At 63.5% G+C, this 57,163-nt stretch carries 49 protein-coding genes (1 of these 49 cut by a window edge); 17 read left to right on the forward strand and 32 right to left on the reverse strand.

The features are described 5' to 3' along the window. Window positions 1–170 precede the first annotated feature (170 nt). From AC0L28_RS00005 to AC0L28_RS00050, 10 genes are all read right to left on the reverse strand, one after another. Window positions 171–800: a sarcosine oxidase subunit gamma gene (locus tag AC0L28_RS00005; RefSeq protein ID WP_473474838.1), complete on the reverse strand. Its 630-nt coding sequence runs from the start codon at window positions 798–800 to the stop codon at window positions 171–173. Next, complete coding sequence (locus AC0L28_RS00010) at window positions 793–3,771, reverse strand: sarcosine oxidase subunit alpha (protein ID WP_473475371.1); 2,979 nt, start codon at window positions 3,769–3,771, stop codon at window positions 793–795. Before AC0L28_RS00010 ends, AC0L28_RS00005 begins: the two co-directional genes overlap by 8 nt. A 136-nt stretch (window positions 3,772–3,907) precedes the next feature. Then, window positions 3,908–4,183 (reverse strand): sarcosine oxidase subunit delta, encoded by a 276-nt coding sequence (locus tag AC0L28_RS00015; protein WP_473474840.1) that lies wholly within the window; start codon window positions 4,181–4,183, stop codon window positions 3,908–3,910. 16 nt (window positions 4,184–4,199) lie between these two features. Then, window positions 4,200–5,453, reverse strand: coding sequence for a sarcosine oxidase subunit beta family protein (locus tag AC0L28_RS00020; protein WP_473474842.1), 1,254 nt, complete (start codon window positions 5,451–5,453; stop codon window positions 4,200–4,202). A 92-nt stretch (window positions 5,454–5,545) separates the two neighbouring features. Next, window positions 5,546–6,853 (reverse strand): type III glutamate--ammonia ligase, encoded by a 1,308-nt coding sequence (gene glnT, locus AC0L28_RS00025; protein ID WP_023799483.1) that lies wholly within the window; start codon window positions 6,851–6,853, stop codon window positions 5,546–5,548. A 38-nt stretch (window positions 6,854–6,891) separates the two neighbouring features. Next, complete coding sequence (locus tag AC0L28_RS00030; RefSeq protein WP_473474844.1) at window positions 6,892–8,220, reverse strand: FMN-binding glutamate synthase family protein; 1,329 nt, start codon at window positions 8,218–8,220, stop codon at window positions 6,892–6,894. A gap of 6 nt (window positions 8,221–8,226) precedes the next feature. Further along, window positions 8,227–8,958, reverse strand: coding sequence for a GltB/FmdC/FwdC-like GXGXG domain-containing protein (locus AC0L28_RS00035; protein ID WP_473474846.1), 732 nt, complete (start codon window positions 8,956–8,958; stop codon window positions 8,227–8,229). 4 nt (window positions 8,959–8,962) lie between these two features. Then, entirely contained in the window at window positions 8,963–9,859 is an 897-nt protein-coding gene (locus tag AC0L28_RS00040; protein ID WP_287236893.1) for a class II glutamine amidotransferase, read from the reverse strand. A gap of 133 nt (window positions 9,860–9,992) precedes the next feature. Next, complete coding sequence (locus AC0L28_RS00045; RefSeq protein ID WP_287072904.1) at window positions 9,993–10,211, reverse strand: hypothetical protein; 219 nt, start codon at window positions 10,209–10,211, stop codon at window positions 9,993–9,995. Between the two features lie 37 nt (window positions 10,212–10,248). Continuing rightward, window positions 10,249–11,646 (reverse strand): ammonium transporter, encoded by a 1,398-nt coding sequence (locus tag AC0L28_RS00050; protein WP_287232500.1) that lies wholly within the window; start codon window positions 11,644–11,646, stop codon window positions 10,249–10,251. A 165-nt stretch (window positions 11,647–11,811) separates the two neighbouring features. Here AC0L28_RS00050 and AC0L28_RS00055 point away from each other — a divergent pair, with 165 nt between their 5' ends. From AC0L28_RS00055 to AC0L28_RS00080, 6 genes are all read left to right on the forward strand, one after another. Then, entirely contained in the window at window positions 11,812–12,945 is a 1,134-nt protein-coding gene (locus AC0L28_RS00055) for an aminomethyl transferase family protein (RefSeq protein WP_287236894.1), read from the forward strand. 14 nt (window positions 12,946–12,959) lie between these two features. Then, window positions 12,960–13,556: a dimethylamine monooxygenase subunit DmmA family protein gene (locus tag AC0L28_RS00060; RefSeq protein ID WP_287226126.1), complete on the forward strand. Its 597-nt coding sequence runs from the start codon at window positions 12,960–12,962 to the stop codon at window positions 13,554–13,556. Then, entirely contained in the window at window positions 13,553–14,518 is a 966-nt protein-coding gene (locus tag AC0L28_RS00065) for a PDR/VanB family oxidoreductase (RefSeq protein ID WP_473474850.1), read from the forward strand. Before AC0L28_RS00060 ends, AC0L28_RS00065 begins: the two co-directional genes overlap by 4 nt. Before the next feature lie 9 nt (window positions 14,519–14,527). Then, a complete protein-coding gene (locus AC0L28_RS00070; protein ID WP_287226122.1) occupies window positions 14,528–15,568 on the forward strand; it encodes a heme-dependent oxidative N-demethylase family protein in 1,041 nt (346 codons plus the stop codon). Between the two features lie 133 nt (window positions 15,569–15,701). Then, window positions 15,702–16,448: an SDR family NAD(P)-dependent oxidoreductase gene (locus AC0L28_RS00075; protein ID WP_473474852.1), complete on the forward strand. Its 747-nt coding sequence runs from the start codon at window positions 15,702–15,704 to the stop codon at window positions 16,446–16,448. A gap of 37 nt (window positions 16,449–16,485) precedes the next feature. Next, window positions 16,486–17,520 (forward strand): RNA polymerase subunit sigma-70, encoded by a 1,035-nt coding sequence (locus AC0L28_RS00080; protein WP_473474854.1) that lies wholly within the window; start codon window positions 16,486–16,488, stop codon window positions 17,518–17,520. Between the two features lie 279 nt (window positions 17,521–17,799). Here AC0L28_RS00080 and AC0L28_RS00085 read toward each other — a convergent pair whose 3' ends face one another. Beyond that, the gene (locus tag AC0L28_RS00085) at window positions 17,800–18,507 is read right to left on the reverse strand and encodes a helix-turn-helix domain-containing protein (protein WP_023799471.1); all 708 of its coding nucleotides are present in this window, start codon (window positions 18,505–18,507) and stop codon (window positions 17,800–17,802) included. Window positions 18,508–18,758: 251 nt separating this feature from the next. On the opposite strand from AC0L28_RS00085, the gene AC0L28_RS00090 reads away from it, so the two are divergent. Further along, complete coding sequence (locus AC0L28_RS00090; RefSeq protein WP_473474856.1) at window positions 18,759–20,117, forward strand: NAD(P)-binding domain-containing protein; 1,359 nt, start codon at window positions 18,759–18,761, stop codon at window positions 20,115–20,117. A 102-nt stretch (window positions 20,118–20,219) separates the two neighbouring features. On the opposite strand, the gene AC0L28_RS00095 is transcribed toward AC0L28_RS00090, so the two are convergent. From AC0L28_RS00095 to AC0L28_RS00110, 4 genes are all read right to left on the reverse strand, one after another. Next, entirely contained in the window at window positions 20,220–21,245 is a 1,026-nt protein-coding gene (locus AC0L28_RS00095) for a serine hydrolase domain-containing protein (protein ID WP_473474858.1), read from the reverse strand. A gap of 62 nt (window positions 21,246–21,307) precedes the next feature. Continuing rightward, on the reverse strand, window positions 21,308–23,290 hold the full coding sequence (locus tag AC0L28_RS00100; RefSeq protein WP_473474860.1) for an ABC transporter permease: 1,983 nt from the start codon (window positions 23,288–23,290) through the stop codon (window positions 21,308–21,310). After that, window positions 23,287–24,372, reverse strand: a complete 1,086-nt coding sequence (locus tag AC0L28_RS00105; RefSeq protein ID WP_473474862.1) for a quaternary amine ABC transporter ATP-binding protein — start codon at window positions 24,370–24,372, stop codon at window positions 23,287–23,289. Before AC0L28_RS00105 ends, AC0L28_RS00100 begins: the two co-directional genes overlap by 4 nt. A 75-nt stretch (window positions 24,373–24,447) precedes the next feature. Beyond that, window positions 24,448–25,422 carry an ABC transporter substrate-binding protein gene (locus AC0L28_RS00110; RefSeq protein ID WP_128167754.1) on the reverse strand — a complete coding sequence of 325 codons (975 nt, stop codon included), beginning with the start codon at window positions 25,420–25,422 and terminating at the stop codon, window positions 24,448–24,450. Window positions 25,423–25,505: 83 nt separating this feature from the next. Here AC0L28_RS00110 and AC0L28_RS00115 point away from each other — a divergent pair, with 83 nt between their 5' ends. Next, the gene (locus AC0L28_RS00115; protein ID WP_268931792.1) at window positions 25,506–25,628 is read left to right on the forward strand and encodes a hypothetical protein; all 123 of its coding nucleotides are present in this window, start codon (window positions 25,506–25,508) and stop codon (window positions 25,626–25,628) included. A gap of 443 nt (window positions 25,629–26,071) precedes the next feature. On the opposite strand, the gene AC0L28_RS00120 is transcribed toward AC0L28_RS00115, so the two are convergent. The 5 genes from AC0L28_RS00120 to AC0L28_RS00140 all read right to left on the reverse strand — a co-directional run bounded on the left by AC0L28_RS00120 (window position 26,072) and on the right by AC0L28_RS00140 (window position 31,405). Next, complete coding sequence (locus AC0L28_RS00120; RefSeq protein ID WP_473474865.1) at window positions 26,072–26,857, reverse strand: SDR family oxidoreductase; 786 nt, start codon at window positions 26,855–26,857, stop codon at window positions 26,072–26,074. 8 nt (window positions 26,858–26,865) lie between these two features. Continuing rightward, entirely contained in the window at window positions 26,866–27,630 is a 765-nt protein-coding gene (locus AC0L28_RS00125) for an SDR family oxidoreductase (protein ID WP_473474867.1), read from the reverse strand. 134 nt (window positions 27,631–27,764) lie between these two features. After that, window positions 27,765–29,273: a sugar ABC transporter ATP-binding protein gene (locus tag AC0L28_RS00130; RefSeq protein WP_473474869.1), complete on the reverse strand. Its 1,509-nt coding sequence runs from the start codon at window positions 29,271–29,273 to the stop codon at window positions 27,765–27,767. A 50-nt stretch (window positions 29,274–29,323) separates the two neighbouring features. Beyond that, a complete protein-coding gene (locus AC0L28_RS00135; protein ID WP_287072875.1) occupies window positions 29,324–30,262 on the reverse strand; it encodes a sugar ABC transporter substrate-binding protein in 939 nt (312 codons plus the stop codon). A gap of 132 nt (window positions 30,263–30,394) precedes the next feature. Next, the gene (locus AC0L28_RS00140; RefSeq protein WP_128171973.1) at window positions 30,395–31,405 is read right to left on the reverse strand and encodes an ABC transporter permease; all 1,011 of its coding nucleotides are present in this window, start codon (window positions 31,403–31,405) and stop codon (window positions 30,395–30,397) included. A gap of 433 nt (window positions 31,406–31,838) precedes the next feature. Between AC0L28_RS00140 and AC0L28_RS00145 the strand changes: the two genes are divergently transcribed. Continuing rightward, window positions 31,839–32,801: a sugar-binding transcriptional regulator gene (locus AC0L28_RS00145; RefSeq protein ID WP_473474872.1), complete on the forward strand. Its 963-nt coding sequence runs from the start codon at window positions 31,839–31,841 to the stop codon at window positions 32,799–32,801. On the opposite strand, the gene AC0L28_RS00150 is transcribed toward AC0L28_RS00145, so the two are convergent. From AC0L28_RS00150 to AC0L28_RS00175, 6 genes are all read right to left on the reverse strand, one after another. After that, entirely contained in the window at window positions 32,798–34,339 is a 1,542-nt protein-coding gene (locus AC0L28_RS00150) for a xylulokinase (RefSeq protein ID WP_473474874.1), read from the reverse strand. The genes AC0L28_RS00145 and AC0L28_RS00150 overlap by 4 nt on opposite strands. A 19-nt stretch (window positions 34,340–34,358) precedes the next feature. Then, on the reverse strand, window positions 34,359–35,681 hold the full coding sequence (locus AC0L28_RS00155; RefSeq protein ID WP_128167747.1) for an NAD(P)H-dependent oxidoreductase: 1,323 nt from the start codon (window positions 35,679–35,681) through the stop codon (window positions 34,359–34,361). Between the two features lie 366 nt (window positions 35,682–36,047). Then, window positions 36,048–37,154: a mandelate racemase/muconate lactonizing enzyme family protein gene (locus tag AC0L28_RS00160; protein ID WP_473474876.1), complete on the reverse strand. Its 1,107-nt coding sequence runs from the start codon at window positions 37,152–37,154 to the stop codon at window positions 36,048–36,050. Between the two features lie 260 nt (window positions 37,155–37,414). Then, the gene (locus AC0L28_RS00165) at window positions 37,415–38,584 is read right to left on the reverse strand and encodes an efflux RND transporter periplasmic adaptor subunit (RefSeq protein ID WP_031255018.1); all 1,170 of its coding nucleotides are present in this window, start codon (window positions 38,582–38,584) and stop codon (window positions 37,415–37,417) included. 15 nt (window positions 38,585–38,599) lie between these two features. Next, entirely contained in the window at window positions 38,600–41,776 is a 3,177-nt protein-coding gene (locus AC0L28_RS00170; protein ID WP_473474879.1) for an efflux RND transporter permease subunit, read from the reverse strand. Then, window positions 41,770–42,027: a hypothetical protein gene (locus AC0L28_RS00175; RefSeq protein ID WP_023799452.1), complete on the reverse strand. Its 258-nt coding sequence runs from the start codon at window positions 42,025–42,027 to the stop codon at window positions 41,770–41,772. Before AC0L28_RS00175 ends, AC0L28_RS00170 begins: the two co-directional genes overlap by 7 nt. Window positions 42,028–42,290: 263 nt before the next feature. Here AC0L28_RS00175 and AC0L28_RS00180 point away from each other — a divergent pair, with 263 nt between their 5' ends. After that, window positions 42,291–42,872 carry a TetR/AcrR family transcriptional regulator gene (locus tag AC0L28_RS00180; protein WP_023799451.1) on the forward strand — a complete coding sequence of 194 codons (582 nt, stop codon included), beginning with the start codon at window positions 42,291–42,293 and terminating at the stop codon, window positions 42,870–42,872. A gap of 506 nt (window positions 42,873–43,378) precedes the next feature. Here AC0L28_RS00180 and AC0L28_RS00185 read toward each other — a convergent pair. The 5 genes from AC0L28_RS00185 to AC0L28_RS00205 form a co-directional block, all read right to left on the reverse strand. Continuing rightward, window positions 43,379–44,401 carry a LacI family DNA-binding transcriptional regulator gene (locus tag AC0L28_RS00185; RefSeq protein ID WP_473474882.1) on the reverse strand — a complete coding sequence of 341 codons (1,023 nt, stop codon included), beginning with the start codon at window positions 44,399–44,401 and terminating at the stop codon, window positions 43,379–43,381. 69 nt (window positions 44,402–44,470) lie between these two features. Beyond that, complete coding sequence (locus tag AC0L28_RS00190) at window positions 44,471–45,265, reverse strand: ATP-binding cassette domain-containing protein (protein ID WP_473474884.1); 795 nt, start codon at window positions 45,263–45,265, stop codon at window positions 44,471–44,473. A 3-nt stretch (window positions 45,266–45,268) separates the two neighbouring features. Beyond that, entirely contained in the window at window positions 45,269–46,255 is a 987-nt protein-coding gene (locus AC0L28_RS00195) for an ABC transporter permease (protein ID WP_473474886.1), read from the reverse strand. A 119-nt stretch (window positions 46,256–46,374) separates the two neighbouring features. Beyond that, window positions 46,375–47,307 (reverse strand): substrate-binding domain-containing protein, encoded by a 933-nt coding sequence (locus AC0L28_RS00200; protein ID WP_473474887.1) that lies wholly within the window; start codon window positions 47,305–47,307, stop codon window positions 46,375–46,377. Window positions 47,308–47,562: 255 nt separating this feature from the next. After that, window positions 47,563–48,720: a fumarylacetoacetate hydrolase family protein gene (locus AC0L28_RS00205; protein WP_473474889.1), complete on the reverse strand. Its 1,158-nt coding sequence runs from the start codon at window positions 48,718–48,720 to the stop codon at window positions 47,563–47,565. A 259-nt stretch (window positions 48,721–48,979) separates the two neighbouring features. Here AC0L28_RS00205 and AC0L28_RS00210 point away from each other — a divergent pair, with 259 nt between their 5' ends. The 7 genes from AC0L28_RS00210 to AC0L28_RS00240 all read left to right on the forward strand — a co-directional run bounded on the left by AC0L28_RS00210 (window position 48,980) and on the right by AC0L28_RS00240 (window position 56,531). Next, entirely contained in the window at window positions 48,980–50,263 is a 1,284-nt protein-coding gene (locus AC0L28_RS00210; RefSeq protein WP_473474891.1) for an NAD(P)/FAD-dependent oxidoreductase, read from the forward strand. 85 nt (window positions 50,264–50,348) lie between these two features. Further along, on the forward strand, window positions 50,349–51,236 hold the full coding sequence (locus AC0L28_RS00215) for an ABC transporter permease (RefSeq protein ID WP_128167739.1): 888 nt from the start codon (window positions 50,349–50,351) through the stop codon (window positions 51,234–51,236). Further along, the gene (locus tag AC0L28_RS00220; RefSeq protein WP_473474893.1) at window positions 51,233–52,111 is read left to right on the forward strand and encodes an ABC transporter permease; all 879 of its coding nucleotides are present in this window, start codon (window positions 51,233–51,235) and stop codon (window positions 52,109–52,111) included. The genes AC0L28_RS00215 and AC0L28_RS00220 overlap by 4 nt, the downstream gene beginning before the upstream one ends. Next, complete coding sequence (locus AC0L28_RS00225; RefSeq protein ID WP_023799441.1) at window positions 52,096–53,166, forward strand: ABC transporter substrate-binding protein; 1,071 nt, start codon at window positions 52,096–52,098, stop codon at window positions 53,164–53,166. The genes AC0L28_RS00220 and AC0L28_RS00225 overlap by 16 nt, the downstream gene beginning before the upstream one ends. A 220-nt stretch (window positions 53,167–53,386) precedes the next feature. Continuing rightward, window positions 53,387–53,995 carry a cupin domain-containing protein gene (locus AC0L28_RS00230; RefSeq protein WP_023799440.1) on the forward strand — a complete coding sequence of 203 codons (609 nt, stop codon included), beginning with the start codon at window positions 53,387–53,389 and terminating at the stop codon, window positions 53,993–53,995. Further along, window positions 53,985–55,070, forward strand: a complete 1,086-nt coding sequence (locus tag AC0L28_RS00235; protein WP_287236933.1) for an ABC transporter ATP-binding protein — start codon at window positions 53,985–53,987, stop codon at window positions 55,068–55,070. Before AC0L28_RS00230 ends, AC0L28_RS00235 begins: the two co-directional genes overlap by 11 nt. Window positions 55,071–55,103: 33 nt before the next feature. Next, a complete protein-coding gene (locus AC0L28_RS00240) occupies window positions 55,104–56,531 on the forward strand; it encodes an aldehyde dehydrogenase family protein (RefSeq protein WP_473474896.1) in 1,428 nt (475 codons plus the stop codon). A gap of 57 nt (window positions 56,532–56,588) precedes the next feature. On the opposite strand, the gene AC0L28_RS00245 is transcribed toward AC0L28_RS00240, so the two are convergent. Further along, window positions 56,589–57,163: the 3' portion of a FadR/GntR family transcriptional regulator gene (locus AC0L28_RS00245; protein WP_128167736.1), read on the reverse strand. 118 nt of this gene lie beyond the right edge of the window; 575 of the gene's 693 nt are visible here — the last part of the coding sequence; its start codon lies beyond the right edge, outside the window; the stop codon is at window positions 56,589–56,591.

Below are 57,163 nucleotides of genomic sequence, written 5' to 3' on the forward strand. Positions count from 1 at the left end.
AAGGTCGCCATCGTCGCCGTCATGCGCAAGCTCATCACAACCCTCAACGCTATGGTGCGCACCAACAAACCCTGGAATCCGGCTTCCGTTTGAAGCACGGTTGCTCAACCGTCTTGGCGCTGCGCGCCAATCCACCTTCTCCCACAAGAGGAGAAGGGAAGAGGCAACCGCTACCCCAACTCCCCTGAATACCCTATGTCGACGCCATACTCCGCGGCTGCGTCGAGCATCGTGTGCCACAGGCTTTCGGCGAAACTTGCAAACACCAGAAGGTTGAACATCGGCTGCCCGTCCGGCCGGTCATTGCCACGCCAGAGATTGACGCCGGTGTGGTCGATCGATGTGGCGGCAGCGGCGTCGATCGGAAACGCCGTTGGGTGCAGGTCGATCGACGACAATTTCGCCAGCATGGCGCGCGCCTTGGCTCCCGCCACGCTGATCAGGGCGCGCGCATGCGACTGGTCCGACAGCGAGGCGGATTGCGAGAAAGCTTGTCTCAAAATGTCGATCGCGTGCTTGCCGGCCTTGGACAGGACGAGGAACTGATCCGGTCCCGACCAGATGAGCGTCACGTCTGAAGTGCTGACGGCCTTCGGCAGATCCGGAGCCGCCATGCCGAAACGGGCCTTGGCGGCGTTTGCCAGTTCCGCCCCTTTGCCGCGCCGCGCCATCACCTGGATCAGGTCGAAATTGCGAACTTCAGTGAGGGAAATGCCCGGCGCGACGTCGCACGCGCCATGGGCGCCTACGACAAGGACATGCTCCAGCGGACTGCGAGAAATCCACGAAAACTCAGCCACGCTGGCGCCCTCCATCCGGATCGTAGAAGACGGGATTGCACAGCTCGACATCATAGTCTTCACCTCGCAGCGGATCGTGCGCATGGACGATCTCGCCGATCCGCTCGCGGCCGCGCTCGACAAGCGCCAGCCCGATCCACTGGTCAAGTGTCGGCGAGAAACAGACCGAAGTGACATAACCCTGGTCGTTGGCAGAACCCGGTATCTCGCCTTTCGGAACGACATGCGCGCCGGAGCGCAGGCGGCGCGTCTTGTCGGTCGGTTTGATGCCGACCACGACCTGCCGATCCGGTGCGACCAGCGCCTCGCGTCCGGCCATAACGCGGCCGACAAAATCCTTTTTGGTGGACATCATCTTGCCCAAGCCGAGATCGGCCGCGGTCGTCGTGCCGTTCAGCTCGGGCCCGGCGACATGGCCCTTTTCGATGCGCATGACGCCAAGCGCCTCGGTGCCGTAGGGCGTGACGCCGAATTGTTTGCCGGCTAGCATCAGGTTGCGCACCAGCGCGTCGCCGTAGCGGGCCGGAACGGAAATCTCGAACGCCATCTCGCCGGAGAACGAAATGCGGAACAGCCGCGCCCCGATGCCGCCGCGAAGGGATACCTCCCGCGCGCCCATGAATGGAAAGCCCTCGTTCGAAAGGTCCTCTGAATCATCAACGATCTGTTTCAGCAACTCCCGTGCGCTCGGCCCGGCGATCGAGAATTGCGCCCACTGGTCGGAGACTGACGTAAGTTGCACGTCGAATTGAGGAAACAGCACCTGCCGGCAGAATTCGAGATGCTGCATCACCGGCCCGGCCTTGGCGGTCGTGGTGGTCAGGAAATAGTGGTCCTCGGCCAACCGCGACGTGGTGCCGTCGTCGTAGACCATGCCGTCCTCGCGCAGCATCAGCCCGTAGCGGGCTTTTCCCACAGCAAGGTTGGAGAAAGTGTTGATGTAGACGCGGTCGAGGAAGGCGCCGGCATCCGGTCCGTGCACGTCGATTTTGCCGAGCGTCGAGACGTCGCAAAAACCGACACCGCCGCGCACCGCCTTGACCTCGCGGGTGACCGTTTCCAGCCAGTCCTTCTCGCCGGCGTGCGGATACCATTGCGCGCGCTTCCACAAGCCGGTGTCGACGAACACCGCGCCCTGTTCGGCTGCCCAGTGATGCGACGGCGTCAGCCTTGTCGCATGGAAGTTTTCGTCGCGATGATGGCCGGCAAACGCGCCGATGGCGACCGGCACATAGGGCGGACGGTAGATCGTCGTGCCGGTCTCGGGAAGGGATTTTCCTGACAGCGCCGCCATGATCGCGAGGCCGGCGACATTCGAGGTCTTGCCCTGGTCGGTCGCCATGCCGAGCGTCGTATAGCGCTTGAGGTGCTCGACCGACTCAAAGCCTTCGCGCTGCGCCAGTTCGATGTCCGCAGCGGTGACGTCATGCTGGTAGTCGACAAAGGCTTTGCCTCTGCCGGCAACATGCCAGAGCGGGGTCAGCGAAAAAGCTTCGTCTTCGGCGACTGGCGGAGCGCCGGCATTGCCGCTGTGTCCGGCACTCTGCGCTGCCGCCGCACCGGCGGCGAATCCCTGGCGCAGGCAGGCGCCGAGCCCAAAAGCGCCGTTGGCGGCACCGGCGGCCACCATGCCGGGAGGCGCGCCGTCCGGCACGAAGGCGGATATGTCGTCCTGCCATTTCGGCCGGCCGCGATGGTAGGAAGTCAGCCCGACCGCCGGGTTCCAGCCGCCGGAAACGGCAAGCCCGTCGGCTTCGACCTCGGCGCGTGCGCCGCCGGCGAGCGCCACCGAGATTTTCCTGACACCGTCCTTGCCGCCGTCCACCCCGCTGACGAAACCGTTCAAAACGGCAAAGCCGGCCTTGGCGGCAAGCGCGCGATGCGCGGCCGATACGTCCGGACGCGCATCGACAACGGCAGCGATCTGCAATCCGGCGTCGAGTGCCGCCTCGACCGTGCGCCAGCCATCCTCATTGTTGGTGAACAGCGCAATCCTCTTCGCCGGGGTTGCCGCATAGCGCGCGATATAGGTCCGCATCGCCGAAGCCATCATCACGCTGGGCGTGTCGTTGCCGGCAAAAACGATCGGCCGTTCGATGGCGCCGGCGGCAACAATCGAGCGCTTTGCCACGATCCGCCACAGCCGCTGGCGCACCTGATGCTCTGGCGGGGAGGGCAGGTGGTCGTTGACCCGCTCGATCGCGCCATAGGTGCCGCCATCATAGACGCCGAACAGCGTCGTGCGGGTCATGATGCGGACGTCCGGCAGCGAGGCGAGCTCGGCCAGCGTGCGCGAAATCCATTCGGCTGCGGGCACCCCGTCGATCGTGCCGCCGTCGGCAAGCAGGCGGCCGCCAAGCGCAAAATCTTCCTCGCACAGGATGACGCGGGCACCAGATCGGCCGGCGGCAAGTGCTGCCGCCAGCCCGGCTGGGCCGGAACCGGCGATCAGCACGTCGCAATGCGCCCACGTCTTGTCGTAATGATCAGGATCGGCAACGCCCGCGGCGCGGCCGAGACCCGCGGCGCGGCGGATCGCCGGCTCGTAGACCGCTTCCCAGAATTTTGCCGGCCACATGAAGGTCTTGTAGTAGAAGCCGGCGACGAACATCGGTGAGAACAGCTGGTTGACCGCCATCAGATCGTGGCGCAGCGACGGCCAGCGGTTCTGGCTGGCGGCTTCCAGACCGTCATAAAGTTCGGCGGTGGTCGCCTTGGTGTTGGGCTCACGCCGGGCTCCGGTGCGCAGCTCGACCAGTGCGTTGGGTTCTTCCGAGCCCGCGGTCAGGATGCCGCGCGGCCGGTGGTACTTGAACGAGCGGCCGACCAGCTTCACGCCATTGGCGATCAGCGCCGAGGCCAGCGTGTCGCCCTGGAAGCCGGCAAAGGTTTTGCCGTCGAAGCGAAAGTTCAGCGGCACTGAGCGGTCGATGAGACCGCCCGATGTGAGACGATGGGGCTGGCTGGTGATCACGGTTGCCGGCCTTCCGTCGCTTTGACGTCATGCAGGAACGCAGCGCTGCCCCTCATCGCCCTGCCGGGCACTTCTCCCCGTATAGTGACGGGGAGAGGGTAAGGGTGAGGGGCGGCGCCAACTTGGACAGAATTCATTTTGCCACCTGCCTCGCCCCGACACCCGCCGCCGGCTCGACCGAGGAGATCCCGTGCGTCAGCGTGTTGCGGGTGATCTTCAGCCAGGCCCGGCAGCCGCCGCCATGGTACCAATGTTCGCTGGCCTCGCCGGCAATGTTGTCGCGCAGATAGACATAGTCGAACACCTCGTCTTCCGAGGCGCCGGCTGCCGGCCGCAGCGGCTTGGCGTCGCCGACATAGGTGAACTCGCCGAGTTCGCGTTCGCCGCAGAAGGGACAGACAATACGCATGCTTTTCGGGCCGTCCTCAGTGCAGGTTCGGTTGGGCGCCGACGCCCTTTTCATCGATCATCGCGCCCCGCCGGAACCGGTCGAGGCGGAAGCGCGCCGCCTCCTTGTGCAGTTCGTCGCGGGCCAGAAGATGGGCAAAGACAAGGCCGCAGCCGGGCGTCGCCTTGAAGCCGCCATAGCACCAGCCGGCATTGAGATAGAGCCCGTCCACCGGCGTCTTGTCGATGATCGGCGAGCCGTCCATCGACATGTCCATGATGCCGCCCCATTGGCGCAACAGGCGCACGCGACCGATCATCGGCATCAGCGCCATGCCGCCCTCGCAGACGTCTTCCATCACAGGCATGTTGCCGCGCTGGGCATAGGAATTGTAGCCGTCTATATCGCCGCCGAAGACCAGCCCGCCCTTGTCCGACTGGCTGACATAGAAATGGCCGGCGCCGAAGGTCATGACATTGGGGATCAGCGGCTTGATCGCCTCGGAAACGAAGGCCTGCAGCACATGGCTCTCCATCGGCAGCCGCAGGCCAGCCATCGCCGCGACGCGCGACGAACTGCCGGCGACGGCCATGCCGACCTTGCCGGCGCCGATTGTGCCGCGCGATGTCTCGACGCCGGTTACCTTGCCGTTGGCGTCGCGCCCAAAGCCGGTCACCTCGCAGTTCTGGATGATGTCGACGCCGAGCGCGCTCGCCGCATGGGCGTAGCCCCAGACCACGGCGTCGTGGCGTGCTGTGCCGCCGCGCCGCTGCAGCAGGCCGCCTTGCACGGGAAAGCGGGCATTGTCGAAGTTCAGGAACGGCATCATCTTCTTGACCGCGGCAAGGTCGAGCAGTTCGGCATCGATGCCGTTGATGCGCATCGTGTTGCCGCGCCGCGCATAGGCGTCGCGCTGCGCATCGGAATGGTAAAGGTTGATGACGCCGCGCTGGCTGACCATCGTGTTGTAGTTGAGGTCCTGCTCCATCCGCTCCCAGAGCTTCATCGACAGCTCGTAGAAGCCGGTATTGCCGGGCAGCCCGTAATTGGAACGGATGATGGTGGTGTTGCGGCCGGCATTGCCGGAGCCGATCCAGCCCTTTTCGAGCACGGCGACATTCCTGATGCCGTATTCGCTGGCGAGGAACCATGCCGTCGCCAGGCCGTGGCCGCCGCCGCCGATGATCACCACGTCGTAGCGGTCCTTCGGGCTGGCGTCGCGCCAGGTGCGCTGCCAATTCTTGTGACCGGAAAATGCCGCACGGGCGAGGGAGAAGATCGAGTATTTCATGGCTCTATTCCGAGGTCGCTCGCGCCGCGCAGGACCATTCTTGACGCATCGGAATCGTCCGAAAACCGCTTCACACTTTTCGGTCCGATGCTCTAGATATCCAGCGTGTGGTCGCGCTCCCACTGGGTGAAGTGGGAAGCATAGGAATTCCATTCCTGATGCTTCAGCTTTAGATAAGCCGACGAGAATTCCTCACCCAGCGCTGCCTTGAGCGATTTGTCGTTGTCGAACTCGCGCAACGCATCGAGCAGGTTGAGCGGCAGCTTCGGCGCGCCCTCCACCGTATGCCCGAACTGGTACATGTCGATGTCGTAGCGTTTGCCGGGATCGGCCTTCGAGCGGATGCCGTCGAGGCCGGCGGCGATGATGACCGCCTGCAGCAGATAAGGGTTTGCCGCGCCGTCGGGCAGGCGCAGCTCGAAGCGTCCGGGGCCGGGCACGCGCACCATATGGGTGCGGTTGTTGCCGGTCCAGGTCACCGAGTTCGGCGCCCAGGTGGCGCCCGAAATGGTGCGCGGCGCATTGATGCGCTTGTAGGAATTGACCGTCGGGTTGGTGATCGCGGCAAGTGCCGAGGCATGCTTCATGATGCCGCCGAGAAAATTCCTGCCCTTCGCCGACAGGCCGAGCTCCATGGCGTTGTCGGCAAAGACATTGGTCTTGCCGTCCTTGTCCCACACCGAGATATGGGCGTGGCAGCCATTGCCGGTCAGGCCCGGGAATGGTTTTGGCATGAAGGTGGCGCGCAGGCCGTGCTTTTCCGCAACGGACCTCACCATGAACTTGAAGAAGGAATGCTTGTCGGCAGTCGCCAGCGCATCGTCGAAGGCCCAGTTCATCTCGAACTGGCCGTTGGCGTCCTCATGGTCGTTCTGGTAGGCGCCCCAGCCGAGCGCCAGCATGTGGTCGCAGATCTCGGCGATGACATCATAGCGCCGCATCACCGCCTGCTGGTCGTAGCAGGGCTTTGACGCCGTGTCGTATTCGTCGGAAATCGTCTTGCCGTCCGGCGAGATCAGGAAGAATTCGGCCTCGACGCCGGTCTTGACATGCATGCCGTCGCCCGCCGCCTCGTCAATCAGCCGCTTCAGCGTGTTGCGCGGCGCCTGGGCGACCGTTTTTTCGTCCATCATGCAATTGGCGGCAATCCAGGCGACTTCCGGCTTCCACGGCAGCTGGATGACCGAATCCGGATCCGGCACCGCCAGCATGTCTGGATGCGCCGGCGTCAGGTCGAGCCAGGTGGCAAAGCCGGCAAAGCCGGCGCCGTCCTTCTGCATGTCGGCGATGGCCTGCGCCGGCACCAGTTTGGCCCGCTGTCCACCGAACAGGTCGGTGTAGGAAATCATGAAATATTTGACGCCGTTCCCTTTGGCGAAGGCGGCGAGATCGTTCCCCATTATAGTTTCCTCGCTTATTGGTATTTGGTAGTTTGGTATCAGAAGCCGTTCTTCCCCGGTATCCAGTTGGTGCCGGCCAGCGGCACACCGGCCATGGCGGCGGCTTCGATCGTCAGCGCGACGAGATCCTCGGGCTCGAGATTGTGCAGGCTGTTCTTGCCGCAGGCGCGGGCGATCGTCTGCGCCTCCAGCGTCATCACCTTGAGATAATTGGCCAGCCGTCGCCCGGCCGCTGTCGGATCGAGCCGTTTCATCAGCTCGGGGTCCTGCGTGGTGATGCCGGCCGGATCGCGGCCCTCGTGCCAGTCGTCATAGGCGCCGGCGGTGGTGCCGAGCTCGTTGTACTCCGCCTCCCAGCGCGGATCGTTGTCGCCGAGCGCGACAAGTGCGGCGGTGCCGATCGACACCGCGTCGACGCCGAGCGCCAGCGCCTTGGCGACATCGGCGCCGTTGCGGATGCCGCCGGAGATGATCAGCTGCACCTTGCGGTGCATGCCGAGATCCTGCAGTGCCTGCACCGCCGGCCTGATGCAGGCAAGCGTCGGCTGGCCGACATTCTCGATGAACACTTCCTGGGTTGCGGCGGTGCCGCCCTGCATGCCGTCGATCACGACGACATCGGCGCCTGATTTCACCGCAAGGGCAGTGTCGTAGTAGGGCCGCGCGCCGCCGACCTTGACGTAGATCGGCTTTTCCCAGTCGGTGATTTCACGCAGTTCCAGGATCTTGATTTCGAGATCGTCGGGTCCGGTCCAGTCGGGATGGCGTGAGGCTGAGCGCTGGTCGATACCCTTGGGCAGGGTGCGCATTTCGGCGACGCGGTCGGAGATCTTCTGGCCAAGCAGCATGCCGCCGCCGCCGGGCTTGGCGCCCTGGCCGACGACGATCTCGATCGCATCCGCCCGGCGCAAGTCGCGCGGGTTCATGCCGTAGCGCGACGGCAGGTATTGGTAGACCAGCGTCTTGGAATGGCCGCGCTCTTCCTCGGTCATGCCGCCGTCGCCGGTGGTCGTCGAGGTGCCGGACAGCGTCGCGCCGCGGCCGAGCGCTTCCTTCGCCGGGCCGGACAGCGAGCCAAAACTCATGCCGGCGATGGTGATCGGGATTTTCAGCTCGATCGGCTTTTTCGCATGGCGCGAGCCCAGCACGACGCTGGTGTCGCAGCGCTCGCGATAGCCTTCGAGCGGATAGCGCGAGATCGAGGCGCCGAGGACAAGCAGGTCGTCGAAATGCGGCAGCTTGCGCTTGGCGCCGGCGCCGCGGATATCATAGATGCCGGTCGCAGCGGCGCGGCGGATCTCGGAAAGCGTGTAGTCGTCGAAGGTCGCGGATTTGCGCGGCGTCGTCGGCGGGTTGCGATAGGTCATTGAGCCTCAATACGCGTCGGCGTTGTCGATGTTGAAATTGTAGAGGGTGCGCGCCGAGCCGTAACGCGTGAACTCCGCCGCCTTGACGCCGGTCACCCCGGCGCGGTCGAGCAGGTCCTGCAGCAATGCCAGATGCTCGGGCCGCATCTCCTTGGCGATGCAGTCGGCGCCGAGGCTGCCGACCTTGCCGCGCACGAACAGCCGCGCCTCGTAGATGGAATCGCCGAGCGCATCGCCGGCATCGCCCAGCACCACCAGATTGCCGGACTGCGCCATGAAGGCCGACATATGGCCGATATTGCCGTGGACGACGATGTCGATGCCCTTCATCGAGATGCCGCAGCGCGACGACGCGTTGCCCTCGATGACCAGCAGCCCGCCCCTGCCGGTGGCACCGGCATATTGGCTGGCATCGCCTTTGACCGTTATCGAGCCCGACATCATGTTTTCGCCGACGCCGGGTCCGGCCGAGCCATGCACCGTGATGGCGCTGCCGTCGTTCATGCCGCCGCAATAATAGCCGACGCTGCCGCGGACATCGATGGTGACCGGCTGTTCGACGCCGACGGCGACCGAATGGCTGCCTTTCGGATTGAGCACTTCCCAAGCGGTCTGGTTCGAACCGGGGGTCAGATCGTGAAGCGCCTGGTTGAGCTCGCGCAGCGGCATCTCGGCCAGGTCGACGACCCGTGACGCATGGCTCTGGTCGAGTGCCTTGGAGACGTTGATTGCCGGCATGAATTCAATGCTCCCAGAAATAGACGGTTGCAGGCTCCGGTTCCCAGACCCTCGCATTATCTATGCCGGGCAGTTTGGTGAGCGCGCGATATTCCGAGCCGAAGGCGACATACTGGTCGGTCTCGGCCATGACGGCAGGCTTGCAGGCGATCGGATCGCGCACCACGCCGAAGCCGTTCTTGGTGCCGACGACGAAGGTGAAGAAGCCGTCGAGGTCGCTCAGCGTGCCTTCCAGCGCCTCGCCGAGATTCTTGCCATGCGCCATCTGCGAGGAGAGATAGGCGGCCGCGACTTCAGTGTCGTTCTCGGTCTCGAATTTCATGCCTTCGCGGATCAGCTCGCGGCGGACGTTGTTGTGATTGGACAGCGACCCATTATGCACCAGGCATTGGTCGGCGCCGGTCGAGAACGGATGCGCGCCCATCGTCGTAACTGCCGATTCCGTCGCCATGCGGGTATGGCCGATGCCGTGCGTGCCGGTCATGCTGCGCACGTCGAAGCGATCGACCACCGTTTCGGGCAAGCCGACTTCCTTGTAGATTTCGACGACGTCACCGGCGCCCATGATGCGGATGTCGGGGCGCAGCGCCTGGATCGCCTCGCGCAGTTCGTCGATCTTGGCAGGCGCGGTCCTGACCACCGCATGCGTCGATTTCACTGCAATGCTTACTGGCGCTCCGATCGCCTTGGCGAGTTCGGCGTCAAGGTTGCCGAAATCCTGCTCCGGCTTTGCCGACTGCATGGTAATCTTGGCCTCGTTGCCGGATGGCGTGCCATAGATGGCGATGCCGGCACTGTCGGGGCCGCGATCGCTGAGCGAGATCAGCATCTCCGAAAGCATCGAGCCGAGTTGGGGCTCGAGCGACTTGTCCTTCAAAAACAATCCGACGATTCCGCACATGCCAGGCTCCCGCGGTGAGGTATGATTTCGGTGCTACCAGCTTCATAAATAGAATTCAACTCATATGAAAGTTTTTTTCATATTGGACAAGTCGCCCGGCGCGATTTGAGACGCCAGGCGACCTTATTCCGGTCTAATGGCGGTCGATCGCCTTTCTGGTTTCCTCTCCGGTGCGATCCGCCGCCATATCGGCCTCGATCTCAGCGTTCTCCTGGCGCGTCTGGAGGACGTGCCACCCGATCCAGAAGACGAGGCCGACGATCACCATCACCACTTCAGAGCCCTGGAAAGGGTAGATCGCGCCGACGTCCTTGAGGTCCACGGCCCAGCTTTCCATTCCATTGGTCGACATTGCGGTTCTCCCTGTCGGTTGACTACTTGTCGGTTGACTATTTGATCATGGCCTTTTCGGCGGTTCCCAGTTCGCGGACCGACGCCTCGAACGCATGGTTGAGGGCAAAGTCGACGCCCTCGAGTTCGACCTTTTTCGGTACGCGCAGCAGGTTCATGCTGTTGAGGATCTTGCAGACGACGAAGGTGGGGACGAAGCCGAGCACGAACATCAGCACCGCACCAGCGAAATTGCCGAGCGGGTTGATGTGCGCGAAGCCCTCATAGGGCGAGGACGGCTGTCCCCACAGCATGAAGCCCGCCACCACCACCCCGAGGAACCCGCCATAACCGTGCACCGCAACGGCGCCGACCGCATCATCGATCTTGAATCGGCGCTCGACGAAATAGTGCAGCTTGTAACAGATGCTCGGGACGATCGCGCCGATCAGCATCGCCTGGATCGGGTGATAGAGGTCGTTGCCGGCAGACGCCGAGATGATGCCGCAAAGCCCCATAGAGAACGTCCAGAAAGGGTCGCCTTTCGAGACGATGTAGCCGGCCAGCATACCGCCCGACAGCGACATCAAGAAGTTGAAGGTGACCGCCGAGAGCGTGGTCGGCGCGAGATAGATATTGGTCGCCGTCCAGGTCTCGCCGGTGATCTGGCCGGCAATCGTGGCCGGGCTGATCAGCGGAATGTTGCACGCGGCATAGAAGCCCCAGAAGCCGGTGAAGATCAGGAACAGGCCGATCGTGACCAGCCAGACATTATGGGGCGGGATGTCGCGGGCCGTGCCGTCGGGCCTGAATTTGCCGATGCGCGGCCCAAGCACGATGAGAAAGGCGAGCGCCGCTCCGCCGGCGATTGCGTGCACGACGCCCGATGCATAGGCGTCGTGATAGCCCCACAGTTTCACCATCCAGCCTTGCGGATGCCAGCCCCAGGACGCGTCGAGGATCCACAGGACCGAGCCGATCAGCACCGCGACGATCCAGAACGCGCCAGAGCGCGCGCGCTCTATGATCGAGCCCGAGATGATCGACGCCGTCGTGATGGAAAACAGCAGAAAGGCGCCCCAGAACACGCCGTTGAGGCGATGCCACAGCGCCGCGTCGGTAGGGGTGACCCCCGTCTCGCCCGGATTGACACCGGAGAGATGGGTGCCCATCAGCGGATTCCATGGTTCGGCAAATGGCGCCGTGACAAGTCCGCCGGCGATGCCCGGCCCGTTGGGGAAGCCGAAATAGATCCACCAGCCAAAAAAATAGAAGGTGATCGTGACGAGCGGAATCGCCATCGCGTTTTTCATCAGCGTTTTCAGATGATTGCGCCGACGCGACACGCCGACCTCGTACATGCAGAACCCGACATGGATCAGGAACATCATGACGATGGTCACCCAGTAATAGAACTCCGTGAAAATGGTCGTTAGAGCGTTGAGATTCCCTTCCATTGCATGTCCCCTCCGTTCAGTTGCGTTCCTTGCCTCTCAGTAAAACTTTTTGCATCTTAGTATTGCGCGCTTTTGGAGTTTTGAGTCAATATGGCGCGGACCGTCGCATGGCCTCAGTGCCCATGAGCGGCGAACGCCGGCAATCTTGTGAGGAGAAGCAAGTCCATGACCGCATCCTGGAGATTTTCGACCTTGGCGGATCGCCATCGTACGCTCGGTTCGAAGCTCGAAGACTGGAGCGGGATGGGCACTGCCTGGACCTACGACAAGGACGCCGACGAGGAGTACATCGCCATCCGCACCAAGGCCGGGCTGATGGACGTGTCGGGCCTCAAGAAGGTCCACATCACCGGGCCGCATGCCTCGCACCTGATCGACCTCGCCACGACGCGCGACGTCGAGAAAATATATCCCGGCAAGTCGGCTTATGCCTGCATGCTCAACGAGGCCGGCAAGTTCACCGACGACTGCATTCTCTACCGCACCGGTCCGAATGCCTGGATGGTCGTGCATGGTTCGGGCACCGGCCATGAGGAATTGCAGCGCGCCGCCATGGGCCGCGATGTCTCGCTGCGCTTTGACGACAATATGCACGACCTTTCGCTGCAGGGACCGATATCAGTCGACTACCTGGCCAAGCATGTGCCTGGCATACGCGACCTCGCCTATTTCCATCACATGCAGACCCGGCTGTTCGGTCTTCCGGTGATGATCTCACGCACCGGCTACACCGGCGAACGCGGCTACGAGATCTTCTGCCGTGGCCAGGATGCCGGCACGATCTGGGACACCATCCTCGACGAGGGCAAGAGCGCCGGCATCATCCCGTGCCGGTTCACCACGCTCGATATGCTGCGCGTCGAGAGCTACCTCCTGTTCTACCCCTACGACAATTCGCAGAAATATCCGTTCGAGAACGAAGGCCCCGGCGACACGCTGTGGGAACTCGGCCTCGATTTTACCGTCAGCCCCGGCAAGACAGGGTTTCGCGGCGCCGAGGAGCACTACCGCCTCAAGGGCAAGGAACGCTTCAAGATCTTCGGCGTGCTGCTCGAAGGCAAGGAGCCGGCCGACGAGGGCGCACCGGTCTATCGCGACGGCAAAAGGGTCGGCGTGGTGACCTGCGCCATGTATTCGCCGCTGGTCCAGAAATCGATGGGCATTGCCCGGCTCGATGTCGATTGTGCCGTCCAGGGCACCAGGCTCGAGATCCGCAACCAGAGCGGCGCCATCAGCGCAACGGCCGAGCCGCTTCCATTCGACGATCCGAAGAAGACCAAGCGCACGGCAAAAGGCTAAGGCATACTGAGAGGATGGCAGCGAAAAGCATCATCAGCCGGCCGGTCTACGGAACCCTGTCGCCGCAGCCCGGCAAGCACCATCTTTTCGTGGCCGATGCAGACGGCGCGCTGGCGATAACGGACTTGGCCCCCAAGGCGCCCGACGGTTTTTTTGCCGATGCCCATATTATTTTCATCCCCGGCAATGAGGGCCAGCATGTCGCCGCGCTCGAAGCGCTGAAGCCGGCGCAGTTCTACCAAGGACCTTCCTTCGCCAGCGCCCTGCCGCGGCTGAAGCAGACGCTGGCCAACGCGCATATGGGCCTGCGCCTCTATCTCGCCGGCACCGAGGGGCTGATCGGCCAGGCGATGCAGGCGGCGCTCGAAGCCGGCATCGACCACACCTCGATCCAGACCGAGCATCGCGGCTCGCTGGCGCGCCGCGTTCAATGCGTCCATTGCAAGGGCATCACCGAAAACGTGACGACGCAGCCGGCGACCTGTTCGCATTGTGGCCTGCTTCTTCTGGTACGCGATCACTATTCCAGGCGCCTCGCCGCATTCCAGGGCGTCTGCATCAATGCGGAAGACCGCAGCGAAATTCCTCCGGCGGAGGAGATCTTTCGATGAGCACCGGCACCACCAAGCTTGACGTCGTCGTGAGCGATGTCGTCCCGGTCAACGAACTTGTCACGCGCTTCCATTTCCGCCGGCGCGACGGGCAGCTTTTGCCGACATTCTCCGGCGGCGCCCATGTTGTGGTGGAGATGCGCGGCGGCGAGCGGACCAGGCTCAATCCCTATTCGCTGATGGGCTCGCCGCTCGACACGCGCGAGTACACCATCTCGGTGCGCCGCGACGATGCTGGCCGCGGTGGCTCGCTGTTCATGCACAGGCATGTCAGGCCCGGCATGGAGATGGTGATCAGCTACCCCGTCAATCTGTTCTCGCTCGACCTGCGCGCCAGGAAGCACCTGATGCTGGCCGGCGGCATCGGCATCACGCCTTTCATGGCGCAGACCGCGCAGCTGGCAGCGGAAGGCGGCAATTTCGAGCTGCATTACACCTGCCGCACCGCCTCGCTCGGCACCTATGCCGATGTGCTTAGAGAACGCTACGACCGCCGCGTCAGGCTCTATCACGACGACCGCGACGAGCGGATCGAGCTCGACCGGCTGCTGTCGTCGCAGCCGCTTGGCACGCATCTCTACGTCTGCGGCCCGTCGGGCATGATCGGCTGGGTGCGTGACCGCGCCGCTGCCTTGGGCTGGCCGACGGAGACCGTGCATTTCGAGCATTTCGCCGCTCCGCAGCCCGGCGCGCCGTTCGACGTGACGCTGGCCCTGAGCGGCAAGTCGATCCGTGTCGGCGAGCAGCAGAGCCTGCTCGAAGCGATCGAGGCCGCCGGCGTCGATCCGCCCTATCTCTGCCGCGGCGGCGTCTGCGGCCAGTGCGAGACCAATGTCATCGCGCATGACGGCAACTTCATCCACATCGACCACTGGCTGAGCGAGGACGAGCACCGTTGCGGCAAGAAGATCATGCCTTGCGTCTCGCGCTTCGAGGGCAGGTCGCTGGTTCTGGAAAGATAGGAGGCGAGCTTGGGCATCACCTTTCGTAACGAAACGTTCCGTAACGACTTCACCTTCAGGAACAGCCCGGAGCACATCAGGCGGTTCCCGTTCCCGTTCCACGAGGACAGCTACATGTATGCGGTCAACATCGAGCCGCACGTCGTCGGACCGAAGGGCAGCGCGCTCGAAAACCTGATCGACGTCGACGAGCACTATGTCGCCGAGATGCAGGACCGCGCGCTGGTGCTGGCGGAAGACCCGCTGCGCTGCCAGTCACTGCCGCACATGACGCTGGCCGGCTGGGACCTGCTCGAACTTCTGATGGAACAGCAGGCGCTGGGCTATCCCGAGCATTTCACGCTGACGCGCGACGGCGACAAATGGCGCTGGATCAACCGGCCGCTCGGCATCGACGACAGCTTCACCTTCGGCGATGTCTCGACGCTGCCCTACGGGCCGATGGAATACATCACGCGGCAAAGCCAGGGCGATTTCTGCATCCTCGACCAGCGCGACGGCAATCTGTGGATGGATGCCGGCATGGTCACCACCCAGGCCGACTGGTCGCTGGATTTCGACATCGGCATGAACTTCTTCGAATGGCACGCGCCGGTGCCGCTGGCGCATGAGAAGGGGATTTTCACCCGGGCGCTAAAATTCCTCACCAACATCCAGCAGGGCAAGCCGGCGCGGCGGCTGAACTGGACGATGACCATCAATCCGCGCCTCGACACCAGTCCGGAAAATTACCACAAATGGGGTCCGGACCGGGCGACGGTGACGCCCGAAAACGTCGGCGACAAGGTCCATCTGCGTGTCGAATTGCAGAGCTTCTGGCGGCTGCCGCGCTCGAACGGCATCGTCTTCCCGATCCGCTGTTATCTCATCAAAATGGACGAACTGGTGACCCAGCCGAAATGGGCGCGGCGCCTGCACCGCGTCATCCGCGACCTTCCCGAAGAGCTCGCCAATTACAAAGGCCTGACACGCTACCGCGCGACGCTGGTCGAATGGCTGTCGAAGCTGGACGACGGCAGCCCGACATCGCCCGGCTTCGGGCCGGATTAAGGAGGCTTGCACCGGCGCTTCCGATCACCTGAGAAGATTTTTGACCCCGCACCGATGATTTCAGACCGCCCGCGCTGTCCTTATCAATGGGCGTGCCTGGATGGTCCAGCTGCCCGGATAGCAAGGTGGGTCCATGAGATTGTTACAAGGTCAGAATGTCGTCGTCGTTGGAGGAAGCCGTGGTGTCGGCCGCTCGATCGTAGAAGCCGCCCTCAGCGAGGGAGCGACGGTCCTCGCAGTCGCCCGCAGCGAACAGACCCTGGCGGAATTTGCCCGGGAGACTTCGGGCGTGAAGACGTTCGCGGTCGATGCAACTGTGGACATCGCTCCCGATCAGGTCTTCGCCGCGCTGGAACCGGACGTCCTGGTGATATGCGCAGGTGCTCTTGCCCCCTCCGCGCCCCTACATGAACAGAACTGGGAGGCGTTCTCCGCAAACTGGGAAACGGACGTCAAGGCGTCGTTTCTGTTTTGCAAGGCCGCGCTTCGGCGTCCGCTCAAACCGGGCGCCCGGGTTGTTCTGATCTCCAGCGGCGCGGCTCTGACCGGGGGGCCACCGAATTCCGGCGGCTATGCCGGCGCAAAACGCATGCAGATGTTCCTGGCCGGTCATAGCCAGAAGGAATCGGATCGGCGCGGCTTCGACCTGCGCTTCATGGCGCTTGCGCCTATGCGCATCATGCCAGGGACCGGCGTGGGCGACGCCGGCATCGAGAGCATTTCGGCCTATAGGGGCGTCCGGCCCATGGAGTTCATCGCGGGCATCCTCGACATGCAGACGCCGGCCGACGTCGGACGGGCGGTGGTGGCACTCGCCACCCAACAATCGCAAGGATGTTCCTTCGCAGTGAGCGCGAGCGGACTTGCGCCGGCCGCCTGAGACGCGCGTAATGCAAACTCAAAATTGCCGGATCCGCATGACAGACTCGCAGGCACCTCTCAAGCCGGTACGTGAGCCGGGCCAGCCGATCCTCGATCGGCTGGCCTTCGAACAGTTCACGGCTGCCCATCGCCGGGAGCTCAAGCTCCATTGCTATCGCATGATGGGCTCGCTGCACGAGGCGGACGACCTTGTCCAGGACACGCTTCTGCGCGCCTGGCGCGCAAGATCGGAGTTCGATGGGCGGGGTTCGGTTCGCGGTTGGCTCTACACGATCGCGACCAACTCTTGCCTCAACGCGCTCAAGGCCAGGTCGAGGGCGAATCGCATTCTCCAGCAGCCCGAACCGCCGGCTTCCCACGGGATGGCCACAGGCGGCCCTGCAGCCGAGGTCACCTGGTTGGAGCCTTACCCGGACGCAGAGCTACCGGGCCGCGCTGATGGTGAGCCGGGTCCGGAAGCGCGCTACGAGACCCGCGAAGCCGTCCAACTCGCTTTCGTCGCCGCGATCCAGGATCTGCCGCCCAGGCAGCGCGCCGCTCTACTGCTTTCCGACGTGCTGGGCTGGTCGGCTGTCGAAACGGCGGGATTGCTGGGCGGGTCGACGGTTTCGATCAACAGCGCATTGCAGCGGGCCCGCATAACCCTTGCGGCGCGATATCCCCAAGGACGTCCCATCCATCGATCGAAGCCCAACCCCGACGAAGGCCTGCTGCTCGAACGTTACATGCGAGCCTGGGAGGCCGCCGATCTCGACAGCCTGATCGAACTCCTGCGGGAGGACGCCACCTATCGCATGCCGCCCTGGCAGGAATGGTATCGTGGACGCGCGGCGATCCGCAGTTTCCTCGAGACCATCTGGGGCAATTTTTCGGGCTTCCGCACCGTAGCCATTGGAGCCAATGCCCAGCCGGCAGTCGGGGTCTATTCCCGCAGCCAGAATGACCCTGCGTGGCGAGCCCATTCGCTGCATGTGATCGAGCCCGCCGAGGGCGGTATCGCCGCCCTGACGATCTATGTGCCGCCGCTCGGCCCCAGCTTGTTTGCGGCCTTCGGCCTGCCGTCATCCTAAAGCGCATCGCATTTGACCGGCCCCATGCGACGCGCTTTAGGTTGTTGTTTCATGCATGTCGATATCGCAAAACCGCTGCACACTTTTGCGCGACATGCATTAGAGCAATTCCAGGAAAAGCGTGAAACGGCTTTCCCGGGAAAGCGCATAGCGCTTTCCCTAGGGAATTGCGCATAAACAAAGAGATAGAGCGGTTCTAGCCTGGACCTGTAACATTCCATCCGGCCGCTTCGCGGCCACGGCGCTCAATGAGGGGACTTCGCTTGCGTCCGAAGCCGCTCAAACCGCGCTACTCTGCGGATAGCAGATGATCGAGAGATAGCGCATCGGCAGTTGCGTCAGCTGTTCCGGGCCGTGCGGCGCGTCGGCGTCGAAGAACAGGCTGTCGCCGGGTTTCATCGGATAGAGATTGCTGCCGTGCCGGTAAACCACCTCGCCTTCGAGCATGTAGAGGAACTCCATGCCCTCGTGCTGGAAGGTCGGAAACACGTCGGAATCCTCGGTCAGCGTGATCAGATAGGGCTCGACGACGACCCCGCTGGTGTTCGACCCGATATGGCCGAGCAGGTTGTACTGATGGCCGGCGCGCGTACCCCGCCGCTCGACATCGAGGCCTTGGCCGGCCTTGACGAAGACGGCGCTGCGCTCTTCCTCGAAGCGGCGGAAGAAGGCGGTGACCGGAACGCCGAGCGCCCGCGACAGCGCCTGCAAGGTGGTCAGCGACGGCGAGGTGATGCCGTTTTCGATCTTCGACAGCATGCCAAGCGAAATGTCGGTGGCAGCGGCAAGATCGGCAACAGTGATGCCGAGTTTCTTGCGAAACGCCCGCACCTCGCGGCCGATTGCGACCTCCAGGACTTTTTCGCGGGTGTCGCGGACGGCGTGCGGGTCCTGGGTCAGTGGCGTCCGGATCGTTGCCACGCCCTTCGGCTGTGGCTTGGCCTTGGCGGCGGCGCCATTCCTCAAACTGGAAGCTTTCTTCGCCATGTCGCCACCCGGTCCTGCAGATTAATTTCACTCAGGGTGAACATATTCGCTGCTGATACAGAGCGCAACTGCGACGGCAAGCCACTTTATGTCGAACGCGTGCTCTCCGGGTTTCCGCCATGCGGTTCTGCTGAAAATCCGATTGGTGAAACGTGGTTTCAGCAGAAGGCCTGTTGACAGCATCGAAGGGGCAATTACTGTCCTGTCAGTGAAATTTGTTTCGTTAGAGAAATGAGACCGGGAGGCCCGCAATGAAAAGTCGTGTTGCCGTCATCGGAGCCGGGCCGTCCGGCATGGCCCAGCTTCGAGCCTTCAAGTCGGCAGCCGACAACGGCGCGGACATTCCGGAAATCGTCTGCTTCGAAAAGCAGTCCGACTGGGGCGGCCTGTGGAATTACACCTGGCGCACCGGCCTCGACGAGCATGGCGACCCGGTGCATGGCTCGATGTACCGCTATCTCTGGTCGAACGGGCCGAAGGAATGCCTCGAATTCGCCGACTATACGTTCGAGGAGCATTTCGGACGGCCGATCGGCTCCTATCCGCCGCGCGCCGTGCTGTGGGACTACATCAAGGGCCGCGTAGAAAAATCCGGTGTGCGCCAATGGGTGCGCTTCAACAGTCCGGTGCGCATGGTGACCTTCTCCGACACGACGAAAAAGTTCACCGTCACCGCGCATGACCGCACCAACGACGTCACCTATTCGGAGGAGTTCGACAACGTCGTCGTTGCCTCGGGGCACTTCTCCGTGCCCAACGTTCCCTACTTCGAAGGTTTTTCGACCTTCAACGGCCGCATCCTGCACAGCCATGATTTCCGCGACGCCATGGAATTCAGGGATAAGGACATCCTGATCATCGGCCGCTCCTATTCGGCCGAGGACATCGGCTCGCAATGCTACAAATACGGCGCCAGATCGATCACCTCCAGCTACCGCTCGAAGCCGATGGGCTTCAAATGGCCCGACAACTGGAAGGAAGTGCCGCTGCTGCAGAAGGTCGTCGGCAAGACCGCGCATTTCAAGGACGGCAGCACCAGCGATGTCGACGCCATCATCCTGTGCACCGGCTACCTCCACTCCTTCCCGTTCCTGACCGAGGATCTGAAGCTCAAGACCGCCAACCGCATGTGGCCGGACGGGCTATACGAGGGCGTCGTCTGGGAGAAGAACCCGCAGCTGTCCTATATCGGCATGCAGGACCAGTTCTACACGTTCAACATGTTCGACGCGCAGGCCTGGTTCGCGCGCGACGTCATCATGGGCCGCATAAAGTTGCCTTCGGCCGAGGCAATGGCGGAACACGGCAGGAAATGGCGGGCGCGTGAGGAAACGCTGGAGGACGCCGAGCAGATGATCTGGTTCCAGGGCGACTACACCAGAGAGTTGATGGAGCAGACCGACTATCCAGGCTTCGACGTCGAGGCTGTCAATCAGACCTTCATGGAGTGGGAACACCACAAGGTGGAGAACATCATGACATTCCGCGACAATGCCTATCGCTCGCTGATGACCGGCACGATGGCGCCGCTGCACCACACGGCCTGGCTGCAGGCGATGGACGATTCGATGGAATCCTATCTCGAGGTGAAAGGGGTGGCGGCGGAGTAGCGGCTTCCTCGCCGCACCGGGCTGCATGACAGCCTGCCCAGCTTGCAACCCATCGAACCCGTCAAATCCTCTGTGCAGAGGCGCACTTTTGCGCGACATCCGTTACTTGCTGCGAGCCTCGCGCACCTCTTTCGTCGCCTCAATGATCCGGCCGAGCAGGGCATGGAGATCGTCGCGGTGGCCGCTGCGGCCGGCGGGGCCGTTTTCATCTGAAGTCATGACCACGGTCAACGCGCGCCCGGGCACAACATAGACCATCTGCCCGCCATACCCCCACCCGTAGAAGACCGATTCGCCCGCGATCTGACGGATGAACCAACCATAGCCGTAACCGTCACCGGTGAAACGCGAGGCGGTGCGTGGCTGCCAGGAGAGCTTGATCCAATCGGCCGGCACGAGCTGCCGTCCGCCGCGGCTCATCCCGCCGCTGCGGTAGAGTTCGCCAAAGGCCAGCAGCGAGCGCGGGCTCATGGCCATCTGGTTGCCGCCGAGATAGATGCCCTGTGGGTCGCGGTCCCAGGCGGTGATGGAAAAGCCCTGCTGCGGCCCGAGCCATTCGCGCGCCAGTTCCAGGGTCGAGCGGCCGGTCCGCCGCGTCAGGATCGCCGAAAGGAGATGGGTCGAGCCGGTGGAATAGAGCATGGTGCCGCCCGGATCGTCGTCGAAGGGCATGGCGAGCGCTGCCCGCACCCAGTTGTCGCTTGCCACCCAGCGCCCGTAGTTCGGGCCGGAGGTCCGTCCCAGCCCCGCCTGCATGGAAAGCAGATGTCCGATCGTAACCTGCTGGACCCGCGGATCCGCGTCGGCGGGCAGGTCGGCCTGAAGAAGCGGAGCGATCTTCTGGTCAGTGCCTTGCAGCACGCCCTTGTCGATGGCGATGCCGACGAGCGCCGAGATGATCGACTTGGAGGCCGATTTTATGTTGGCAGGACGTGCCGGAGAGTGGCCGCGATAGCCGCGCTCCGCCACCACCGCGCCCTCATGCGCGATGGCAACCGTGCGCAGCGGCGTCAGGCGCTCGGCCTCGTCGAGGAGCTTTCCAAGCCGCTGCTCCAGGCCATCCGCAGCGTGAGCAGCGACGGACAGGATGAGCAGAAAGGCGAGAATCACGGTGGGGCGCTTCAGCATGAAGCCAGCTTGGGATGCATTTTGGGCAAGACGAAGGTCGGACGCGATCCGCTGTTTTGCGGCTACCCCAGCCTTGCCCGCGCCTTGGCCGTCCAGGCGTTGAACAGCCGGTCGGCGACGATGCCGATGAAGGCGATGGCCAGTCCGGCGACGATGCCGCGGCCGGAATCGGCCTTGGACAGCGCAATGAACACCTCCTGGCCGAGATCGCGGGTGCCGACCATGGCGCAGATGATGATCATCGCCAGCGCCATCAGGATGGTCTGGTTGACGCCGAGCATGATCTCGGGCAACGCCAGCGGCAGCTGGACGCGCAAGAACGTCTGGCGCTTGGTGCAGCCCGACACCTTTGCCGCCTCGATCAGTGCCGGTGGCACCTGCCTGAGGCCGTGATTGGTGTAGCGGATGGCCGGCACCACGGCGAAGGCGACCGTGGCGATCATCGCCGTCACGTCGCCGACTCTGAATAGCATCACCACCGGGATGATGAAGCAGAACGACGGCAGCACCTGCAAAGTGTCGATGACCGGCGTGACGATCTTTTCGACACGGTCGCTGCGTGATGCCATCAGCCCTATCGGGATGCCTATCAGGCAGGCGATGAAAGCCGAGATGCCGCAGAGATAGACCGTCGCCATGGTCTTGTCCCAAAGGCCGGTCACCGCGCAGAAGACGGTCAGCGCCGCGACCAGGGCGGCGAGGCGAAGGCCGCCGAGCTGGTAGCCGGCAAGGCCGAGCAGGAACACCGCGCCCAGCCACGGGAAGCCCTCGCAGAATGCGCGCACCGGGTTCAGCACATTGAGGATCAGCGCCACGCGGAACGCTTCGATCGTGTCGAAGAAGTTGATCGTGATCCAGCTCACCGCTGTCTTCCACAGGGGTGCGGTGGTGAAGGTGATCGCCTTCGGCACCGCGGCGAAGGCCGGCACGAACAGGCCAAGCAGCGTCGTGGCTGCAAGGATGGCGACGGCCAGCGTCAGATTGGGGTAGCGCCGCCAGAAGCTCGGGCTGACCTCCTGATAGACATGGCCCTTCGCGTGATTGCGCGCGATCGCCTGGCTCAGCCGGTCGAGCGCGATGGCCAGCGCCACGATGGCAAGGCCGGCTTCCATCGCCTCGCCGACCTTCAGCGCCCTGAGCGCCAAAAGCACGTCGTAGCCGAGGCCGCCGGCGCCGATCATCGAAGCGATGATCACCATGTTGAGCGCCAGCATGATGACCTGGTTGACACCGACCATCAATGTCGGACGCGCCGAAGGCAGCAGCACGCGCCACAGTTTCTGGCGCGCCGTGCAGCCGGCCATCTCGCTGAAATCGTCGATCTCGGACGGCACCCGCGACAGCCCCAGCATCGTCGCGCGCACCATCGGCGGCGTCGCGAAAATGGCCGTCGCGATCATCGCCGAAACCGGACTGTTGCCGAACAGAAGAAGCATCGGGATCAGATAGGCGAAGGTCGGGATGGTCTGCATCAGGTCGAGGGCAGGGGAGATCAGCAGCCTCTCCGCCCATGGCTTGCGCCACGCCCAGATGCCGACGAACAATCCGGTGACGATGCAGAACGGCACGGCGATGGAGATCAGCCCGAGCGTCAGCATGGCGCTGGTCCACTGGCCGAACAGCGCGATGTAGAGGAAACAGCCGCCGACCAGCGCGCCGAGCTTCCAGCCGCCGGCGGCACGTCCGGCCAGGAATGCGGCGATGCAGACACCGACCCAGGACAGGCGCGGCAGGACGAGCATGTCGGCGCCATGGCCGACCTTGAAATTCTTGGCGAGCAGACCGAGCGCAAAATCGAGCGGCACGCCGAGCGCCGCGGTGATCGAGCGCGTCAGCCAGGAAAAGTTCGACTTTATCAGGCTCATCAGCGCGCTGACCCAGTCGGCGACCGAAACGATTGCGCTGGCCGGATAGTTGACCGCCCAAGGCAGCCTGTCCTGCAGCAGGAACACGGCAAGCACGGCGGCAAGGGCGCAGGCCCAGACCACCAGCCAGAGCTGAACCGGCCGCGATCTCGCCTCGCTGGCGCTTGCCGTCACCGTCATGCGTTGGCCCCGGAACGCTCGATGCCCGCCAGAAGATCGATCACGGCTTGCGGCGTGACTTCGCCGATCGGCTTGCCGGTGCCGTTGACGACGGCGAACGGCTTGCCGGCCGAAACGATATCAGCCGAAAAACTCGATATCTTGGCATCCGGCGCGACCACGCCGCCATGCTCGGCGCCGGCGCAGGCGCGCATCAGGCTTCGCGCCGAGATCACCTTGGCGCGGTCGACGTCGCGGGTGAATTCGGCGACATAGTCGGTCGCCGGGTTGACCACCAGCTGTTCCGGGGTGCCGATCTGGATGACCTCGCCGTCCTTCATGATGGCGATGCGGTCAGCCAGCCGGATGGCTTCGTCGAAATCATGGGTGATGAAGACGATGGTCTTGTGCAGCATGGTCTGCAGCCGCATCAGCTCGTCCTGCATTTCGCGGCGGATCAGCGGATCGAGCGCCGAGAACGGCTCGTCGAGAAACCAGATTTCCGGCTTGGTGGCTAGGCTGCGGGCGATGCCGACGCGCTGCTGCTGGCCGCCGGAAAGCTCACGCGGATAGAAATGCTCGCGGCCGCGCAGGCCGACAAGCTCGATCACTTCGCGCGCGCGCTTCTCGCGCGTCGGCCGGTCCTGCCCTTGGATGCCCAGTGGAAAGGCGATGTTGTCCAGCACATTCAGATGCGGCAGCAGGGCGAAATTCTGGAACACCATGCCCATGCGGTGGCGCCGCAACTCGATCAGCGCGGCATCCGAGATTTTCAGGAGATCCTTGCCCTCGAACTCGACCTTGCCATGCGTCGGCTCGACCAGCCGCGACATGCAGCGCACCAACGTCGACTTGCCCGAGCCCGAAAGCCCCATGATGATGAAGATCTCGCCCTGGCGGATTTCGAGGTCGACGGCGCGCACCGCCCCGACCAGCCCGGCCGCGGCGACCTCCGCCATGCTGGCCTTGCCGTCGCGCTGGCGGATGAAATTGGCCGCGTTCGCGCCGAACAGCTTCCAGACGTTGCGGCAGGCAAGCTTTATCGGGCGGGCATCCTTCGGCGTGCCTGCCGTTTGCGGCACCTGTTCAGTCGTGTCGGCCATGCAGTCGTCCTTCTGGAATATGGGATAGAGACCCGGCCATGAATGACCGGGTCTCGCAGTTTCCAGTTGGAACGATCACTCGGCCCAGGCTTTCCAGTCGGCTTCGTGGGCGGCGATCCAGGCGGCGGCGACGTCTTCCGGCGTCTTGCCTTCAAGATCGATCTGGCCGCTCATCTTGTTGAGCTCGTCGGTGTCGATCGTGTAGTTCTTCGCGACCTTGTAGGCGACCGGCCATTTGTCCTTCATGCCGGCCCAGGAATATTTCCAGATCTCGCCATGCGGCTTGCCGCAGTCATACTTTGCCTCGGGGTTCACGCCCCATTTCGGATCGGTGTAGCACTCCGGCGTATAGTCGGGGAATTCGACCCATTCGCCCTTGTATTTGGCCGGCGCCCAATGCGGCGAATAGACCCACAGCATGATCGGCGCCTTGCGCTGATAGGCCGAATCCAGCTCAGCGAACATCGCCGCGTCGGTGCCGGCATGGATGACGGTGAAGGGCAGCTTCAGCGCCGCGGCACGCTCGTCGTCAAAACCTTCCCATGTCACCGGGCCGCCGAGATAGCGGCCGTTCGGCGCCGTTTCGGCGGTCGAGAAGGCCTCGGCGCATTTTGGGTCCTTCAGCGCCTCCCAGTTCGGCAGGCCCGGGCATTTTTCCTTCATGTATTCGGGATACCACCATTCTTCCTTGGCCTTGGGCCCGAGCGGGCCGAGGCGTTCGGTCTGCCCGGTCGCATCCGAGGCCTTCATGGCTTCGCCGGCCGTCGTGTCCCAGAATTCCATGGCGACAGCGAGATCGCCATTGGTAAGGCCGGTGGTCAGGCTGGAGAGATAATCGGCGGTCGGATACTCGACCGTGTATCCCAGCTTTTCAAGAATGCCGCCGAGGATCTTTGCGTTCAGATTGACGCTGGTCCAGTCGAACAGCGCGATCTTGATAGGGTCGTTCGATTCTGGCGCCGCCGCTTGGGCCGAAGGCGTCAGTGCACTTGCCGCGGCAAGTGTTAAGGCTCCCATTGATAATCTCGAAATCAAACTCCGAAGTGACATGCCTGTGCTCCTGTCAAGCTCTGGTGGAAGTTATCGTTCGTTCCCTTCTTGCGTCTTTTTGATTGTGTTGGAAAAGCTGGTCGTTGCGCAAGTCCATTGGCAGCAAATTGCTGTCGGCGCTGAAGTCGGCGCAGACGGGAATGATGCCCAATTCGATGAAGAGGTCGTGCGACCGCGTCATGGCTGCCGTGCTGCCGAAGCAGTGATCCGCGGATCGATCGCCGCTCTTGCGGCGCCCTCAAGCTTGCGAGCCATCAAGGTCCCATGCTGTCGGCTCTCGGCAGTCGCCGAAGCCATTTTCATGAGATGAAATTATATATACCAACATTCATGTCGCGCAACGACTAATGCCATCTCGATCAGGGCAATCGCTGCAGATTTGGAATTCATTTCAGATTGTCGAAGCCGGCGCCGCCCCTCATTGCCCTGCCGGGCATTTCTCCCCGTATAGCGACGGGGAGAAAGGGCTGGCCGCAACGTCGGCGCTCTACTTGCTGCGCCCGCGATTTGCGAAACCGGCGACGACAGCGCCCCTCTCCCCGTCGCTATACGGGGAGAGGATGCCGGCAGGCAGGTGAGGGGCGGCGCCGGCTTCGAAAAGGATGAAGAGACAATTGCAGCGCGCAATTCGAATGCCGTCGGAGCATCCTCACGACATGATCAGGCCGCCATCGACATTGATCGTTTGACCGGTGATATAGGCGGCGTCGCTGCTGGCCAGAAAGCTGACCAAGCCCGAAACATCCTCGCCGCTGCCGGCGCGGCCCATCGGGATGTTTTTCACCCATTCTGCCATCAACTCGCCGGGCTTGTAGTCGCCCATCAGTCTGCCCCATGCGGCGTCGTTGTAGGCCCACATGTCGGTATCGATGATGCCGGGGCAGATCGCGTTGACGGTGATCTTCTCTTTGGCCACTTCCTTGGCGAGGCTCTGGGTGATGCCGACGACGCCGAATTTCGAGGCGGCATAGTGCGGTGTGAAGATGAAGCCCTGGCGCGCCTGGCCGGATGCGGTGTTGATCAGCCGGCCGCCGTCGCCATGCTTGCGGATGCGCGCGATCGCCTCCTGGCAGCACAGGAACACGCCCTTGGTGTTGACCGCCATCACCTTGTCCCATTCGGCCTCGGTCATCGCCTCGATCCTGGCGATGGTGATAACGCCGGCATTCTGCACGGAGATGTCGACGCGGCCGAACTGCTGTTCGGCCAGATCGTAGAGGGCGGCGACCTCGTCCTTCCTGGTCACGTCCATACGCAGCGATGCGACCTTGGCGCCTTCCGCCTTCAGTCCGGCGGCGATCTCGTCGACGCGCGCGTCGATGGCGCTGACGACGACAGCAGCACCCTCAGCCGCGAAGCGCCTGGCCATGGCCGCGCCAATGCCGCCGCTGGCGCCGGTGATGACCGCCGTCTTTCCCTCGAACCGCTTCTGCATGTTCTCTCCTACCAGCAGACGAAGCCGCCATCGACGATCAGGTCGATGCCGGTTACGAAACTCGAAGCGCGGCTGGCCAGGAACACGGTCGGGCCGACCATCTCTTCCGGCGCCGCCATCCGCCCCATCGGCGTGTCGCGCTCGAAGATCCTGACCTGGTCGGCGACCTCCGGCCGCTTGTTCATCGGCGTCAGCGTGTAGCCGGGGCTGACGACGTTGACGCGCAGGCCGCGATCGGCCCATTCCATGGCGAGACTCCTGGACATGTGGATGACGGCGGCCTTCGACGAATTATAGTGCGCCTGGGTCAGGCCGCGATTGATGATCGAGCCCGACATCGAGGCGATGTTGATGATCGAGCCCTTGCGCCGCGTCAGCATTACGCGCGCTTCGGCCTGGCAGGACAGGAACACGCCGCTGACATTGACGTCGTAGAGCTTTTGCCATTTCTCCAGCGACAGCGTCTCGGCCGGCTCGGCCCCGGCGACGCCGGCATTGTTGACGGCGATGGTCAGCGCGCCGAGGTCCTTCTCCGTGCGTTCGGTCGCTGCTGCCAAATCGGCCTCTGAGGTCACTGTGCCGGTCAGCACCAGCGCCTTGCGGCCGAGCGCCGAGATCCTGTGCGCGGTCTCGTCCAGCCCGCCCTTCGAGGCATGGCCGAAACAGGCGATATCGGCGCCGGCCTCGGCCAGACCGATGGCGATTGCTTGCCCAATGCCGCTGCCGGCGCCGGTGACGAGAGCAACGTCGCCATGAAGATCGAATAGTTTCATCGAAATGTTTTCCTGTTGAGCCGCCGGCGCTGCCCTGGGGAGGAAGGGGCGCCAGTCCTGACTGGCGCCCCGCGCGGTCCGGTGCCTGGGAGGATACCACCTGCTGCGCTCTATTCCGATCCTTTATGCCGCCCTCAGCTTGTGGCGAGCTCCATGACGGCGACGTTGCTTGCTTCGCTGCGGTCGAGAATGCCACGCTGGCGGCCACGGCTCAGCACCAGCACGCGATGCGACAGGCCGAGCACTTCCTCAAGGTCGGAGCTCACCACCACCACCGCCATGCCGGAGCGGGCGAGTTCGGCGATGACATCGTAGATCGCGGCGCGCGCGCCGACATCGATGCCGCGTGTCGGCTCGTCCAGGATGAACACCTTGGGCGGCCGTGAAATCCATTTGGCGATGATCACCTTCTGCTGATTGCCGCCGGAAAGCTTGCTGATCGCCTGGTTAGGCCGGCCCTTGACGCCGAGCCGGCCAATGCCGGCCTCGGCGAATTTCTGCACCGCCTTGGGAAATACCCAGCCATTCGGCGCGACATGGTCGAAATTGCCGATCGCCAGATTCTCGCCGATGGTCTGGTCGAGCACCACGCCTTGCGCCTTGCGGTCTTCCGGCACCAGCACGACGCCGGCCTTGATCGCCGCCGCCGGGCCAGTGAGGTGCACCGGTTTGCCGGCGATACGCACCGACCCCGAGGAAATCGGATCGGCGCCGGCAATCGCCCGCACCAGCTCGGTGCGGCCGGCGCCGATCAGCCCGGCGATGCCAAGGATTTCGCCGGCCCTTACCGAAAAGCTGACATTCTGAAAACTGCGTTCCGGCGAGGACAGGTTGTCGACCTCGAGCAACGCCTCGCTGCCCGGCTCCGACAGCGGCGGGAACATCCGCTCGACGCTGCGGCCGACCATCTGCTCGACTATCGTGCGCACCGGAATGTCGGCGCGCTCGTGGCGGGCGACAATGCGCCCGTCGCGCATCACCACGACGCGGTCGGCGATCGCAGCGACCTCGTCCAGCCGGTGGCTGATATAGATGAAGGACATGCCTTCCGCCTTGAGCTTGCGGATCTGCTTGAACAACAGCTCCGTTTCCTCGCTGCCAAGTGCCGCTGTCGGTTCGTCGAAGATCAGAAGCTCGGCATTGAGCGTCAGTGCCTTGGCGATCTCGACCTGCTGCTGTGCGGCGATGCGCAGCGTGCCCACCTTGCGTTCCGGCGAGACATCGAGGCCGAGCCGCTTCAGTTGGGCCGATGCCCGCGCATTCATGGCCGCGCGGTCGATGCGGCCGCCGCGCATCAGCAGGCGCCCGACATAGACGTTCTCGGCAACCGACAGGTCCGGCAGCAGCTTCAGTTCCTGGTGGATCATCCCGACGCCGGCGTCGATGGCCGCGGCGGGAGAGGCGGGGGAATACGGCTTCCCCCGCCATGTGATGCTGCCGGCATCGGGTTTGGTCGACCCGGCGATGATGTTCGAAACGGTGGACTTGCCGGCGCCATTTTCTCCAAGCAGCGCCACGACCTCGCCCGGCCGCACCTCAAAGCTCGCATCGGCCAGGACCTGCACCGGTCCGTAGCTCTTGCAGAGGCCGCTGACGAAGAGCCCCAGATGCGGGGTCTGCGTATGGCTGGGATCCAAGGACATCGTTCCGCTCATCAACTACCGGACTCTTTTGGGATCAGGGATGCCTGATATTAAGGATGTTTGGCGATGAACTGATCGACATTGTCCTTGGTGGTCAGCGTCGCATCCTGCAGCTGTTCTGCGGGAACGGTTTCGCCGGCCACCAGCTTGATCGCCGCATCGACGGCAAGCCGGCCCATGCCTTGTGTCTGCTGCGTCGCGGTTACGTCGAAAACGCCGCCCTTCAGAGCCTTGAGCGCCGCCACGTCGCCGTCGAAGCCGGCAACCCAGACCTTGTGGCCGGGATTGGCGACCTTGACTGCCTGCGCGGCACCGAGTGCCAGCGCGTCGGCCTGGCCGATGACGATCGACACGTCTGGATGCGACTGCAGCAGATCCTGCGTCAGCTTGAAGCCCTCGTCCTGGTGCCACCCTTCGCTCCATAGCTCGCCGACCACCTTGATGTCGGGATAGGCGCTCAGCGCTTCGCCGCAGCCCTTCGACCGGTCGACCTCGGGCGTCGTGCCTTTCTGGCCATGGATGATGATCAACTCACCCTTGCCGCCGGCCTGCTTGGCGATGTAGTCGCAAACCGCCTTGGCCGATGCCACGCTGTTGGTGGCGATGAAGGTGTCGCCGGGTGCGCCCTCGGCGTTGCGGTCGACATTGATGACCGGGATGCCGGCCGCCTTGGCCGTCTTGGTCGGCACGGTGGCGGCGGTGGCGCCGGCCGGGATGTAGATCAGCGCATCGATGTTTTGCGTGATCAGGTCCTGCACCTGGCTGACCTGGGTTGCCGAATCGCCCTTGGCGTCGACGGTGACGATCTCGATGCCCTTTTCCTTGCCATAGGCCTCGACGGACTGCTTGATCTGGTTGAAGAAATCGGCCTGCAGGTTGGCGACTGCGAGACCAAGCTTCTTGGCCTCCTTGGCCGAGGCCATCCCGGACAGTCCGAGCAGCGGAATGACGGCCGCGGCAGCAAGCAGCAATGAACGTTTGGTCAGCATGTGTTTCCTCCGTTGATGTTCAATCTGTCCCGCCGGCGCATCGCGGCGCCCCTTGGCCGAACAACTCCCAGTTTCGGATCACCGATCCGTTTTCGCCCGGACATCCGGGTGAATCTCATTGCGCCCCACTCTTCATTGCGCTCTGCGCCGCCATGTATCCGTGGCCACCGCCAGCGCGATCACCACGCCGATCACCACCTGCTGGATGAAGGGCGACACGCCGAGCAGATTCAGCCCGTTGCGCAGCACGCCGATGATCAGCACGCCGATGGCGGTGCCGCCGATCGAGCCGACGCCGCCCGACAGGCTGGCGCCGCCGATCACTACCGCCGCGATCGTGTCCAGCTCGTAGCCGAAGCCGGAGCTCGGCTGGACGGAATCAAGCCGTGCCGCAAGCACGATGCCGGCGAGCCCGGCCAGCACGCCGCAGACCGCGTAGACCCAGTTGGTCAGCGACTTGACCGGTATGCCGGACAGCCTGGCTACCTCGGCGCTGCCGCCAATCGCGTAGAGGCTGCGACCGGTCGCGCGATAGTTCAGGAAGATCGCGAAGATGATGGCCAGCACGATCATCAGGCCGACGGTGACCGACAGGAAGCCGAAATGGCGGATGATCGACAGGCTGGTGAACCAATCGGGGAAGCCGATGATCTGCGAGCCGTCGGTGATCATGTTGGCGAGACCGCGCGCCACCGACATCATGGCCAGCGTGGCGATGAAGGGCGGCAGTCTGGTGACGGTCACGAGCAGGCCTGAAACCAGCCCGCAAAGCCCAGCAACGACAAGCGCCGTGACGATGCCGGCAGGCATGCCGAGATTGAGGTGGTCGGGATGGGCGACGAAGCCCATCACCATGGCAGCGAGCGCCAGCACGGAGCCGACGGACAGGTCGATGCCGCCGATCAGGATGACCAGCGTCATGCCGATCGCCATGATGCCGAGCACCGTGACCTGGTCGAGCACGTTGAGGATGTTGCGGACAGTCAGAAACGTGTCGGTGGTCAGCGACAGCGCAAGGCACAGCAGCACCAGCCCGATTAGCGGTCCCATGGTTCCGGCGAACAGGGCCGAAAGCTTCGCGCCCGCCGCGGCCTGTGCATTTGGGCCGGCCTTCAACTCGCTTGCACCGTTGCTCACAGCCATTTTGTCTCCTCCATCAGCGATCCGGCGATGCGTCGTCGGCTCACTCTTGTTCACCAGGCACCTCCCTGTGAACAATTTATCTTTGATATGCAATTTTGTTCAGCTAAACTGTTCGTCGGAAAATTGTCAAGGCCCGCCGCATCATTCCACGCCGGTTTGCGCCGCCAGCCGGTTTGCCTTACGAAAGCGCATGAAATGCCGCGTTCTCAGGTCCGGTCGCATCCTGCGAATTCATGTCGGCTGCTTGAGCAGGGCAGGACGGCCAAGACGAAGTAAATGTTGACCATTTTGACTTTCATTCACGTTGTAGAGGTATCCTGTCGATGTCCTGAATCTCGAATCCCGGGCACGCAGAACGATTTCGCGTCGCTTGGTCGGATAACGCCATTTGAATGGCATTCAAGGATTCAGACGACCGCGGGAGGGCAAAAAGATGGCGATGACAGACAATGACAAGGCCTCGCGCTTCCCGGATGCCGAGCTGAAGGCCCGTGCCGCGTGGCACTATTATATCGAGGGTCTGACGCAGGAGAGGATTTCGGAGATCCTCGGCATCGGCCGCATCAAGGTGCATCGCATCCTGTCCGCCGCGCGTGAGGAGGGCGTCGTCCAGTTCCGCATCCGTGACAGCGTCGTCGAATGCTTGGTGCTGGAAGAGGCTCTGAAGCAGCGTTTTGGGCTCAGCCAGGCCGTTGTGGTGCCGTCGGCCGCCGACCGAAGCAACGCGCCGCTGATGATCGGCCATGCCGCGGGCGCCTATCTGGCCGACAATGTGAATGCCGGCGATGTCATCGCGCTGGGCTGGGGGCGCACGCTGAAGTTCGCCATCAATGAATTGCCGCGGCGGCCGATCGCCAGGACGACGGTGGTTTCCATGCTGGGCGGCCTCACCCATGCCCAGCCGCTCAACCCGACCGAAAGCGCCTGGGAATTCGCCGAAAAGATCGGCGCCGAGTGCTTTCTGCTGCCGGTGCCGGTCTATGCCGACAGGCCGGAGCAGCGCGAAGCCTTCATGAGCCAGCGCAGCGTTCAGGACGTCGTCTTCCGCGCACGCCGGGCAAACATCGCCGTGCTCAGCGTCGGATCGTTTTCCACTGACAGCCCGATCGCCAATTACGGCTTCATCAAGCCCAGCGAACTCGAAGAGCTTCAGGCGGCCGGCGCAGTTGGCGATATTTTATGCCATTTCATCGACGCCGACGGCCGGCTCGTCGACCATGAGGTCAACCGCCGGGTCTGCGCCTATCCGCTGCAGGACCTGTCGGACATCCCGGCCATCATCCTGGTCTCGGGAGGGCAGGAAAAAATCGCCATCATGCGGGCGGCGCTTGCCAACACCAGGATATCGGTTCTGATCACCGACGAGGACGCCGCCAAGGGCCTGCTCAACCGCTAAACCTTGCTTAGCGCCTCAAGCCGCACATGGGTCTCGCGCGTCGCCTGATAGAGGTCGCGGTAGATTGCCTTGCGCGCACGGTAACCGAAGACCAGCCCGTCGACGGGGTCGACATGCCTGGTCGGCGGCGCGGCCATCGCCTCAGCCGCCGTTTCAGGCGAGGCAAACCATCCGATAGCGGAAGCCGCCAGCATGGCGGCGCCGAGCGCTGCGGCTTCGTTGACCGGCGAGACGGAGAGCGGCCGCTCGAGCACGCTTGCCATGATCCGCATCAGCAGGGCGCAGTTGGTGCCGCCGCCGGCGGCGATCATCGCCGCCGGTTTGCCGCCGGCCAGAGTTTCCGCCGCCTGCGTTTGCGCCGCCCGAGTTTCCGCTGCTTGAGTTTCCATTGCCTCGCTGGCGATCGCCTGCTCGAAGGCGATGCCTTCCAGAACCGCTCGAAAAAGGTGCTTCGGCTCATGGTCGAGCGACAGGCCGACAATGGCGCCGCGCGCCGCGCCGTCCCAATAGGGGCTCATCACACCGGCCCAATACGGCATGACAAGCAGGCCCTCGCTGCCGGCGGCAACGTCGACCGCTGCTTTCTCCAGGGCTGCAGCCGACGGCGAGCCGGTGGTGCGAACGATCCAGTCGACCAGTTGCATGCCCGAGCGCAGCACGGTCTCCAGCATGAAGCCCGAGCCGGTCGGCGAGACCAGTGTTCGAAACGCGTCCGAAGTCGTGATCCCATGGGAGTAACAGCCGCTGACGATGCCCGAGCCGAGCGACAGGTAGTTTTTGCCGTCGCCATAGACGCCCATGCCAAGGCCCATCGCCTGGCCGTCGCCGGCGCCGGCGACAACAGGCGTGCCGGCCCTCAACCCGATCAGCCGGGCCACGCTTTCGCCAAGCCCGCCGCAGATCGCGCCGGGCGCGACCAGTCGCGGCAACTGGTCCGGGCGCAGCCCCGCGGCCTCGACGAGCTGAGGGTGCCAAGTGCCATTCTTGACGTCGAGCAGCCCGAGCGGATCCGCACTTGCCGTGCTGGTGACCAGACGTCCGGTCAGCCGGTGGACGAAGAAGCCATGCACGTCGACGAGTGCGGCTGCGTCATCAAGCGTTTGCGGCTGGTGCTCGGCAAGCCAGGCGATCGCATAGAGCGCGGGCGTCGGGTCCGGCGGTTTGCCGCTCCAGTCGCGGATCGTCTCGCGGCCGAGCTCCGCCGAAAGCCTGATGACTTGCGGGCGCGCCCGCTCGTCCAGCCACAGGATCGCCGGAATAAGCGGCTTGCCGGCATGATCGATCAGCGTAAATGTCTCGCGCTGGTGGGCGATGGCGATCGCCGCCACCCGGGCAGCGCCAACCGCCTCGGTGACTTGCGTCAAGGCGCCGAGCAGCGCGGTCCACCAATGTTCGGCATCCTGCTCGAAATGGCCGGGCCTGGGATTTGAAAGCGGATAGGCTTCCCGCGCCTGGAACAGCTCCTTGCCGTCGCGCGTGAAGGCAATCGCTTTCACGGCCGTGGTCGAGGCGTCGATCCCGATTACGACATCGTCCATCAGGCGGGAATCCAGCGGATCAGGCGGCGTTCGTAACGAACCGTCCGTCCGACTGGTCGAGACGACGGCGGATCTGGGTTATCACCATCGAATCGTCGGGTACACAATTTTCATAGGTGAGGAAATCGCCTGTCTTGACCGGCTTGACCACCTTGGCGCGTTCGGCGAGGCCGAGCGGCAGGGCGCCGCGGGCGCGCGCGTCCTCCCAGGTCATGGCGAAGCCGCGATAGTCGTTCTCGCCGATCATGCCGAGCGACTGGCCAGGGGCAAGCTCGCTCTTGGCAACCGCCACCGCCTCGGCGACCGGATGGTCGAGCGGCTCCATGTCGGCGCGCTTGTAGACCACGGCGCGCGCCGCCGACAGCGGCACTTCCAGGCTGGTCAAATGATAGGGGCGGAAGATCGTGAAATACGGGCCCTTGCCGACCTTGAGGTCGATCATGCGCTCCAGCACGCGCGGATGCCTGGTCTCGATGATGCAGAACACGCCGGGCGCCACGCCCTTGCCGATCGAATAGTCGACCACGCCCTTGCGGTGCAGCACGCCGCCATCCTCGCGCGGGCAAAGCACGCCGGCGAGTTCCTCCAGCGTCGCGGTCGGGCCGTGCATGCCCGGCACGTCGGGCACCAGGCCGGTGGCGTTGGCGATCGCCACCATCTCGATCGCCGTCTTCGAGCCGTCGACGAACTCGACTAGCATGCGCGCGTTCATGTTGCGCTCGGCCGCCTCCTTCTCGTAGTCGGCCGGCATGGCATCGATCTTGAGCGGATTGTTCTTCCCCTTGCCGGCGGCGATGATGTTGAAGCCGAGGCTCCTGGCAAAGCCGATGATCTCCAGCGTGCAGGCCGGCTCGTCGCCGGCCGCACCGGTATAGACGACGCCGGCCTTGCGCGCCTCCTCCTTGAGGAAGCGGCCGATGGTGATGTCGGCCTCGACGTTGAGCATGACGATATGCTTGCCGTTCTTCATCACTTCAAGCGCGAACAGCGTGCCGATGTTGGGATTTCCTGTCGCGTCGATGATGACGTCGATGCGGCCGGCCGCAGCCAACGCATGCAGGTCTTCGGTCACCGCGATCTTGCCGGCCTCGATGGCGCGGTCGATCGCTGCCGCATTGCCGGCCTGCACGATATCCGAGCGGTCGTGGCCGGCGAGCAGCGCCGCATCGATCGCCGCCTGCGGCCTGACCTCGGAAATGGCGCCGATCCGCATGCCCGGCATCAGCGCGACCTGGACGACGATGTCGGTCCCCATCTGCCCGGCACCGGCAAGCCCGATGGTGATCGGTCCCTGCTGTTCAGCGCGCTGCAAAAGTTCCGCTGCAAATTGCGGATGGGCCATGTCGCTTCCTCCAGTTCCTGACGCGCCGCAGCGTCGAAGCCATCATTTTGAACATTCCTATTTGCAAATGAAAAATATTTCAACCGGCAATTCGGTAGCCGTTCCCACAAAACATTCTGTGATTTGATCTGTGCAAGCCCTGGCTTGCGGCTTGGCAGCGCAGTCAGTCAGCTAGGGCGCAGAAAGCGGTGATCTCTTGGGATGCAGGCGGCGACGACGGTGACATCCCTTCTCGCAAGCAAGCGAGTGCGACGAAAAAACTGATTTCATGGCTGCCCAGTTGCCGCTGCGCCTATCGCCAGCGACGAAGCCGCGCAACAGAGGGCGCTGGCCGGCATGCTCAGTCGGCGCATGCCAGCGTATCAGTCAGCTGCCGACCTCGAAGAAGGGCGCGCCAAGCAGGTCGGGAACAACGTCGATGCCGAGGCCCGGCCCGTCCGGAATGCCCATGCGGCTGCCCGAAACCGGCGGCTTGTTCGATGCAGTGCGCACCGTCACCCATTCGTGGAAGGCGATGGCGTGCAGCCGGCGCTCCTCCGGCGTCGACAGCGACAGATGCGCCATGGCTGATGTGTCGATCTCGGCGCCGCCGGTGTCCTCGACGGTGATCATGAAGCCCAGGTCGACGGCAAGGTCGCGGATCTGGCGCGTCTTGGTCACGCCGCCGAGCCGCGAGATTTTCAGCGTCAGCCCGTCAGCCGCCCCCTTGCGGTGGATGTCGAGCATGTCGTCCAGCGAGGTGACGGATTCGTCGAGCACCATCGGCTTGTCGAGCGAGCGGCGCACCGACATGCATTCGTCGATCGTGGTGCAGGGCTGCTCGAACGTGTAGTCGATGGCGCGCGTCGCGTCAGCGAACTGGCGCGCCTGATAGGGCGTCCAGCCGGCATTGGCGTCGCAGAAGATGACGGTGCCCTTCGGCACCGAAGCGGCGACCGCGGTGACGCGCTCGATGTCGTCATGGACGTTGCCGCCGACCTTGACCTGCAGCCGGTGAAACCCGTCCCTGACGATGCGCTTGGCCAGTGCGGCCATCGCGTCGACGGTGCCATGGGTGACGACCTTGTAGAGTTCCGCCGTCTCGCTCTCGCGCCCGCCGAGCAGCGTCACCAGCGGTATGTCGGCGGCGCGTGCAGCGAGATCCGAGCAGGCCATGTCGAGCGCCGATTTGATGTAGGGATGGCCCTTGAACACCGTGTCCATCAGCCTGCCGATACTGGCCAAGGCGCGAGGATCGTGGCCGAGCAGATGCGGCGCAATTTCGATGACGCCGGCGCGAGTGCCGGCCGAGAATGCCGGCGAGTAGAAATTGCCGAGCGGCGCCATCTCGCCCCAGCCGGTCAGCCCGCTGTCGGAGGTGATTGCGACGATCACCGCGTCAAACGCGGCGGCGACACGCTCCTTAGACATGCGGTAGGGCCCGTCCACAAAGGGCTGCACGACATGGTAGGCCTTGATGGTTTTGATCCGCAATTTTTCTGTCCGTCGCTGTGACGCCCTGACGAAGCCGCCAACCTGCATCGTCCGCTGGGCTCAACTGCCGTCAGGCCGGTTGCGCGTCAGGCCGGCGCGATCGGCCTTGACGCCTCTGGAAACACACTGTTCGAGGCAGCGCGCATAGGCAAGCAATTCTTCGAAGCTGTGCCGATGTCGCCGGCCTTGTCGAACTGCTCAGCAAAACGGCGCCCTCGGCATAGCCGGGGGCGCCGCTGGACCGGGCCTGATGGGGGGTATCAGGTGGCAGGTTTCTGTGGCAGCGGCGAGACAGGCATTCCCGGGCCGATCTTCTGCAGATTGCCTGTTATCACCTGGTCGCCTTCCGCTACGCCGCTCGAGATCGCCACCAGGTCGCCGTTGGTCGGCCCCAGCGAAACAATGCGCTGGTCGACAGTATTGTCCTTGCCGACGACGTAGAGATACTTGCCGAGCTGGCTCGATCCCAATGCCGTCTGCGGCACCATCAGTGCATCTGGCTGCTGCTTGATATGCAGCCTGACGCGAACATATTGGCCCGGCAGCAGCGTGAACTTGGCATTGCCGATCGTCGCGCGTGCGGTGATGGTGCCGGTCGAGCGATCGACCGTGTTGTCGATGAAGGTGAGCTGACCTCTCTGGCGCGGTTCCGTATCGCCGGGAAGCAGGACGTCGACATCGATGGGTCCCGTCGCGCGGGCTTCCTCGATCTGCGCCAGATCCGTTTCGCTCGGATTGAAGGTGACATAGATCGGGTCGAGCTGCACCAGCGTGTTGAGCACTGTGCCGGCGACGCTGACCAGCGTTCCGACCGAGGCCTGGTTGCGGCCGACGCGCCCGGCGAACGGCGCCTTGATTTCCGAATAGCTCAGATTGAGCTCGGCGGTCCGCACAGCCGCCTGGTTGACGGCGAGCGATGCTTGGGCCTCGCGCAAGCTGCTGGTGCGCTGGTCGAACGCATCCTTGGCGATGTATCCGCTCTTGGCCAGTTCGGTGCCGCGACCAAGGTTGGATCGTGCATAGTCGAGCGTTGCCTCGTCGCGCTGGACCTGAGCCTTCGCCTGTTCAAGGGCAGCCTGGAAATCTTCTGGAGCGATCTTGTAGAGAAGGTCGCCCTTCTTGACATCGCTGCCGTCGGGCGCGACCTGCTCCTGCAGATACCCCGGCACGCGCGCCTGCAACGTGATGCTGCGGATCGGCTCGGTGCGAGCGGCATAGTCGAGATAGATCGGGATCGTCTTCTTGACGACGCTCACCACTGGCACCGGCATGACAAAAGCCGCGGGCTCTGGCGCCGCGGGCTCAGGCGTTGCCGCCCCTGCCGTGCCGGCGTTGAGGCCGAAATTACCCATGTCGAGCAAGTGGACGCTGGCCATCGAGACCGCCCCCACGGCAACAGCCGCTCCCAACGCAATTTTCCATTTACGCATGATCATTCTCCAATTCTATTCGGCCGCTTCGGCCAATCGCTCGAAAGCGGGTTCGGCAGTTGGTTCAGTCGGTTCGGCGACAGGCTCGCTCTTGCTGCCGCGCTCGCGCAGCTGCTCGATCACCGCGTAGAAGACCGGCACGAACACCAGCGACAGGATCGTCGCTGCGACCATGCCGCCAAAGACGGTGGTGCCTATCGACTGGCGGCTGGCTGCACCGGCACCTGTCGAGAACATCAGCGGCAGCACACCGAGGATGAACGCGAAGGCGGTCATCAGGATGGGCCGCAGCCGCAGGCGCGCCGCTTCCATTGCGGCGTCGACGATGCTGAGACCTTCCTCGCGCCGGCGCCGGGCAAACTCCACGATCAGAATGGCGTTCTTTGCCGCCAGCCCGATCAGCATGACGAAACCGATCTGCGAATAGACGTCGATCTGCATGCCGCGCATAAGCAGGGCGACAAAGGCGCCGAACAGGGCAAGCGGCACCGCGAGCAGGACCATGAAGGGCATGGCCCAGCTCTCATATTGGGCGGCAAGGATCAGGAAGACGAAGACCATGGCGAGACCGAAGACGATCAAGGCGATCGATCCGGCCTTGAGCTCCTGATAGGTGATGCCCGTCCATTCGTAGCCGAAATCCTTCGGCAGCGCCGTGGCGGCGGCACGTTCCATCGCAGCGACCGCCTGGCCCGAGGAGAAGCCGGGTGCGGCACCGCCATTGATCAGGGCCGACGCATTGTTGTTGTAATGCGGGACGGTTTCCGGGCCGACGATAGGCACCAGCTTGCCGAGCGTGCTCAACGGCACCATGCCGCCGGAGGCATTGCGCACATAGAGCCGCGAAATGTCGGCCGCACCCGCACGCGCATCCTTGTCGGCCTGGATCGTCACCCGGAAGGTGCGGCCGAACAGGTTGAAGTCGTTCACATAGAGCGAGCCGAGATAGATCTGCAGCGTGTTGAACACGTCAGGCAGGCTGAGACCGAGCAGCTTCGCCTTGTTGCGGTCGAGGTCGTAGTTGAACTGTGGCGTCGAGGTCGAGAACGACGAGAACAATTGCTGCGGGTTGAGTTCGGGCTGCTTGCGCGCTTCGGCGAGCACGGCCTGCGTCGCGTCATTGAGCGCAGCGCTGCCGCGACCGGTCAGGTCCTCCACCTGGAATTCAAAGCCGCCGGTCGTGCCGATGCCTGGGATCGAAGGCGGATCGAAGCTTAGCGCGAACGCTTCCGGAAGTTCCATGAGCTTCGAGCGCACGTCGGCGACGAGCTTCGAGGCGCTCTGGTCAGGGCCGCGTTCGTCCCATGGCTTGAGGATGGCGAATTCCACCGCCGAGTTCGACTGGGCGGCACTGGTGAGGAAGTTCAAGCCGCTGATCGAGCCGACGATATCGACACCAGGCGTGTTCTGCAGGATTTCGCGCGCCTTGCGGGCCACCGCGTCGGTGCGCTCCAGGGACGCGCCGTCCGGCAACTGGATGACCACGAAGAAATAGCCCTGGTCCTCGACCGGAAGGAAGGTCGAGGGCAGGCGCTGCCAGACGAAATAGGTCGCGACAAGCCCAGCCGCGAACAGCCCGAGCATGATCCAGCGCAGGCGGATGAGGAAGCGCACACCATTGGCATAGGCATGCGACAGCCGATCGAAGCCCGTGTTGAACCAGCGGAACAGCACGAATTGCGTTGCCGGGCGGTGGCGCAGGAAAGCGGCGCTGAGCGCCGGGGTGAGCGTCAGCGAGACGAAGGCGGAGATGCCGAAGGAGATCGCCACCGTCAGGGCAAATTGGTTGTAGAGCCGGCCAGAAACGCCGGGTATGAAGGCGACCGGCACGAACACGGCCATCAGCACGGCGGTTGTGGCGATGATCGGGCCGGTGACCTCGGCCATCGCCGCGCGCGTCGCAGCCAGCGGTTTTAGGCCGGCCTCCAGCTGGCGTTCGACATTCTCGACGACGACGATCGCGTCATCGACGACGAGGCCGATCGCCAGCACCATGCCGAGCAGGCTGAGCATGTTCAGCGAGAAGCCGAACATGTACATGACGACGAGCGTGGCCACCAGCGACACGGGAATCGCGATCGTCGGGATGATCGTGGTGCGCCAGCTCTGCAGGAAGATGAACACCACCGCGACGACCAGGACCAGCGCCTCGCCGAGCGTGACCACCACGTCGTGCATCGACGCCGAAACGAAACGTGTCGTATCGTAATGCATGGCGTAGCTGACGCCCTTGGGGAAGCGGGCCGACAATTCCTGCATCTTGTCCTTGACGCGCTGCTGCAGATCGAGCGCGTTCGAGCCCGGCATCTGGTAGACCGCGAGCACCACGGTCGGGTCCTCGCCGAAGAACGCCGACGACGAATATTGCAGGGCGCCGAGTTCGATGCGCGCGACGTCGCGCAACCGCACCAGCGAACCGTTCGCGGCATCGGCGCGCACGATGATATCGCCGAATTCCTTGGGATCGCTCAGTCGGCCAACCGCGTTGACCTGCATTTCGAAAGCGGTGCCGGCCGGCGCCGGCGACTGCCCGATCTTGCCGGCCGCGACCTGGACATTCTGCTCGGCGATGGCGTTTTGGACATCGACGGCGGTGATGCCGAGATTGGCGAGTTTGTCGGGATCGAGCCATACGCGCATCGAATAGCGCCGCTCGCCGAAGATCTGCACGTCGCCGACGCCGGGCAGGCGCTTCAGCGGGTCGACCACTTGCAGGTAGGCGAGGTTGCTGAGCGCGACCGGATCGACAGAGCCGTCGGGCGAGGTGAGGTTGACGATCAGGACGAAGTTCGGGTTCTGCTTCTTGATCGTCACGCCGCCCTGGTTGACGATGGCAGGCAGCGAGGACGCCGCCTGTGACACGCGGTTCTGGACGTCGACGGCGGCGGTGCTCAGGGGATAGCCGACCTCGAAGGTAACGGTGATCGTCGACGAGCCGTCATTGGAGCTCGACGACGACATGTAGGTCATGCCTTGAACGCCGTTGATCTGCTGTTCGAGCGGCGTCGTGACGGTGTCGGCCACGACTTGCGCACTGGCGCCAGGATAGTTGGCGCTGACCACCACCTGAGGCGGCGTGATGTCGGGAAACTGCGAGACAGGCAGCAGGAAATAGCAGATCGTCCCGGCGAGCACCATGATGATGGCGATCGACGATGCGAAGATCGGACGGTGGATGAAGAAATTTACCATGACACGCACGCCTCGCCCGATGCTCTTGCCTGGCCAAAGGCCTTGGCCACCCTTGACAGCCGCCGGCTGCGGCTTTGCCCGGAATCTTCCAGGAAACGAGGCGGCGCCTTGCGGCTGCGGCCTTGCGCATCCGCAAGGCTACGCAGCATCGTCTCGAAAGAGCGCGGGTCGACACGGTCGGCCTGCATCAGCATCCGGATCATCGGATCCTTCACAACTTCGTCGATCGTCAAATCTTTGCGCTGCGACATCGTAGCGGCTCCTGGCTTTGGCGATCTGTGGCGTACGCCGCCGCAGATCGGGTGGTCTTCCTTTTCGCGGCCAAAGTCGCCTGGGGCGCAGTTTCATGCCTGGGCCGATTTGGCGGAGGCTGTTCACAGGCGCCTGCGAGATTGACACGAGGCAATGGGGGTGTTACCAGTAAGTAACATGTAGAAGTTACAGACCGGTAACACCCTAGTCAAGAGGTGTGCCGAGGGATTTTTCGGAAATCCCGGAAACCAAGGAGGTTTTGATGGAAGACGGCACTGCGGAACGCATCCGCCCCCGGGATCGCATCCTGGAGACGGCACGGGATATGTTCCACAAGCATGGCATCAAGGGCGTCGGCGTCGACGCGATCACTGAGGCCGCCGGTACCAACAAGATGACGCTCTACCGTCATTTCGAGTCCAAGGACGATCTGGTCATCGAGTGCCTGCGGGCGACCGCATGCAGCGCCAACGCGATGTGGCAAAAGTTCGAGGCGGAGCATCCGGGCGACAAGCTTGCGCAACTGCATGCCTGGGTCCGGATGGCAGCCGATTGCCTGATGATGGACGGCCGCGGTTGCGACATGGCCAACGCCGCCATCGAGTTGAGCGAGACCGACCATCCGGCCCGTCGGGTAATCAAGGAACTCAAGCAGGCTCAGCGCGACCGCCTCGTCGGCCTGTGTCGGGATGCCGGCATCGGCCAGGCAGAGCTTCTCGCCGATACATTGTCGCTGCTGCTTGAAGGCGCCCGTGTCAGCCTGCAAAGCGTCGGAGCCGAAGGCCCCAGCGCGCAGTTTGTCCGCATGGCGGAAGGCCTGATCACCTCGTTCAGGGCCAGATAGTCTCGCAAGCGGCGAAACGATCGCTGGCGTGTTCATTGCAAGCCGCGCCGCGAGTGCTCTTTTGCCTTGGCATGTGCTGTCATCTCACGTCTCCGTTGCCGGTCTGTCGCCGCGCTCTTGCGCGCGGCGGTCGCTGCTGGTTGTGAGCAGGCTAAGCCCAATAGCGAATTGGTGAGAGTGACAAGGGTGGCGGGATTCCAATGGGGCTGCGGCGCTGCCCGAACCAGCCAATGGCGATTGCCGCCGCCTTGCCCGACACCCAAGAACAAAAAAAGCCCGCTGCCGGGAGGAGGTGGCAGCGGGCTCGATTTCGAATACGGCGCGGGAGGAGGTGCGCCGCACTCAGCGTCGGCATCGCATCTGGGAGGAGTAGATGGCCGACAACTGCGAAACTAGCGGTTGCCCAATGATTCGGCAATAGCAAAAGATGCATAGCAGATGTGCAGATTCGCGCTATCAACCGAATATTAACCATCGCCGCGACCAACCGTGGCGCTTGCGTGGCATCACTGGACCGGAACGTTCTCCTTGAAGATCAGGCGCGGTTCGATGAATTTCCGCGTCAGATAGGGCGCCGAGGAAGCGATCGAGCCGAGCAGGCGAATGACTGATTGCTCGGCGATCAGCCGTGCATTCTGGTCGATGACGACATCGAGCAGATCGTCGACGAGATAGCCGCGTGTCGCCCTTGTCAGGTCGTGACAGATGAACACCGGCTTCCTTTGCGGCTTGGCTTCCAGCAGCGCTTTCGCCACGCCAGAGCGTCCGGCGCCGACGCAATAGATGCCGAGCAGTTCCGGCTCGTTGTGCAGCGCCTTCATCGTCGCCGTGTAGCTGATATCAGGCTCGTCGTTGATCTCGACGGCGCTGGTCACGGTCAAATTGCGGAACTCCTCGCTGAGCACCGAGCGAAAGCCCATTTCGCGTTCTTCATGCCCGCGATAGGAGCGTGAGCCGACGATCATTGCCAGATGGCCCGTGCGGCCGCCCAGGAAACGTCCCATCAAAAGGGCTGCGGTGCGCCCGGCGACACGGTTGTCGATGCCGACATAGGCCGATCGCGGCGCGCCCGGAACGTCCGACACCAGCGTGACCAGGCGGATGCCGGCTTCGACGATCTCGCGCAGGATGTTGCGCGTTCTCGGGTGATCGATGGCGATGACGCCGACGCCGTTCGCCCTAAGCGAGAGGTTTTCGACCGCCGCCTGCAACGCGCTCGGCGAGATGCCGGCGAGCTTGTGGATCCGACAGGAGGCGACAAGTGGCAAGCGTGCGGCATAGTCCTCGATATGATTTGCCAGATCCATCATGAAGGCGTTCGAGCCGATCGGCAGGAAGAACTCGAGATGCGCCGGCCGCGAGGGCAGCGTGACCTGATCCACGACCGGCAAATAGCCAAGCTGCTTGGCCGCCTCCATCACCCGCTGCCGGTTGGCGGCGCTGGCGCCCGGCCGGTTGTTCAGCACCCGGTCGACCGTCGCGGTCGACAGCCCGCAGCTTCTGGCAATGTCCGCAACGGTGGCTTTCATAGTCGCAGTCATAGGAGCCGATGTGATCCTGTACCAGAGATACGGCCAACCCGGCTTCCAATTGGCCACTCAGCCTTGTGGTTGCTTCCCCTGCACGATGGCGTCACGGATCTCCTTGTCGGACATGCCGGTGATGATCCGTTCGACTTCCGCGACGTTGGTGTTCTTCGGATCGATATCGTCGGCAACCACCTTGCCGCGGCGCATGACCACGATGCGGTCGACCACCTGGAAGACGTGGTGGATGTTGTGGGCGATGAAGATGCAGGAATGGCCCGAATCGCGGGCGCTGCGCACGAAGCTCAGCACACCTTGCGTCTCGGCGACGCCGAGATTGTTGGTCGGCTCGTCGAGGATGATGAGGTCGCTGTCGAAATGCATGGCGCGCGCGATCGCCACCGCCTGCCGCTCGCCGCCGGAGAGCGAGCCGATTGGTGTGGTCGGCGGGATGTTCTTCGAGATGCCGACCTGCTTGAGCAGGTTCCGGGCGACCACATTCATCGCCTCCTGGTCCATACGGTTGAGGAAACGCGGCGGCTTGATCGGCTCGCGCCCGAGGAACAGGTTGCGCGCGATCGACAATTGCGTGACCAGTGCGGAGTCCTGGTAGATCGTCTCGATGCCCTGGGCGATGGCGTCGCTGGTGCTGCGCAAGTCCACCTTCCTGCCGCGGATGAAGATGTCGCCGCTGGTCAGCGGGACCGCACCCGACAAGACCTTGATCAGCGTCGACTTGCCGGCGCCATTGTCGCCGAGCAGACCGACGATCTCCTTTTCGTTGACATGGAAATTGGCGTCCACGAGCGCCTGCACGCGCCCGTAGTGCTTGCGGATGTTTTCCATGCGGACAAGCGGCTCAGTCATGGTTCAAGTCCCCGCCTGATGCCGGCGTTCCAGCCATGAGTGGAGCGCCATCATGCCGAGGATGATCGCGCCGATGAAGATGTTGTAGGCAAGCCCAGGCACGCCGATCAGCACGATGCCGTTGCGCATCACGCGCAGGATCAGGATGCCGAGCACAGTACCGATGATGGTGCCGCGTCCGCCGGTCAGCGCCGTGCCGCCGATCACCACCATGGCGATGACTTCGAGCTCGTAGCCGGTGCCGCTGTTCGGGTTGGCGGCCGAAGTGCGCAGCGAGCTGATGACGCCGGCAAGCGAAGCCATGATCGACGACAGGATGAACAGGCCGATCTTGACGCCGCTGACATTGACGCCGCGCGCCCTTGCCGCATTGGGGTTGCCGCCGGCCGCCTGGATCCAGTTGCCGGTGCGGCTCTGCGTCAGCACGTAGCCAAGTGCGATCGCGGCTGCGATGAACCAGAACAGCGACATGTAGATACGGAACGGCCCGATGAAGAAATCACCGACCAGCGCCTCGGCGAGCCAGCTGCCTTCGGCGCTCCAGGTGCGTTGCGGAAATCCGCTGGTGACGAACAGAGCGGTGCCGCGCACGACCAGCAGCATGCCGAGCGTCACCAGGAAGGATGGAATCTTGAGTTGCGTCACGAACCAGCCATTGACCAGCCCGATGAAGGCGGCAACCAGCAAGGCCAACACGAAGCCGGCCTCCAGCGAGGTGAGGCCGCTGTTGAAGAGCGTCCACATCAAGACGGGTGAGAAGCCGAACAGCGATCCGACCGAGAGGTCGAATTCGCCTGAAGTCATCAACAGCGTCATCGCCAGCGCAATCAGGCCGAGCTCGACCGTGAAGGCCAGTATGTTGCTGATGTTCTGTGGCGACAGGAAGTCGTGGTTAAACCCCCAGAACACCGCGAGCTCGACGACAAGCAGCACGAAGGGCCCGAATTCCGGCCTGGCGATCGAGCGTTGGATGATGGAACCGTTTTCCACGTTGGACCCGCGACATGGTTGGAACTGGCCAAGCCCGATATCGCATGAGGCGGTTCGAGGCTCAGCGGGATGATGGGGATGATCGTGGCAGGCGTGCCGCGACCATCCCGATCGCGGTTTTATTTGCCGGACAGGATGTCGTCGTAGACCTGCGCGGTGTCCTTTTCGTAGAGCGCGCCGGTGATCACGTCGAAGCCGGGCGGAATGCCGCTGGCGGCCATGTTGGCGATCGAAAGCGCCACATAGCTGGTCGCCTGCGGATCCTGCCATTGTGCGGCGTTGACGTAGCCGGTCAGCACCTCCTGGGTGGTGTCGAGCGAGTTGCCCCAGCCGACGACCGGGATTTCGCCCGGCTTGATGCCGGCCTGGTCGAACACCCGCTTGATCGAGCCGGTCACCAGGTCGCCGAGGCCAATGATCGCCTTGACCTTGGCCCTGTTGGCGGTGAGATAATCGACCATGCGGTTGATTGCTTCGGCCTGGTCGAGCGTGGCCTCGGTGATTTCATAGGTGATGCCGAGCGGCCCGAAGACGCTCTTGATGCCCTCTTCTTCCTGGACGCCATAGGTGGCGCCGGGGATTTCAACCGGCATCCAGACAAAATCGCCCTTCTTCACCAGGCCCTTGTCGACCAGATACTGAGCCCAGTTCTTGCCGAAGGTGACGTTGTCGCCGCCGACATAGGCGTTGAAGTCCGCCTTCGGATCGGGCGTGTTGAAGTTGATGATCGGGATGTTTGCCGCTCGTGCCTCCTTGACGAGCTCGATAAGGCTGCCCGGGTCAGGGCTGGTGGTGGTGATGCCGTCGGCTTTTGCCGCGATGGCGGCGCGAACAGCCTCCTGCTGGGACGACACGTCGCCATTGTGGAACGAGGTGTTGACGGTGTTGCCGGTGTCCGTCGCCCATTGCTTGGCGCCGGCGAGGAAGTAGGTCCAGACCGGATCGGCCGGACCGCCATGCGAAATCCAGTAGAAGGTCTTGGCCTGTGCCGCCGCCGGAATCGCCAGCGCCACGATCAAGCCTAATACAAATAGTCGTAGCCTCGTCAGCATTTGATTTCCTCCCATTTTGAAAACGTCCTCCAGCTCCGGCGACGATCACGGCAAGCCTGACCGTATTCTTGCCAGCGGCGATCTGGATGCATCAGAGCATCCGCTTTTTCGATCAATGGCAAGCCTCCATTTGCCAGTGGTAGTCGGCGCACGACCACGCGCCATCAGCCATCCCATCAGATCGCATCAGTTTGGCTGATATCTTTTGCGGCAAGCGGTCTCGGCGCCGAAGACGAGGCGCAGGCGGGACGGAAGCTAGATCAGGTCGACCCTGGCAAGGTCGCGCAAGAGATGGCTGGCGCCGTAGGTCCAGTGGGGACAGTCGGGCGACAGCCGTACCCGGTTGATCAGGGCGCCGAATTTCTCCGATGAGATGGTGACGATGTCTCCGACCTTGTGCGTGAAGCCCTTGCCCTTTTCGCCGCGATCCTTCGACGGCACGAACATGGTGCCGAGGTAGAGCGCCAGCCCGTCGGGGTACTGGTGATGCGGGCCCATGGCGGCGGCGACCAGTTCTTCGGGCGAGCGGCTGATCTCGGCCATCGAACTGGCGCCCTCCAGCGAGAAACCATCCTCGCCCTCGACCTTCAGCCGCACGGTGGCCTGCTTCACGTCACCAATGGAAAAGTTATCGTCGAACAGCCGGATGAACGGGCCGAGCGCGGCCGAAGCGTTGTTGTCCTTGGCCTTGCCGAGCAACAGCGCCGAGCGCCCTTCGACGTCGCGCAGATTGACGTCGTTGCCGAGCGTGGCGCCGACGATCTTGCCGCTGCCGGCGGCGATCATGGCGATCTCCGGCTCGGGATTGTTCCAGGTGGAGACCGGATGCAGGCCGACATCGGCGCCGAAGCCGACCGACGCCATCGGCTGGCATTTGGTGAAGATTTCGGCGTCGGGGCCGATGCCCACTTCCAGATATTGCGACCAAGCGCCGCGCTGGATCAGCTTGGCCTTGATCTCCATCGCCTCCGGCGAGCCTGGCTTGAGCTTCGACAGATCGTGGCCGATCAGCCCGGCAATGTCGGCGCGAATGGCGTCCGCCTTCTCGGCCGAGCCGCGCGCCTGCTCCTCGATGACCCGTTCGAGCAGACTGACGACGAAGGTGACGCCCGATGCCTTGATCGCCTGCAGGTCGACCGGAGAGAGCAGGTACGGTTTTTGCGGATCGCGCGCGGCCTGGAAACTGTTGGCGGCGATTGCATCGAGCGATCCGATCGGTTCGCCCGCGGCGGTGTGGACGTAGCCTGCTGGGTCGGGCATCTCGCAGACGTCGCGCACGGTTGGTGCCATGCTGGAGGTGATGTCGAAGACCGTGCCGCCGCGTACCGTGACCACCAGCGGATGCGATGCTTCGCTCGTCCGGGCGCGGCCAATGAAGAGGCCCTCGTCGGGCAGGAGGGTGGCGTTCGTCATGGCTTGCGGTCCTCTGCTGTCTTGTTCTGCGTCGTCGCTGCGGACCGATGGTTCATCAAAAGCCTGGCCGCGGCGGCGGCACTTTCAACAAATTCCCGACAAAGGTCTATCCCGTTCCTCGCGGTCGAGCCCCTGCGCTGCATTTCGCAGTGGCGGACGCCTTCCTCTTCAATCCCCCTGATGCCGAGATCAAAGGCTCTTTCAAAATCATGAAATCGTCACTAGGATTTTCATTTGACGAAGTACATTCAGGTGACTCTTGCCCCTAGCGTTTTCCGATCCGATCTGGCGGAAGCCGCCGGCGGCCCCTGCGTTCCGGTCGCTTTTTCCCGGCCGCCAGCGTGCCGATCTCGTCATTGTGGGTGGCGGGATTCTCGGTCTGTCGACAGCCTTGCATGCAGCCCGGTTCGGCCTTGCCGTGCAGGTGCTGGAAGCCGGCGAAATCGGCCAAGGCGCATCGGGCCTGAATGGCGGTCAGGTCATCCCCGGCCTGAAATATGATCCGGAATGGCTGCTGGAGCATTTTGGCTCCGAACGCGGCGAGATCCTCGTCAATTTTGCCGCCTCGACGGCGGACGCCGTCTTCGAATTGATCCGCGACGAGAAACTGGCGGTTCCGTTCGTCCGCAATGGCTGGATCCAAGCAGCGCACACCGAGACGGCGCTGAAGGCGGCGGCGAACAGGGACCGGCAGTGGCGGAACCGTGGCGCCGATGTCCGGCTTCTGAGCCAGACCGAGATCGCCGCGTTGACTGGCGCGCAGGGCTATCTCGGTGGCTGGCTCGACCGCCGCGCCGGCGTGATTGATCCGCTTGCCTATACGTCGGAACTGGCACGGATCGCCTCGGCCGCGGGCGTGAAGATCGCCGAACACCAGAAGGTGATACGCCTCGACAACAACGCCGGCATTTGGCGCATCTCGACGGAGGGCGGCGCCGAATTGCAGGCCAAAGCGGTCATTCTGGCGACGAACGCCTATACCGGCGACCTGCTCCCTGGTCTCGCCGAAACGATCGTTCCGCTGCACTCCTTCCAGATCGCGACAGCACCGCTGCCGTCCGATCTGGCGGTCGGGATTCTACCGGAACGGCAAGCAGTATCGGACTCACGTCGCATCCTCGTTTATTACCGCAAGAGTGCCGACGGGCGGCTGGTGCTCGGCGGGCGCGGCCGAATGGCGCTGCCGACCAGCGAAAGTGATTGGGCGCATCTCGAGCGCGCGCTGCTCCGGCTCTATCCGGCGCTATCCGGAGTCGCCATCGAAAAGCGCTGGTTTGGCCGGGTGGCGATGACGTCGGATCACCTCCCGCATATCCACGAGCCCGAGCAGGGCCTGATGGCAGTGGTCGGCTGCCAGGGCCGTGGCGTCGGCCTGATGACCGCGCTTGGCGAGCGCATTGCTGGCTATCTGGCGAGCGGCGACGCCAGGCAATTGCCGTTCCCGGTCTCGCAGATCCGGCCGATCCCATTCCACGTCTTTCGGCAGGTCGGCGTCGCCGCGACGATCGCCTGGTATCGTATGCTGGATGCATTCGAGCGCTGATTTTATGCCGATGCAGGAATCAGCTTGACAGTTTCAGGATTCTGAAAAATTCTTGAGTGATTTCAAATTTCGATGGGCAACCCCGATGTCGACCATCGTTGCAAGGCAGCCGCTGCCGGAGTCCCGATCCTCGACGGGTTTCCGGTTGGCCATGCTGCTGCCGGGCGGGCTGGTCACCTTCTTCCTGATCCTGTTTGCCCTCGGCCTCGTGGTTTTCCTCGCCCTTCGCGGCAATGACGGTTCGCTGCTGGGCGCCGGTTTCACTTTTGCGAATTTCATCACCGTGGCATCCGACCCGCTCTACTGGACGGTAACGCTGCGCTCGCTGGCCATTGCCGGCCTGGTGACGCTGGCGACGGTCGTCACCGCCTATCCCGTCGCCTACTACCTGGCCTTCCATGCCGGACGGCGGCGCGGGCTGCTGCTGTTTCTGGTGACGCTGCCGTTCTGGACCAGCTATCTCTTGCGCGTTTTCGCCTGGAAGATCGTGCTTGCCTACAATGGCGTGCTGAACTCGGCGCTCATCGAAAGCGGCATCTGGTCCGAACCGACACTGGCGTTTCTCAACACGCCGGCCGCCGTCGTCGTCACGCTGGCTCACGCCTATGCGCCGTTCGCCATCCTGCCTATCTATGTGGCGCTGGACACGATCCCGAAATCGCTGCTCGAAGCTGCTTCCGATCTCGGCGCCAGACCGTTCACCAGCTTTCGCCGCGTCGTGCTGCCGAATTCGATGCCGGGGGTGCTGGCGGCGGCTCTCGTCGTCTTCGTGCCGACGGTCGGCGATTATGTCACCCCGGCGCTGGTCGGCGGCCCTGCCAGCACCATGATCGGCTCGCTGATCCAGGCCCAGTTCGGCAAGGCAAATGACTGGCCGTTCGGCGCAGCACTCGCCGTTGCCGTCATGCTGGTCATCCTTGCCGTGGTGCTGGTCGTGCGTTCCGCCGACCGCAGGTTTGGCAGCCGCACATGAGCGCCGCGCGCATAGACGCAACGCAAGGTGGCCGCTGGCTCGGCGCCTACGTGCTTGTCTATCTGGTATTCCTCTATTTGCCGATCTCGCTGATCCCGCTGTTTTCCTTCAACGATTCGATCCAGGCGGCGTTTCCGCTGCAAGGCTTCACGTTTGAATGGTACACGACGCTGTCCGGCAATTCGGCGCTGTCCGGCGCGCTTGCCAACAGCCTCGTCATCGGTGCAATTGCCGCCACCGGTGCCACGCTCTGCGGCATCACCGTGTCCTACATGGATCTTTTTGGCCGTTCGCCGCTTGCCTTCACGATCAGCGCTATCGCGCGGCTGCCGATACTGATCCCCGGCGTCATCGTCGGCATCTCGCTGCTGATCCTGGTCAACCTCATTGGCTTCGGTCCGTCACGCACCGCCATCGTGCTCGGCCACATATTGGTGGCGCTGCCGACGACGGTGGTGATCATGAAAAGCCGCTTCGCCGCTATACCCAAGACCATCCACGAGGTGGCACTCGATCTCGGCGCCTCCGACTGGACGACATTCAGGCGGGTCATGCTGCCGCTCAGCCTGCCCGCCATTGTATCAGCGTTCATGCTGGCCTTCCTGATCTCCTTCGACGAGTTCATCGTCGCCTTCTTCCTCGCCGGCACCGAACCGACCTTGCCGCTTTATATCTGGAGCCAGCTGCGTTTCCCGAAATCGCTGCCGACCGTCATGGCACTGGGCACGGCCATCCTGGCCGTGTCCTTCGTCATCGCGGCAATTGCCGAAATCCTGCGCCATCGCGGGCTCGCCGCCGCTCAGCGGCCAGTGCCCGCCAACCTGCCCAAACCAGAAGAAACCGAAAGAGGAGAACTGCAATGGCATTCGACCTGAAATCGATAAATCGCAAGACAGTCCAAGCCGGATTGGCAGCCTTCGCGCTGGCGCTTTCGTCGACCGTCGCGCTTGCGGCCGACAAGCTGCAATATTTCACCTGGTCGGGCTACGAACTTCCCGACTTCAACAAGAGCTTCCTCGCCGCACACCCCGATGGCGTCGAGGCCTCGATGTTCGGCGACGACGATGACGCCTTCACCAAGGTCAAGGCCGGTTTCCGTCCTGACGTCGCGCATCCCTGCTACGACAAGGTGGCGCGCTGGAACAGGGAAGGCCTGCTGCAGCCAATCGACACCAAGCGCATCAAGAACTGGGATTCGATCTTTCCGGTTTTCAAGAACCTGCCCGACCTGCAGGCCGGCGACGGCAAAGTCTGGATGGTGCCGTGGGACTGGGGCAACACCTCGATCCTTTACCGCACCGATCTGGTGAAGAACCCGGAGCCGAGCTGGAACCTTTTGTGGGACAAGCAATATGCCGGGCGCATGGCGACGATCGATGCCGTCCACGACACGCCGGTGGTGGCGGCGCTTCTCGCCGGTGTCAATCCGTTCGACATGACGCCGGAACAGATGGAAAAGGTGGCTGAAAAACTGCGCGAGCAGCGCCCGCTGCTCTCCAACTACACCACCGACATGACCTCGGTCGAACAGGCGCTGGCGAGTGGCCAGTTGGTCGCCGCCATGACCTGGAACGCGTCGGCCACCTCGCTGAAGAAGCAGGGCGTGCCGGTCGAGTTCATGAAGCCTAGGGAAGGCATGCTGACCTGGTCGTGCGGCTTCGTCATGCTCAAGGACGCCAAGAATGTCGACCTCGCCTATGATTTCATCAACAGCCGGCTGGAGACGGATTCGGGAAAATACCTGATTCAGACCTATGGTTACGGCAGTTCAAACAGCTCGGCCTTCGCCGCGGTGCCGAAGGAGGAACTGGAAAAGCTGCAACTGCCGTCCGATCCGGAAGTGATGCTGAAGACTACCGTCTTCACCGGGCCGATGAAACAGAATGACGAACTCGCCAAGATGTTCGAGAAGGTCAAGGCAGGCGGCTGAGTTCGCTCTTCCTTCTCCCCTTGTGGGAGAAGGTGGATCGGCGCGTAGCGTCGAGACGGTAGAGGGGTGCTGGACAGAATGCGGGGTTTGCCAAGCTGGAACACCCCTCATCCGTCCGAGCGGAGCCTGCCCTCGGGCTTGCCAGAGGCAAGACCCGTGGGCTCGGCCACCTTCTCCCACAGGGGGAGAAGGGAAAGTGCTGGCGAACGAGGAAGTATGCATGGATATACTGGACCAAGCGGCTGAAAAGCCGAAAGACGACGCCGATGTGCGGGTCGGCCGGCGCGTGCGGGCGCTCAGGCTGGAACGCAGTCTTTCGCTGGCCGAGCTTGCCGCCAAGGCCGGCGTTTCGATCGGTGCGCTCAGCCAGATCGAGCGCGGCTTGTCCTCGCTTCGCGTCAAGGTGATCTGGCCGCTCGCCGCCGCTCTCGACATCGAGCCGTCGGCGCTGATTGCTGACGGCAACGATGCCGTCAGCGATCTCTATTGCGTGCGCGCCAACAGTCGGCGCCAGATCCCGGTGAAGTCGGAAGGCATCGCCAAGGCGCTGCTGTCGCCGCCGGCCGCTACGCTCACCGGCATGCTGGTGACGGTAGAAGCCGGTGGCGGCACCGTCGAAGCCTACGCCCATCCCGGCCACGAATTCGGTTTCGTCCTGTCGGGCGAGGTCGAACTCGTGATCGATTCAACCACCTACGGGCTGAAGACCGGCGACAGCTTCGCCTTCAAGAGCACCTTGCTGCATGCCTTCCGCAATCCGGGCGCCGAGCGCTGCCAGATCCTCTGGGTCAACACGACCAAGCCGTCCGAGGTTCGCGATGGCGCCTGATCCTCTCGTCCGGCTGGAGGCGGTGTCGAAGATTTTCCCCGGCGGCATTGTCGGACTCGACGCCGTCGATCTCAACATTGCCCGCGGCGAGTTCCTGACCTTGCTCGGCCCATCTGGCTGCGGCAAGACCACTAGCCTGCGGGTGATCGCAGGATTCGAAAGCCCGTCGAGCGGACGGGTGCTGCTCGACAGCCGTGACATTACTTCGCTGCGGCCGTTCGACCGTCCCGTCAACACCGTGTTCCAGGACTATGCGCTGTTTCCGCACATGGACGTCGCCGAAAACGTCGGCTTCGGCCTGTCGCTGCGCAAGCTTTCCGGGGCAGAACAGGCAAAGCGCGTCGGCGAAGCGCTCGACATGGTTGGCCTTGCCGAGAAGCTCGGCGCCCGCGTGTCCGAATTGTCTGGCGGCCAGCGTCAGCGCGTCGCGCTTGCCCGTGCGATTGTCTGCGAACCACGTGTGCTGCTGCTCGACGAGCCGCTGTCGGCGCTCGATGCGCATCTGCGCGAACAGATGCAGGTCGAATTGAAGCGGCTGCAGTCGCGGCTCGGCACCACTTTCGTTATGGTCACCCACGACCAGACCGAGGCGCTGTCGATCTCCGACCGTATCGTCGTCATGAACAAGGGCCGCATCGAGCAGATTGCGCCGCCGGCCACGCTCTACGACCGGCCCGCCACCAAATTCGTCGCCAGTTTCATCGGCACGATGAACCTGCTGCAGTCGCGCTTTGTCGGCCGTGACGGCGATCGGTTGCGTTTCGCCGCCGGCGCCCTGCCGCTCGAAGCCACGTCGGAAACCGGCGAAGTGCCGGGAGAAGGCGCGGTGCGAACCATCGGAGTGCGTCCGGAGGATCTTTTGGCGGCGACCGAAGCAGCGACCGGCACCGCGCCGGTGCGGGTGAGCAGCATCGTCTTTCACGGCCGCACCTTGCGCCTGCACGCCGAATTGGGGCAGGGGATACCAGTGGTGATCGATGCGCCACGCCGGGCGGAAGGTTTTCAATTCAGCGTCGGCGACGTGGCGCATATCAGCCTGCGCCGCGGCGCTAACTGCCCTATGCTGCCCATCTAACCCTATCCTTCCAGAAAACCGGAGGCACTACCCATGAGCAATCACCTGAATTTCTTTATCGACGGAAAATGGGTCGCGCCGGTGGTGCCGGCGACGCTGGATGTGATCGATCCGTCCACCGAAGAGGCCTACACCAAAATCTCCGTCGGCTCGAAGGCCGATGTGGATCGCGCCGTGGCGGCGGCGAAGGGGGCCTTTCCGGCCTTTTCGCAGACCAGCAAGGCCGAGCGCCTGAAGCTGCTGAAGCGCATCCTCGAAGTCTACAACGAGCGCTACGAGGACATCGCCCAGGCTGTCAGCCAGGAGATGGGCGCGCCGATCACCTGGGCGCGCGAGGCGCAGGCATGGGCGGGCAGGGCTCATATGGAGTCCACCATCAAGGCGCTGGAGGATTACGAATTCAGCGAGAAGCGCGGCGCCACCATGGTGGTCAAGGAGCCGATCGGCGTCTGCGCGCTGATCACACCGTGGAACTGGCCGCTTAACCAGATCGTCTGCAAGGTGGCGCCGGCGATCGCCGCCGGCTGCACGGTCGTGCTGAAGCCTTCCGAGATCGCGCCGATCAGCGGCATCGTCTTTTCGGAAGTGATGGAAGCGGCCGGCACGCCGAAGGGGGTCTACAACATGGTCAACGGCACCGGTCCGGATGTCGGACAGGTCATGGCCGGACATCCCGATGTCGACATGGTTTCCTTCACCGGCTCGACCCGGGCCGGCATCATCGTCGCCAAGACGGCTGCCGAGACGGTCAAGCGCGTAGCGCAGGAACTCGGCGGCAAATCGCCCAACATCGTGCTTGCTGATGCCGACTTCGAGAAGGCCGTGCGCAAGGGCGTCAACGCGTGTTTCGGCAACAGCGGCCAGTCCTGCGATGCGCCGACGCGCATGCTGGTGCCGGCCGCCCGCCACGATGAGGCGCTGGCGATCGCCAAGAAGGCGGCCGAGGCGCACAAGGTCGGCGATCCGCGCTCGGAAGACACCAGGCTCGGGCCGGTGGTCAGCAACATCCAGTTCGACAAGATCCAGCGGCTGATCGAGGCCGGCATCGCCGAGGGTGCAACGCTCGTCGCCGGCGGTCCCGGCCGGCCGGAGCATCTTAATCGCGGTTATTACGTGCGGCCGACCGTCTTCGGCCACGTCACGCCGGGCATGACCATCGAGCGGCAAGAAATTTTTGGGCCGGTGCTTTCGGTCATCTCCTATGATGACGACGATGACGCGGTGAAAATCGCCAACGACACTGTCTATGGCCTCGCCGCCTACGTGCAGTCAGGGGATATCGACCACGCGCGCAAAGTCGCCGGCCGCCTGCGCGCCGGACAGGTCTCGATCAACTATCCGGAGTGGGACACCTTCGCGCCGTTCGGCGGCTACAAGCAATCCGGCAACGGCCGCGAATATGCCGATTGGGCGATCCACGATTTCCTCGAGATCAAGGGCATCATCGGCTACGGCGCTTAGGGCTTAACCCGAACAGCGCCGCGCATCCAAGAAGGTCGCTGTAGCGGGTCATCTGAGCTATTCGGCGGCTTCGCGGACAGGGATCAGGCGCCGCTCGACCTGCTGGAGATGCAGGCGCATCGCTGCCGCCGCACCGCCGAGGTCACGCTCGGCGATCGCCTCGACGATCCGTTCATGGTCGGCGAAGCTGTGATGGTCTGCCGGAGGGCGGACGCCTTCTGAACGGAGACGTCCCCAGACCACGGTGCGGCGCACGGCGTTCAGCACGTCGAACAGGCCGAGCAGAACATTGTTGCGGCTCGCCTGCGCAATCTGCCGGTGGAGCAGATTGTCGACATTCTCATATTGCCGCCATGTGACGGCTTCCCGCGTCTGCACCAGCGATTGCCGCATCGCGGCGATATCCGAAAGCGTGGCGTGCAGCGCCGCTTCGCGCGCAATCTCCGGCTCGAGGATGAGCCGTGCGCGCATCACATCGGCCGGATTGGTGCGCCCGGCGATTTCCGAAATGCCGATCGTCTCCTCGACCGGCCCGCTGCCGACGAAGGTGCCCCTGCCGACGTGACGCCAGATGCGGCCGTCCTTCTCGAGAACCGCCAGCGCCTTGCGCAGATCGCCGCGCGATACGCCGA

The organism is Mesorhizobium sp. WSM4847 (assembly GCF_055811335.1).

Excerpts from the sequence above, each read along its gene's own strand:
- AC0L28_RS00015 (WP_473474840.1), bottom strand. The coding sequence starts at position 4,183 with ATGCGTATTGTCTGTCCCTTCTGCGGCGAACGCGAACTCGGCGAGTTC.
- AC0L28_RS00020 (WP_473474842.1), bottom strand. The coding sequence starts at position 5,453 with ATGAAATACTCGATCTTCTCCCTCGCCCGTGCGGCATTTTCCGGTCAC.
- glnT (WP_023799483.1), bottom strand. The coding sequence starts at position 6,853 with ATGGGGAACGATCTCGCCGCCTTCGCCAAAGGGAACGGCGTCAAATAT.
- AC0L28_RS00030 (WP_473474844.1), bottom strand. The coding sequence starts at position 8,220 with ATGACCTATCGCAACCCGCCGACGACGCCGCGCAAATCCGCGACCTTC.
- AC0L28_RS00035 (WP_473474846.1), bottom strand. The coding sequence starts at position 8,958 with ATGCCGGCAATCAACGTCTCCAAGGCACTCGACCAGAGCCATGCGTCA.
- AC0L28_RS00040 (WP_287236893.1), bottom strand. The coding sequence starts at position 9,859 with ATGTGCGGAATCGTCGGATTGTTTTTGAAGGACAAGTCGCTCGAGCCC.
- AC0L28_RS00045 (WP_287072904.1), bottom strand. The coding sequence starts at position 10,211 with ATGTCGACCAATGGAATGGAAAGCTGGGCCGTGGACCTCAAGGACGTC.
- AC0L28_RS00050 (WP_287232500.1), bottom strand. The coding sequence starts at position 11,646 with ATGGAAGGGAATCTCAACGCTCTAACGACCATTTTCACGGAGTTCTAT.
- AC0L28_RS00055 (WP_287236894.1), top strand. The coding sequence starts at position 11,812 with ATGACCGCATCCTGGAGATTTTCGACCTTGGCGGATCGCCATCGTACG.
- AC0L28_RS00060 (WP_287226126.1), top strand. The coding sequence starts at position 12,960 with ATGGCAGCGAAAAGCATCATCAGCCGGCCGGTCTACGGAACCCTGTCG.
- AC0L28_RS00065 (WP_473474850.1), top strand. The coding sequence starts at position 13,553 with ATGAGCACCGGCACCACCAAGCTTGACGTCGTCGTGAGCGATGTCGTC.
- AC0L28_RS00075 (WP_473474852.1), top strand. The coding sequence starts at position 15,702 with ATGAGATTGTTACAAGGTCAGAATGTCGTCGTCGTTGGAGGAAGCCGT.
- AC0L28_RS00080 (WP_473474854.1), top strand. The coding sequence starts at position 16,486 with ATGACAGACTCGCAGGCACCTCTCAAGCCGGTACGTGAGCCGGGCCAG.
- AC0L28_RS00085 (WP_023799471.1), bottom strand. The coding sequence starts at position 18,507 with ATGGCGAAGAAAGCTTCCAGTTTGAGGAATGGCGCCGCCGCCAAGGCC.
- AC0L28_RS00090 (WP_473474856.1), top strand. The coding sequence starts at position 18,759 with ATGAAAAGTCGTGTTGCCGTCATCGGAGCCGGGCCGTCCGGCATGGCC.
- AC0L28_RS00095 (WP_473474858.1), bottom strand. The coding sequence starts at position 21,245 with ATGCTGAAGCGCCCCACCGTGATTCTCGCCTTTCTGCTCATCCTGTCC.
- AC0L28_RS00100 (WP_473474860.1), bottom strand. The coding sequence starts at position 23,290 with ATGACGGTGACGGCAAGCGCCAGCGAGGCGAGATCGCGGCCGGTTCAG.
- AC0L28_RS00105 (WP_473474862.1), bottom strand. The coding sequence starts at position 24,372 with ATGGCCGACACGACTGAACAGGTGCCGCAAACGGCAGGCACGCCGAAG.
- AC0L28_RS00110 (WP_128167754.1), bottom strand. The coding sequence starts at position 25,422 with ATGTCACTTCGGAGTTTGATTTCGAGATTATCAATGGGAGCCTTAACA.
- AC0L28_RS00120 (WP_473474865.1), bottom strand. The coding sequence starts at position 26,857 with ATGCAGAAGCGGTTCGAGGGAAAGACGGCGGTCATCACCGGCGCCAGC.
- AC0L28_RS00125 (WP_473474867.1), bottom strand. The coding sequence starts at position 27,630 with ATGAAACTATTCGATCTTCATGGCGACGTTGCTCTCGTCACCGGCGCC.
- AC0L28_RS00130 (WP_473474869.1), bottom strand. The coding sequence starts at position 29,273 with ATGTCCTTGGATCCCAGCCATACGCAGACCCCGCATCTGGGGCTCTTC.
- AC0L28_RS00135 (WP_287072875.1), bottom strand. The coding sequence starts at position 30,262 with ATGCTGACCAAACGTTCATTGCTGCTTGCTGCCGCGGCCGTCATTCCG.
- AC0L28_RS00140 (WP_128171973.1), bottom strand. The coding sequence starts at position 31,405 with ATGGCTGTGAGCAACGGTGCAAGCGAGTTGAAGGCCGGCCCAAATGCA.
- AC0L28_RS00145 (WP_473474872.1), top strand. The coding sequence starts at position 31,839 with ATGGCGATGACAGACAATGACAAGGCCTCGCGCTTCCCGGATGCCGAG.
- AC0L28_RS00150 (WP_473474874.1), bottom strand. The coding sequence starts at position 34,339 with ATGGACGATGTCGTAATCGGGATCGACGCCTCGACCACGGCCGTGAAA.
- AC0L28_RS00155 (WP_128167747.1), bottom strand. The coding sequence starts at position 35,681 with ATGGCCCATCCGCAATTTGCAGCGGAACTTTTGCAGCGCGCTGAACAG.
- AC0L28_RS00165 (WP_031255018.1), bottom strand. The coding sequence starts at position 38,584 with ATGCGTAAATGGAAAATTGCGTTGGGAGCGGCTGTTGCCGTGGGGGCG.
- AC0L28_RS00170 (WP_473474879.1), bottom strand. The coding sequence starts at position 41,776 with ATGGTAAATTTCTTCATCCACCGTCCGATCTTCGCATCGTCGATCGCC.
- AC0L28_RS00175 (WP_023799452.1), bottom strand. The coding sequence starts at position 42,027 with ATGTCGCAGCGCAAAGATTTGACGATCGACGAAGTTGTGAAGGATCCG.
- AC0L28_RS00180 (WP_023799451.1), top strand. The coding sequence starts at position 42,291 with ATGGAAGACGGCACTGCGGAACGCATCCGCCCCCGGGATCGCATCCTG.
- AC0L28_RS00185 (WP_473474882.1), bottom strand. The coding sequence starts at position 44,401 with ATGAAAGCCACCGTTGCGGACATTGCCAGAAGCTGCGGGCTGTCGACC.
- AC0L28_RS00190 (WP_473474884.1), bottom strand. The coding sequence starts at position 45,265 with ATGACTGAGCCGCTTGTCCGCATGGAAAACATCCGCAAGCACTACGGG.
- AC0L28_RS00200 (WP_473474887.1), bottom strand. The coding sequence starts at position 47,307 with ATGCTGACGAGGCTACGACTATTTGTATTAGGCTTGATCGTGGCGCTG.
- AC0L28_RS00205 (WP_473474889.1), bottom strand. The coding sequence starts at position 48,720 with ATGACGAACGCCACCCTCCTGCCCGACGAGGGCCTCTTCATTGGCCGC.
- AC0L28_RS00215 (WP_128167739.1), top strand. The coding sequence starts at position 50,349 with ATGTCGACCATCGTTGCAAGGCAGCCGCTGCCGGAGTCCCGATCCTCG.
- AC0L28_RS00220 (WP_473474893.1), top strand. The coding sequence starts at position 51,233 with ATGAGCGCCGCGCGCATAGACGCAACGCAAGGTGGCCGCTGGCTCGGC.
- AC0L28_RS00225 (WP_023799441.1), top strand. The coding sequence starts at position 52,096 with ATGGCATTCGACCTGAAATCGATAAATCGCAAGACAGTCCAAGCCGGA.
- AC0L28_RS00230 (WP_023799440.1), top strand. The coding sequence starts at position 53,387 with ATGGATATACTGGACCAAGCGGCTGAAAAGCCGAAAGACGACGCCGAT.
- AC0L28_RS00235 (WP_287236933.1), top strand. The coding sequence starts at position 53,985 with ATGGCGCCTGATCCTCTCGTCCGGCTGGAGGCGGTGTCGAAGATTTTC.
- AC0L28_RS00240 (WP_473474896.1), top strand. The coding sequence starts at position 55,104 with ATGAGCAATCACCTGAATTTCTTTATCGACGGAAAATGGGTCGCGCCG.